General features: G+C 45.1%; 49 protein-coding genes, 5 tRNA genes, 3 rRNA genes and 1 riboswitch (2 of these 58 cut by a window edge). Of the genes, 21 read left to right on the plus strand and 36 right to left on the minus strand.

Features of this window, described 5'->3' with window-relative positions:
- From OCV50_RS14835 to OCV50_RS14885, 11 genes are all read right to left on the minus strand, one after another.
- A protein-coding gene (locus tag OCV50_RS14835) for a hypothetical protein (RefSeq protein ID WP_261904724.1) crosses the window boundary here: on the minus strand, positions 1-67 show its beginning. 701 nt of this gene lie to the left of the window's left edge; only the first 67 of its 768 coding nucleotides appear in the window; its start codon is at positions 65-67; its stop codon lies off the left edge, out of view.
- 281 nt (positions 68-348) lie between these two features.
- Complete coding sequence (locus OCV50_RS14840; RefSeq protein ID WP_261904725.1) at positions 349-1,611, minus strand: tyrosine-type recombinase/integrase; 1,263 nt, start codon at positions 1,609-1,611, stop codon at positions 349-351.
- Positions 1,612-1,695: 84 nt separating this feature from the next.
- Positions 1,696-1,786, minus strand: a tRNA-Ser gene (locus OCV50_RS14845).
- Positions 1,787-1,855: 69 nt separating this feature from the next.
- Positions 1,856-1,971, minus strand: a 5S ribosomal RNA gene (gene rrf / locus OCV50_RS14850).
- Between the two features lie 144 nt (positions 1,972-2,115).
- Positions 2,116-5,007, minus strand: a 23S ribosomal RNA gene (locus tag OCV50_RS14855).
- Positions 5,008-5,388: 381 nt separating this feature from the next.
- Positions 5,389-5,464 (minus strand) — tRNA-Val (locus tag OCV50_RS14860).
- 41 nt (positions 5,465-5,505) lie between these two features.
- A tRNA-Ala gene (locus OCV50_RS14865) sits at positions 5,506-5,581 on the minus strand.
- Positions 5,582-5,608: 27 nt separating this feature from the next.
- Positions 5,609-5,684 (minus strand) — tRNA-Lys (locus tag OCV50_RS14870).
- 2 nt (positions 5,685-5,686) lie between these two features.
- Positions 5,687-5,762: transfer RNA gene (locus OCV50_RS14875), tRNA-Glu, on the minus strand.
- Between the two features lie 122 nt (positions 5,763-5,884).
- Positions 5,885-7,437: ribosomal RNA gene (locus OCV50_RS14880) — 16S ribosomal RNA — on the minus strand.
- Together the 16S, 23S and 5S rRNA genes with 5 tRNA genes alongside form the textbook arrangement of a ribosomal RNA operon.
- Before the next feature lie 537 nt (positions 7,438-7,974).
- Complete coding sequence (locus tag OCV50_RS14885) at positions 7,975-8,499, minus strand: DUF3087 domain-containing protein (RefSeq protein ID WP_261904726.1); 525 nt, start codon at positions 8,497-8,499, stop codon at positions 7,975-7,977.
- A gap of 243 nt (positions 8,500-8,742) precedes the next feature.
- Between OCV50_RS14885 and trmY the strand changes: the two genes are divergently transcribed.
- Entirely contained in the window at positions 8,743-9,342 is a 600-nt protein-coding gene (trmY, locus tag OCV50_RS14890; protein WP_032553406.1) for a tRNA (pseudouridine(54)-N(1))-methyltransferase TrmY, read from the plus strand.
- A gap of 84 nt (positions 9,343-9,426) precedes the next feature.
- Here the strand turns inward: trmY and OCV50_RS14895 are convergent, their stop codons facing one another.
- Positions 9,427-10,512: a permease gene (locus OCV50_RS14895; RefSeq protein ID WP_261904727.1), complete on the minus strand. Its 1,086-nt coding sequence runs from the start codon at positions 10,510-10,512 to the stop codon at positions 9,427-9,429.
- A 234-nt stretch (positions 10,513-10,746) separates the two neighbouring features.
- Between OCV50_RS14895 and OCV50_RS14900 the strand changes: the two genes are divergently transcribed.
- Positions 10,747-11,040 (plus strand): ArsR/SmtB family transcription factor, encoded by a 294-nt coding sequence (locus OCV50_RS14900; protein WP_239839157.1) that lies wholly within the window; start codon positions 10,747-10,749, stop codon positions 11,038-11,040.
- Entirely contained in the window at positions 11,027-11,611 is a 585-nt protein-coding gene (gene sigZ, locus OCV50_RS14905; protein WP_239839158.1) for an RNA polymerase sigma factor SigZ, read from the plus strand. Before OCV50_RS14900 ends, sigZ begins: the two co-directional genes overlap by 14 nt.
- A gap of 72 nt (positions 11,612-11,683) precedes the next feature.
- Here sigZ and OCV50_RS14910 read toward each other — a convergent pair whose 3' ends face one another.
- Positions 11,684-12,304, minus strand: a complete 621-nt coding sequence (locus tag OCV50_RS14910) for a YitT family protein (RefSeq protein ID WP_239839159.1) — start codon at positions 12,302-12,304, stop codon at positions 11,684-11,686.
- A gap of 352 nt (positions 12,305-12,656) precedes the next feature.
- On the opposite strand from OCV50_RS14910, the gene OCV50_RS14915 reads away from it, so the two are divergent.
- The 4 genes from OCV50_RS14915 (at position 12,657) to OCV50_RS14930 (ending at position 15,414) form a co-directional block, all read left to right on the plus strand.
- Positions 12,657-12,878, plus strand: a complete 222-nt coding sequence (locus OCV50_RS14915) for a hypothetical protein (RefSeq protein WP_172974291.1) — start codon at positions 12,657-12,659, stop codon at positions 12,876-12,878.
- Between the two features lie 15 nt (positions 12,879-12,893).
- A complete protein-coding gene (locus tag OCV50_RS14920) occupies positions 12,894-14,114 on the plus strand; it encodes an MFS transporter (protein ID WP_261904728.1) in 1,221 nt (406 codons plus the stop codon).
- A 151-nt stretch (positions 14,115-14,265) separates the two neighbouring features.
- Positions 14,266-14,991 carry a sulfite exporter TauE/SafE family protein gene (locus OCV50_RS14925; protein ID WP_239839162.1) on the plus strand — a complete coding sequence of 242 codons (726 nt, stop codon included), beginning with the start codon at positions 14,266-14,268 and terminating at the stop codon, positions 14,989-14,991.
- A gap of 63 nt (positions 14,992-15,054) precedes the next feature.
- Positions 15,055-15,414, plus strand: coding sequence for an MmcQ/YjbR family DNA-binding protein (locus OCV50_RS14930; RefSeq protein ID WP_239839163.1), 360 nt, complete (start codon positions 15,055-15,057; stop codon positions 15,412-15,414).
- A 56-nt stretch (positions 15,415-15,470) separates the two neighbouring features.
- Here OCV50_RS14930 and OCV50_RS14935 read toward each other — a convergent pair whose 3' ends face one another.
- Positions 15,471-16,226: a phosphatase PAP2 family protein gene (locus OCV50_RS14935; protein WP_261904729.1), complete on the minus strand. Its 756-nt coding sequence runs from the start codon at positions 16,224-16,226 to the stop codon at positions 15,471-15,473.
- A gap of 373 nt (positions 16,227-16,599) precedes the next feature.
- Positions 16,600-16,766, plus strand: a riboswitch (FMN riboswitch).
- A 310-nt stretch (positions 16,767-17,076) separates the two neighbouring features.
- Here OCV50_RS14935 and ribB point away from each other — a divergent pair.
- Positions 17,077-17,733 carry a 3,4-dihydroxy-2-butanone-4-phosphate synthase gene (gene ribB, locus OCV50_RS14940; protein ID WP_239839165.1) on the plus strand — a complete coding sequence of 219 codons (657 nt, stop codon included), beginning with the start codon at positions 17,077-17,079 and terminating at the stop codon, positions 17,731-17,733.
- 224 nt (positions 17,734-17,957) lie between these two features.
- Positions 17,958-18,806 carry a hypothetical protein gene (locus OCV50_RS14945; protein ID WP_239839166.1) on the plus strand — a complete coding sequence of 283 codons (849 nt, stop codon included), beginning with the start codon at positions 17,958-17,960 and terminating at the stop codon, positions 18,804-18,806.
- Positions 18,807-18,940: 134 nt separating this feature from the next.
- On the opposite strand, the gene OCV50_RS14950 is transcribed toward OCV50_RS14945, so the two are convergent.
- Positions 18,941-19,834 carry a LysR family transcriptional regulator gene (locus tag OCV50_RS14950; RefSeq protein ID WP_261904730.1) on the minus strand — a complete coding sequence of 298 codons (894 nt, stop codon included), beginning with the start codon at positions 19,832-19,834 and terminating at the stop codon, positions 18,941-18,943.
- A 153-nt stretch (positions 19,835-19,987) separates the two neighbouring features.
- Between OCV50_RS14950 and OCV50_RS14955 the strand changes: the two genes are divergently transcribed.
- Complete coding sequence (locus OCV50_RS14955) at positions 19,988-20,620, plus strand: NAD(P)-dependent oxidoreductase (RefSeq protein ID WP_261904731.1); 633 nt, start codon at positions 19,988-19,990, stop codon at positions 20,618-20,620.
- A 138-nt stretch (positions 20,621-20,758) separates the two neighbouring features.
- Here the strand turns inward: OCV50_RS14955 and OCV50_RS14960 are convergent, their stop codons facing one another.
- Both OCV50_RS14960 and OCV50_RS14965 read right to left on the minus strand, forming a co-directional pair.
- Positions 20,759-21,409 (minus strand): cupin domain-containing protein, encoded by a 651-nt coding sequence (locus OCV50_RS14960; RefSeq protein ID WP_261904732.1) that lies wholly within the window; start codon positions 21,407-21,409, stop codon positions 20,759-20,761.
- Between the two features lie 135 nt (positions 21,410-21,544).
- The gene (locus OCV50_RS14965; protein ID WP_261904733.1) at positions 21,545-22,312 is read right to left on the minus strand and encodes an SDR family NAD(P)-dependent oxidoreductase; all 768 of its coding nucleotides are present in this window, start codon (positions 22,310-22,312) and stop codon (positions 21,545-21,547) included.
- Positions 22,313-22,417: 105 nt separating this feature from the next.
- Here OCV50_RS14965 and OCV50_RS14970 point away from each other — a divergent pair, with 105 nt between their 5' ends.
- Entirely contained in the window at positions 22,418-22,756 is a 339-nt protein-coding gene (locus OCV50_RS14970; protein ID WP_261904734.1) for a winged helix-turn-helix transcriptional regulator, read from the plus strand.
- A gap of 60 nt (positions 22,757-22,816) precedes the next feature.
- Here OCV50_RS14970 and OCV50_RS14975 read toward each other — a convergent pair whose 3' ends face one another.
- Complete coding sequence (locus tag OCV50_RS14975; protein WP_261904735.1) at positions 22,817-23,722, minus strand: LysR family transcriptional regulator; 906 nt, start codon at positions 23,720-23,722, stop codon at positions 22,817-22,819.
- A gap of 198 nt (positions 23,723-23,920) precedes the next feature.
- Here OCV50_RS14975 and OCV50_RS14980 point away from each other — a divergent pair, with 198 nt between their 5' ends.
- Entirely contained in the window at positions 23,921-24,640 is a 720-nt protein-coding gene (locus tag OCV50_RS14980) for an SDR family oxidoreductase (protein ID WP_032553424.1), read from the plus strand.
- Positions 24,641-24,819: 179 nt separating this feature from the next.
- On the opposite strand, the gene OCV50_RS14985 is transcribed toward OCV50_RS14980, so the two are convergent.
- The 5 genes from OCV50_RS14985 to ompW all read right to left on the minus strand — a co-directional run bounded on the left by OCV50_RS14985 (position 24,820) and on the right by ompW (position 32,766).
- Positions 24,820-26,523, minus strand: coding sequence for an AMP-binding protein (locus tag OCV50_RS14985; protein ID WP_261904736.1), 1,704 nt, complete (start codon positions 26,521-26,523; stop codon positions 24,820-24,822).
- 432 nt (positions 26,524-26,955) lie between these two features.
- The gene (locus tag OCV50_RS14990) at positions 26,956-28,869 is read right to left on the minus strand and encodes a TRAP transporter permease (RefSeq protein WP_239839180.1); all 1,914 of its coding nucleotides are present in this window, start codon (positions 28,867-28,869) and stop codon (positions 26,956-26,958) included.
- A 74-nt stretch (positions 28,870-28,943) separates the two neighbouring features.
- Complete coding sequence (locus OCV50_RS14995) at positions 28,944-29,876, minus strand: TAXI family TRAP transporter solute-binding subunit (RefSeq protein ID WP_032553426.1); 933 nt, start codon at positions 29,874-29,876, stop codon at positions 28,944-28,946.
- A gap of 215 nt (positions 29,877-30,091) precedes the next feature.
- Positions 30,092-31,837, minus strand: a complete 1,746-nt coding sequence (locus tag OCV50_RS15000; RefSeq protein ID WP_390905168.1) for a choice-of-anchor I family protein — start codon at positions 31,835-31,837, stop codon at positions 30,092-30,094.
- 287 nt (positions 31,838-32,124) lie between these two features.
- Complete coding sequence (gene ompW, locus OCV50_RS15005) at positions 32,125-32,766, minus strand: outer membrane protein OmpW (protein WP_261904738.1); 642 nt, start codon at positions 32,764-32,766, stop codon at positions 32,125-32,127.
- A 398-nt stretch (positions 32,767-33,164) separates the two neighbouring features.
- Between ompW and glgC the strand changes: the two genes are divergently transcribed.
- The 3 genes from glgC (at position 33,165) to OCV50_RS15020 (ending at position 35,562) form a co-directional block, all read left to right on the plus strand.
- Positions 33,165-34,382 carry a glucose-1-phosphate adenylyltransferase gene (glgC, locus tag OCV50_RS15010; RefSeq protein WP_261904739.1) on the plus strand — a complete coding sequence of 406 codons (1,218 nt, stop codon included), beginning with the start codon at positions 33,165-33,167 and terminating at the stop codon, positions 34,380-34,382.
- 468 nt (positions 34,383-34,850) lie between these two features.
- Complete coding sequence (hpf, locus tag OCV50_RS15015; protein WP_239839183.1) at positions 34,851-35,207, plus strand: ribosome hibernation-promoting factor, HPF/YfiA family; 357 nt, start codon at positions 34,851-34,853, stop codon at positions 35,205-35,207.
- A gap of 199 nt (positions 35,208-35,406) precedes the next feature.
- Positions 35,407-35,562, plus strand: a complete 156-nt coding sequence (locus OCV50_RS15020) for a DUF3012 domain-containing protein (RefSeq protein ID WP_150868545.1) — start codon at positions 35,407-35,409, stop codon at positions 35,560-35,562.
- 138 nt (positions 35,563-35,700) lie between these two features.
- Here OCV50_RS15020 and phnE (OCV50_RS15025) read toward each other — a convergent pair whose 3' ends face one another.
- The 7 genes from phnE (OCV50_RS15025) to OCV50_RS15055 form a co-directional block, all read right to left on the minus strand.
- Complete coding sequence (gene phnE / locus OCV50_RS15025; RefSeq protein ID WP_032553432.1) at positions 35,701-36,504, minus strand: phosphonate ABC transporter, permease protein PhnE; 804 nt, start codon at positions 36,502-36,504, stop codon at positions 35,701-35,703.
- Positions 36,504-37,304 (minus strand): phosphonate ABC transporter, permease protein PhnE, encoded by an 801-nt coding sequence (phnE, locus tag OCV50_RS15030; protein WP_261904740.1) that lies wholly within the window; start codon positions 37,302-37,304, stop codon positions 36,504-36,506. The genes phnE (OCV50_RS15025) and phnE (OCV50_RS15030) overlap by 1 nt, the downstream gene beginning before the upstream one ends.
- Entirely contained in the window at positions 37,292-38,062 is a 771-nt protein-coding gene (gene phnC / locus OCV50_RS15035) for a phosphonate ABC transporter ATP-binding protein (RefSeq protein ID WP_032553434.1), read from the minus strand. Before phnC ends, phnE (OCV50_RS15030) begins: the two co-directional genes overlap by 13 nt.
- A gap of 106 nt (positions 38,063-38,168) precedes the next feature.
- Complete coding sequence (gene phnD / locus OCV50_RS15040; protein ID WP_239839186.1) at positions 38,169-39,209, minus strand: phosphate/phosphite/phosphonate ABC transporter substrate-binding protein; 1,041 nt, start codon at positions 39,207-39,209, stop codon at positions 38,169-38,171.
- Between the two features lie 281 nt (positions 39,210-39,490).
- Entirely contained in the window at positions 39,491-40,711 is a 1,221-nt protein-coding gene (locus tag OCV50_RS15045; RefSeq protein WP_261904741.1) for a glycerophosphodiester phosphodiesterase family protein, read from the minus strand.
- A 293-nt stretch (positions 40,712-41,004) separates the two neighbouring features.
- A complete protein-coding gene (locus tag OCV50_RS15050; protein ID WP_261904742.1) occupies positions 41,005-42,357 on the minus strand; it encodes a sigma-54-dependent transcriptional regulator in 1,353 nt (450 codons plus the stop codon).
- Positions 42,354-44,318 carry a sensor histidine kinase gene (locus tag OCV50_RS15055; protein ID WP_261904743.1) on the minus strand — a complete coding sequence of 655 codons (1,965 nt, stop codon included), beginning with the start codon at positions 44,316-44,318 and terminating at the stop codon, positions 42,354-42,356. Before OCV50_RS15055 ends, OCV50_RS15050 begins: the two co-directional genes overlap by 4 nt.
- 418 nt (positions 44,319-44,736) lie before the next feature.
- On the opposite strand from OCV50_RS15055, the gene OCV50_RS15060 reads away from it, so the two are divergent.
- Complete coding sequence (locus OCV50_RS15060) at positions 44,737-46,797, plus strand: alpha-amylase family glycosyl hydrolase (RefSeq protein ID WP_261905211.1); 2,061 nt, start codon at positions 44,737-44,739, stop codon at positions 46,795-46,797.
- Positions 46,798-46,923: 126 nt separating this feature from the next.
- Here OCV50_RS15060 and OCV50_RS15065 read toward each other — a convergent pair whose 3' ends face one another.
- Positions 46,924-47,442, minus strand: a complete 519-nt coding sequence (locus OCV50_RS15065; protein WP_261904744.1) for an RNA methyltransferase — start codon at positions 47,440-47,442, stop codon at positions 46,924-46,926.
- A gap of 351 nt (positions 47,443-47,793) precedes the next feature.
- Here OCV50_RS15065 and OCV50_RS15070 point away from each other — a divergent pair, with 351 nt between their 5' ends.
- Entirely contained in the window at positions 47,794-49,455 is a 1,662-nt protein-coding gene (locus OCV50_RS15070) for a methyl-accepting chemotaxis protein (protein ID WP_261904745.1), read from the plus strand.
- A gap of 120 nt (positions 49,456-49,575) precedes the next feature.
- On the opposite strand, the gene OCV50_RS15075 is transcribed toward OCV50_RS15070, so the two are convergent.
- A complete protein-coding gene (locus OCV50_RS15075) occupies positions 49,576-50,250 on the minus strand; it encodes an endonuclease III domain-containing protein (protein ID WP_261904746.1) in 675 nt (224 codons plus the stop codon).
- On the minus strand, positions 50,250-51,119 hold the full coding sequence (locus OCV50_RS15080; RefSeq protein WP_239839193.1) for a LysR substrate-binding domain-containing protein: 870 nt from the start codon (positions 51,117-51,119) through the stop codon (positions 50,250-50,252). Before OCV50_RS15080 ends, OCV50_RS15075 begins: the two co-directional genes overlap by 1 nt.
- 279 nt (positions 51,120-51,398) lie before the next feature.
- Between OCV50_RS15080 and OCV50_RS15085 the strand changes: the two genes are divergently transcribed.
- Positions 51,399-51,746, plus strand: a complete 348-nt coding sequence (locus OCV50_RS15085) for a DUF3316 domain-containing protein (RefSeq protein WP_032553445.1) — start codon at positions 51,399-51,401, stop codon at positions 51,744-51,746.
- Between the two features lie 115 nt (positions 51,747-51,861).
- On the opposite strand, the gene OCV50_RS15090 is transcribed toward OCV50_RS15085, so the two are convergent.
- Entirely contained in the window at positions 51,862-53,499 is a 1,638-nt protein-coding gene (locus OCV50_RS15090; RefSeq protein WP_239839194.1) for a methyl-accepting chemotaxis protein, read from the minus strand.
- Between the two features lie 239 nt (positions 53,500-53,738).
- Here OCV50_RS15090 and OCV50_RS15095 point away from each other — a divergent pair, with 239 nt between their 5' ends.
- A complete protein-coding gene (locus OCV50_RS15095; RefSeq protein WP_261904747.1) occupies positions 53,739-54,167 on the plus strand; it encodes a DUF3010 family protein in 429 nt (142 codons plus the stop codon).
- Between the two features lie 117 nt (positions 54,168-54,284).
- Here the strand turns inward: OCV50_RS15095 and OCV50_RS15100 are convergent, their stop codons facing one another.
- Entirely contained in the window at positions 54,285-55,187 is a 903-nt protein-coding gene (locus OCV50_RS15100; protein WP_261904748.1) for a DMT family transporter, read from the minus strand.
- A gap of 118 nt (positions 55,188-55,305) precedes the next feature.
- On the opposite strand from OCV50_RS15100, the gene OCV50_RS15105 reads away from it, so the two are divergent.
- Positions 55,306-56,724, plus strand: a complete 1,419-nt coding sequence (locus OCV50_RS15105; RefSeq protein ID WP_261904749.1) for an aminotransferase-like domain-containing protein — start codon at positions 55,306-55,308, stop codon at positions 56,722-56,724.
- Between the two features lie 44 nt (positions 56,725-56,768).
- On the opposite strand, the gene OCV50_RS15110 is transcribed toward OCV50_RS15105, so the two are convergent.
- Complete coding sequence (locus OCV50_RS15110; RefSeq protein ID WP_261904750.1) at positions 56,769-57,251, minus strand: hypothetical protein; 483 nt, start codon at positions 57,249-57,251, stop codon at positions 56,769-56,771.
- Positions 57,252-57,611: 360 nt separating this feature from the next.
- Between OCV50_RS15110 and OCV50_RS15115 the strand changes: the two genes are divergently transcribed.
- Positions 57,612-57,671 carry the 5' end (the start) of a nucleoside permease gene (locus tag OCV50_RS15115; RefSeq protein WP_261904751.1) on the plus strand. Its footprint extends 1,239 nt past the window's final position, so 60 of the gene's 1,299 nt are visible here — the first part of the coding sequence; its start codon is at positions 57,612-57,614; the stop codon falls past the right edge of the window.

Genomic DNA, 57,671 nt, shown 5'->3' on the forward strand with positions numbered 1-57,671 from the left:
GTATCGTCCAACTAAGCTCCTGACTTAGCATATGTTTGATGGTTGTAGGGAAGGTAGTAATAGACATAGCAATCAACTCCACCCCTCATGATAGTTACAAGCTCTTTTTTGACATAAGGGGCACAGTTAATTAAATACATGCGAATGAGCTCTGTTTGCGATAAAAGAGCAAACGCTATCAGCTGCCTCAAAGGGACTTAAACTGAACCGTACAGAGAACGTACTGAAAGGATAGGCAATTACATTTTCCATGTCAACGTACAAATGTAACAAACAATCCTTTAAAAACAATAATTTAAGTTATAATAATTAAGCTCACCAAGGCCAAGTAAGGAAAAGTAACTAACTTTACTCTTTAGTCAGTTTGAATCTATCCACTGCGTCTTTAAGTAACTCAGGTTTAAGTGCTTTGCCATAATGTCCGAAAGTCATACTGTGATTCTTGTGCCCCACGATCTGTGACACTATATGTTCTGGAACACCTGACTTTTTTAATTCGTCAATAAAGGTATGCCTAAAAGAGTATGAGGTTGGTCGTTTACCAGCTTTAAAACCACAAGCTGTCAAAACTTCACCCATGGTATCTCTATAGTCCTTTGACCAGTCCAAATCCTTTCCTCGAGGAATAAAATCAAAGAGTTGGAGATGTTTCTGATCATGCCGTGCTTTCACGTAATCTAAAAAGCCCATCTTTAATAGGTCTTCATGAATTGGTACTTGCCTTTTAGATGCTGCGTTTTTTAGGTGCTGTTGTTCACCATTATCAGTAAATGAAATGGTTGGAAATGGTTCTGAAATCTTGATGTCGGCAACGCTAAGTTGGCAAGCTTCAGAAGGACGGCAACCATGAAAGTAGATAACTTTAGTAGCCCAACGAAAGGATAGGCTTTGCTCGTTAAAGGCACGGCTTGAGAAAAGACGTTTTAATTCTTTTAGTCCCCATCGTGGTCGATGGGAATGTGACGAGGAGCTTTTACTTGGTAGCTTTATATGAGCGAATGGGTTCGTGGCTATTAGCTCTTGCACGACACACCAGTTCATAAATTGTTTGATGGCCGCGAGATAGTCCCTTAAAGTCTTATGGCTTAATCCTCGGCTTAAGAGTTCATCTCGATAAGCCATAGCTACGCTACTGGTGATACTCGTTCGTTTCAGTTGCTCAACAAACTTTAAGAAGTCGCCATTACGTTGTTTTAGCTGCTTTAGGGTAAGGTTAGTAACTTTTTCTAAACGTTTGGATTCAACAAACTGATCCAATGTTTTTGAATTAATGACAAGCGCCGTTTTCACTTTTTGAAGTTTGCCTGTTGAAGTAATAGGACGACACTTTGAAAGGTGATCTGTAGCTTGGTGATTGAAGGATTCCCTGAGCTGATTGATTTCATCATTCAATAGCTGTTTGAAGCGTTCGAATGTTAGTGGCAGTGCCTTTGCGTCATCAAACAGCTCAAAGATGGTTTTGGTTTGCTCGATGTTGCGTCGGTATGCTAACCGTCGCTCTCGTGTGAATAGGGATAAACGGATCTCCTTTGGAAAGCCATTACCTTGGAGTGAAAGAGGGGTTGCTATACGTGTGTAGTACACACCATTTGATTGTCGAAACAAATACATCTGTATCTCCCATTTGTATTTGTCGACTTTTGAGGTATAAAAACGAAAAAACCGCTGTAAAAACAGCGGTTTAATCTTTGAATGTGGTGGAGGGATAGGGATTTGAACCCTAGAACCGCTATTAACGGTTGCCGGTTTTCAAGACCGGTGCTTTCGACCACTCAGCCATCCCTCCAACAAATTGTCATCAACAGATTAGTACACTGTTGAGGTTGTTACTTGTTACACAAGTAACTAAATCAAAGCCTGGCGATGTCCTACTCTCACATGGGGAAGCCCCACACTACCATCGGCGCTATTGCGTTTCACTTCTGAGTTCGGCATGGAATCAGGTGGGTCCACAACGCTATGGTCGCCAAGCAAATTCTTTCTTCTCTGATTTTCTTTCAGAAAAGTAATTTGGAAAGCTGTTTATTCTCTAAACTCATTCAAGTGCTCTTGTTTGCCTCTGCTTTTTAAAGCGGAAACAATGTTTTGAGTCCATCAAAACCCCTTGGGTGTTGTATGGTTAAGCCTCACGGGCAATTAGTACAGGTTAGCTCAACGCCTCACAGCGCTTACACACCCTGCCTATCAACGTTCTAGTCTTGAACAACCCTTTAGGACGCTTAAAGCGCCAGGGAAGACTCATCTCAGGGCTCGCTTCCCGCTTAGATGCTTTCAGCGGTTATCGATTCCGAACTTAGCTACCGGGCAATGCCATTGGCATGACAACCCGAACACCAGAGGTTCGTCCACTCCGGTCCTCTCGTACTAGGAGCAGCCCCCTTCAATCTTCCAACGCCCACGGCAGATAGGGACCGAACTGTCTCACGACGTTCTAAACCCAGCTCGCGTACCACTTTAAATGGCGAACAGCCATACCCTTGGGACCGACTTCAGCCCCAGGATGTGATGAGCCGACATCGAGGTGCCAAACACCGCCGTCGATATGAACTCTTGGGCGGTATCAGCCTGTTATCCCCGGAGTACCTTTTATCCGTTGAGCGATGGCCCTTCCATTCAGAACCACCGGATCACTATGACCTGCTTTCGCACCTGCTCGAATTGTCATTCTCGCAGTCAAGCGGGCTTATGCCATTGCACTAACCTCACGATGTCCAACCGTGATTAGCCCACCTTCGTGCTCCTCCGTTACTCTTTGGGAGGAGACCGCCCCAGTCAAACTACCCACCAGGCACTGTCCGTAATCCCGATTCAGGGACCAACGTTAGAACATCAACACTACAAGGGTGGTATTTCAAGGACGACTCCACCACATCTAGCGACGCGGTTTCAAAGTCTCCCACCTATCCTACACATGTAGGGTCAATGTTCAGTGCCAAGCTGTAGTAAAGGTTCACGGGGTCTTTCCGTCTAGCCGCGGGTACACTGCATCTTCACAGCGATTTCAATTTCACTGAGTCTCGGGTGGAGACAGCGTGGCCATCATTACGCCATTCGTGCAGGTCGGAACTTACCCGACAAGGAATTTCGCTACCTTAGGACCGTTATAGTTACGGCCGCCGTTTACCGGGGCTTCGATCAAGAGCTTCGACCGAAGTCTAACCCCATCAATTAACCTTCCGGCACCGGGCAGGCGTCACACCGTATACGTCATCTTACGATTTTGCACAGTGCTGTGTTTTTAATAAACAGTTGCAGCCACCTGGTATCTGCGACTCTCGTCAGCTCCATCCGCGAGGGACTTCACCGATAAGAGCGTACCTTCTCCCGAAGTTACGGTACCATTTTGCCTAGTTCCTTCACCCGAGTTCTCTCAAGCGCCTTGGTATTCTCTACCCGACCACCTGTGTCGGTTTGGGGTACGATTCCTTACAATCTGAAGCTTAGAGGCTTTTCCTGGAAGCATGGCATCAATGACTTCACCACCGTAGTGGCTCGACATCGTATCTCAGCGTTAAGAAAGTCCGGATTTACCTAAACTTTCCGCCTACGTACTTGAACCTGGACAACCGTCGCCAGGCCCACCTAGCCTTCTCCGTCCCCCCATCGCAATTGTAAGAAGTACGGGAATATTAACCCGTTTCCCATCGACTACGCCTTTCGGCCTCGCCTTAGGGGTCGACTTACCCTGCCCCGATTAACGTTGGACAGGAACCCTTGGTCTTCCGGCGAGGGAGTTTTTCACTCCCTTTATCGTTACTCATGTCAGCATTCGCACTTCTGATACCTCCAGCAGCCCTTACAGACCACCTTCAACGGCTTACAGAACGCTCCCCTACCCCGCACACTAAAGTGTGCAGCCGCAGCTTCGGTGTATAGCTTAGCCCCGTTACATCTTCCGCGCAGGCCGACTCGACCAGTGAGCTATTACGCTTTCTTTAAATGATGGCTGCTTCTAAGCCAACATCCTGGCTGTCTGAGCCTTCCCACATCGTTTCCCACTTAGCTATACTTTGGGACCTTAGCTGGCGGTCTGGGTTGTTTCCCTCTCCACGACGGACGTTAGCACCCGCCGTGTGTCTCCCGGATAGTACTTACTGGTATTCGGAGTTTGCAAAGGGTTGGTAAGTCGGGATGACCCCCTAGCCTTAACAGTGCTCTACCCCCAGTAGTATTCGTCCGAGGCGCTACCTAAATAGCTTTCGGGGAGAACCAGCTATCTCCAGGTTTGATTGGCCTTTCACCCCTAGCCACAAGTCATCCGCTAATTTTTCAACATTAGTCGGTTCGGTCCTCCAGTTGATGTTACTCAACCTTCAACCTGCCCATGGCTAGATCACCTGGTTTCGGGTCTATATCCAGAGACTGAACGCCCAGTTAAGACTCGGTTTCCCTACGGCTCCCCTAAACGGTTAACCTTGCCACTGAATATAAGTCGCTGACCCATTATACAAAAGGTACGCAGTCACGGGACAATGCCCGCTCCTACTGCTTGTACGTACACGGTTTCAGGTTCTATTTCACTCCCCTCACAGGGGTTCTTTTCGCCTTTCCCTCACGGTACTGGTTCACTATCGGTCAGTCAGTAGTATTTAGCCTTGGAGGATGGTCCCCCCATATTCAGACAGGATATCACGTGTCCCGCCCTACTCGATTTCACTGATTATGATGTGTCGGTTACGGGGCTATCACCCTTTATTGCGAGACTTTCCAGACTCTTCACCTGCATCATTAAAAGCTTAAGGGCTAATCCAATTTCGCTCGCCGCTACTTTCGGAATCTCGGTTGATTTCTCTTCCTCGGGGTACTTAGATGTTTCAGTTCCCCCGGTTTGCCTCTTGCTGCTATGTATTCACAACAAGATACTTACTTATGTAAGTGGGTTTCCCCATTCGGAAATCCCAGACTCAAAAGGTTTTTACTACCTAATCTGGGCTTATCGCAAGTTAATACGTCCTTCATCGCCTCTGACTGCCAAGGCATCCACCGTGTACGCTTAGTCACTTAACCATACAACCCGAAAGGGTCTTAATGTATGGCAACTAACCAAGGTTTTGGTTGTAATAAGAAGGGTTAGTTCTTATTACGTGTTTGCCGGACTCAATTTTTGCTCTTTATTTTCACTTTTAAAAAGTGAAGACAAAAAGCCAAGACACTTGAATGTGTTTGTGTTGTGTTTACTGTTCTTAATAAATAAGAGCAGATAAACATTGAGAACTTTTAATTTGATTAACTTAATCACAGCCTTGAGCTGTTTGATTTCACTTTTTAAAGTGAAAACCAATTAAGTAATCAGTCAGCTTTCCAAATTGTTAAAGAGCAAGTTTCTTTCGCTAATGACTAGCTAATGAAAACCATTTTTAAAAGCACTATCACTAATGCGCTTAAAGATGGTGGGCGATACCGGGCTCGAACCAGTGACCCCCTGCTTGTAAGGCAGGTGCTCTCCCAACTGAGCTAATCGCCCACATTAGTTTTAATTCCTCGTGGAGAAGAATTCCTCAAGAATGGTGGAGCTAAGCAGGATCGAACTGCTGACCTCCTGCGTGCAAGGCAGGCGCTCTCCCAGCTGAGCTATAGCCCCATCTTAAGAGTCATTTCTTAAAAGAAATGGTGGGTCGTGCAGGATTCGAACCTGCGACCAATTGATTAAAAGTCAACTGCTCTACCAACTGAGCTAACGACCCAATGGTATCCCGTAGGGGAGTCGAACCCCTGTTACCGCCGTGAAAGGGCGGTGTCCTAGGCCTCTAGACGAACGGGACACTAAGTTTGTTTCCGCTTTAAAAAGCAGAAGCAAATTGGTTGAAGATATTGGGATATCTTCATCTCTTTACTTTCTAAACCGTATCAATCTGTGTGGACACTTATCGTGAATATCTTCGTATAAGGAGGTGATCCAGCCCCAGGTTCCCCTAGGGCTACCTTGTTACGACTTCACCCCAGTCATGAACCACAAAGTGGTGAGCGTCCTCCCGAAGGTTAAACTACCCACTTCTTTTGCAGCCCACTCCCATGGTGTGACGGGCGGTGTGTACAAGGCCCGGGAACGTATTCACCGTAGCATTCTGATCTACGATTACTAGCGATTCCGACTTCATGGAGTCGAGTTGCAGACTCCAATCCGGACTACGACGCACTTTTTGGGATTCGCTCACTCTCGCGAGTTGGCCGCCCTCTGTATGCGCCATTGTAGCACGTGTGTAGCCCTACTCGTAAGGGCCATGATGACTTGACGTCGTCCCCACCTTCCTCCGGTTTATCACCGGCAGTCTCCCTGGAGTTCCCGACATTACTCGCTGGCAAACAAGGATAAGGGTTGCGCTCGTTGCGGGACTTAACCCAACATTTCACAACACGAGCTGACGACAGCCATGCAGCACCTGTCTCAGAGTTCCCGAAGGCACCAAAGCATCTCTGCTAAGTTCTCTGGATGTCAAGAGTAGGTAAGGTTCTTCGCGTTGCATCGAATTAAACCACATGCTCCACCGCTTGTGCGGGCCCCCGTCAATTCATTTGAGTTTTAATCTTGCGACCGTACTCCCCAGGCGGTCTACTTAACGCGTTAGCTCCGAAAGCCACGGCTCAAGGCCACAACCTCCAAGTAGACATCGTTTACGGCGTGGACTACCAGGGTATCTAATCCTGTTTGCTCCCCACGCTTTCGCATCTGAGTGTCAGTATCTGTCCAGGGGGCCGCCTTCGCCACTGGTATTCCTTCAGATCTCTACGCATTTCACCGCTACACCTGAAATTCTACCCCCCTCTACAGTACTCTAGTTTGCCAGTTTCAAATGCAGTTCCGAGGTTGAGCCCCGGGCTTTCACATCTGACTTAACAAACCACCTGCATGCGCTTTACGCCCAGTAATTCCGATTAACGCTCGCACCCTCCGTATTACCGCGGCTGCTGGCACGGAGTTAGCCGGTGCTTCTTCTGCAGCTAACGTCAAGAGATGCCGCTATTAACGACACCCCCTTCCTCACTGCTGAAAGTACTTTACAACCCGAAGGCCTTCTTCATACACGCGGCATGGCTGCATCAGGCTTGCGCCCATTGTGCAATATTCCCCACTGCTGCCTCCCGTAGGAGTCTGGACCGTGTCTCAGTTCCAGTGTGGCTGATCATCCTCTCAGACCAGCTAGGGATCGTCGCCTTGGTGAGCCATTACCTCACCAACTAGCTAATCCCACCTAGGCATATCTTGACGCGAGAGGCCCGAAGGTCCCCCTCTTTGGCCCGTAGGCATCATGCGGTATTAGCCATCGTTTCCAATGGTTATCCCCCACATCAAGGCAATTTCCTAGGCATTACTCACCCGTCCGCCGCTCGACGCCGTTATCGTTCCCCGAAGGTTCAGATAACTCGTTTCCGCTCGACTTGCATGTGTTAGGCCTGCCGCCAGCGTTCAATCTGAGCCATGATCAAACTCTTCAATTTAAGATTTTGTGACTCAACGAATACTGATTACATTCCCCATTCGTTTTAGCAAAAAGCTTACGAATAGTGACTGTGAATTGACTGTGCTAAGACCGAAGTCTTAATTGGTCACTCAGTTCATTGAAATCATTTTGATACCGAAGTATCTGTTTGCCTTTGCTTATAAAAGCGAAAACAAACTTGGTGATATTCATCAACGAGTGCCCACACAGATTGATAGGTTTAAATTGTTAAAGAGCTTTTGCTTATTGAAACTTTCTTTTTACAAAGAAACCTCTCAAAGCGGACGTGCATTCTAGCGATTTAATCTTCAGTGTCAAACACTTTTTGAAAATTAATTTCTTTCGAATTTTCGTCTTACTGATTACTGCTGAAGCCTTGTGGCGTCTGCCGTGTCAGTGAGGCGGCATTATAGAGATCATCTAAAACTTGGCAACCCCTTTTTTCATAAAAAACCGAAAAAAGTGCTTAGATGGTTATTTTTAGCCCAAAAGCCATTTAATTTGGCTATACATCCAACAAAAACGCCATCTATAACTAAAATTCCGCCACTAATTCTTTATTAAAATCAGACAAACTTAGTTCAAAGTTCCATTTGTCTGCTTCTTTCTTTACATGATCTATCGAAGAATCAACCGTGTTCATTGTGAGTGTGTTGTTATCTAACTCATATACTTGCTTTTGCGTTGTATAGTAGAAGTAAAGAACGGTAAGTGCGTTTCGGTTGCCTTCGTCTGCCGCGGCTTTAATCTTCTTGAGCTTTCTATATATCTGGTTGTGTATCTGTTTTAAGTTCCAAACATACACGGCTTCATTTAGGTATGGGTGTGTTTTAATCTTCGATGCTATCAAGGCATTTAACGCAATCGCCAAGATGACACCGAATAGGTTTAAGTGAAAGTTACCCGTCGATTCACCAGCAACACTCTCCTTCGCACCAAACAGCTCAATCAAAAGCGCACCGAACCCAATCGAGCTAATCGCAAGAGACGCAACTAATCCAATTAGCAGTACGTTCATCTTCTTTCTATATTCTTCTTTATTGATTTTCTGCAGTTTCATTGATAACTCCTTGATATCAGATGATGGCCATTCTCTATTTCTCCTAGCACGTTCTCAACCGGTTAGATGTTTAAATGTGTTAACCATCTATTTACTACGTATAAAAAGAATAAACGTGCCTAAAACTCCTCTGGTTATTTGACTTCACTAGAAGAAAGGAGTTACATACCGCCACAAGTTAGTTAATCACTGATACGGGCCTAAAGAACTCGATTTGCTCCGTATAACTAGAAAGGTACATTCATGCGTTCATTCGTATTACGTGCTCGCGCAGCACCAACTGAAAGCAAGCTGATTTTAGAAGGCGTTGGTCAAGAAGCTCATACTGAGATATTGGCACACACGTTGATGAACACCATCTTCGTTGCTCAATCTCACCGTGAAGATGTTACCGTTCATCTTGTATTGGAAAGTACCAAGGATTTTTCTCGTACCATTACCGTAGACTCAAACGCTATCACGAATATTGGTGGCTTCCATGAGAGCGCACTGTTGGCGGCTGTTGTTCGTGCTGTTGATGCCTCTCAAGGGATGGGTAAAGAAGAAACTCGCCAAGTTGAGCCTGGTATCACCGTACGTACAATCAGTTTCGAGAAGCTAGTAAAAGAGTTAGCCGAAGACCACCAGCTATATATGATGGATAAGAAAGGTGAGTTTATCCGTGACGCTGAGATTGCGGACAATCCATGTTTCCTTCTGACTGATCATATTCCTATGCCAAAGAAAAGCTACAACAGCTTAAAACGCTTGGGAACAGAGAAAATCAGTCTAGGTCCAAACATGCTATTTGCGTCTCAATGTGTTGTGCTGATTAATAACGAGCTGGATATCCGCGGGTTTTAGTCCATCTCACACAAAACGATTAAGGCGGAGTCAATATAGACTCCGCCTTTTCATGGGGACCTAAACGTCAGCAACACTTTGATATTAGCCAAACATAAAGGTGTATAGGTAGCCTGCACCAATCGCCATGCTCAGAATCACGAATAGGAACGCTGCAATCATCTGATTCTTGAAGATAGATTTCAGTAGAATTACTTCTGTCAAACTTGCACCCGCGCTACCAATAATTAGTGCCATTACCGAACCTAACGCCATACCCTTCTGCACCAAAGCTGCACTCAGAGGAATCACCGCTTCTGCACGAATGTATAGAGGGATACCAATGACTGCTGCGATAGGAATCGCGTACCACTTGCCCTCACCCGCATACTCAGCAATCAAGTCTGTTGGAATAAAGCCGTAAATGAATGAACCAATCGCAATACCCATCATTAAATAAGGGAACACTTGTTTGAAGTCTTTCCAAGTCGATAGCCAGATACGCATCCAACGGTTAGGTTCTTTCTTCTCTACCACTTTCGCAGTTGCCGTGCCGTCCGCTGAGCAGCATGATACTTCTACTTTTGGTTCTTCTTTAGTACCACAGCAGGACGTCTCTTTTGCCATTACTGGTGCAGGTTCACCGCATGAAGATGTTCCACAAGACGACTCTTTTTTCTCAACTTTTGGTGCTGAATCTCCGCAAGTTGTCCCACAGCTTGAAGCGCCAGCTGATTCGTACGCTTCTGGCTTCACGTAACGTTCAAAGCCAAGCTTCTCAAGAACGTATCCCGCAACAACAGATACTGCCATCGCAATTGCAAAGTAGAACAGTGCAACGTTCCAACCAAAGGTCACAACAAATAGACCAATGATCACTGGGTTAAGTAGTGGGCTACCAAACAGGAATACCATCATTGGGCCGAAGCCTGCTCGCGCTCTTAACAACCCTTTAAGAAAAGGGATAGTTGAGCAAGAACAAAACGGTGTAATCGCACCAAGCAATGCAGCGACAACATAACCTTTGCCTTTACGTGAGCTCAAAATCGACTGAATTTTTTCTGGTGTCAGGAATTCCTGCAGTACACCAACAATGTAGCTAATAGCCAAGAAAAGGATGATCAGTTCCGTTGCTAAGAAAGCAAACATATCTAACGCTTCTTTCGCCATAGTGAGTATTTCGTTGTTCATATATAACTCCAGATTGAGCACTTACAGGATGGAGATGTCAGATTTCTCCAAACCCTTCATTTCGAATATTCTCGAATTATAGAAATATAAGGCTAATGATCAAGATTTATTTCGACAAAAGTCGAAATAAATTTCAGAACACAGAAAGATCAATAGGTTAGCGAAGATAGAATGATCAGGTTTGAAAAGAGTCTTTATTTCGACTATTATCGAATTAAATTTTGAGGAGCCACCATGAACTTAGAAACTGTCGCTAAAGCATTAAAAGAGCTAGGCCACCCTATTCGCCTTTCGATCTACAAGACTGTGGTAAAGGCTGGCTATCACGGTATTGCTGTTGGTGGTTTACAAGAAGAGCTCGGTATCCCAGGGTCCACTCTGTCTCATCATATCTCTAGTCTTGCATCTGCAGGGTTAATCAGCCAAAGACGTGAGGGCCGCACACTCTTCTGTGTGGCGGAGTATGAGTGCCTTGACGGAGTGATCGACTTTCTAAAAGATGAGTGTTGTGCCAATGACAAATGCTAATACCTTCAGTTTAAGCCTTGAACAAGTTTGGGCTGAATATCAACAAGCACTAAAAGCTTTCTTATACTCGAAAGTAAGTCAGCCCGATGATGTCGATGATCTTCTTCAGGAAATCTTGCTTAAAACTTACCAGAATCTGGAAACGGTAAAAGATTCCGACAGCATCAAAGCTTGGCTATTTCAACTGGCCAATCGCACCATCATTGATTTCTATCGAAAGCGAGCTCGTGATCAACGTGACAGTAGTATCGATGCAGAAGAACTATGGTTTGCAGAGCTTGATCAAAATACAGAATTCAAACAACAATTGGCTCAATGTATCGAACCCTTTATTCAAGCTCTTCCCGAGAAAAACGCGTCATTGTTACTTGCTGTGGATATTGAGGGGCAAAGCCAAAAAGAGCTCGCTCTAAGCCAAAACAAAAGCTACTCAACCATTAAATCGCAGGTGCAGAGAAGTCGAGAAGAGCTCAAGAAGTTGTTTGAAGAGTGTTGCCACCTATCTTTAGACAAGAATGGCAGTGTGATTGACTGTGACCTAAAACCAGACAGAAGTTGTGATAGTTGCTAATCACAAAAACGAGAAAGCCAGCTTTGACGCTGGCTTTTTTACTATTGGTTAAACCTGACTCTTTTGGCGAGCCTAATTACTGCTAGCCGCTTGAGGAGCTACAGGTTGATAGCGACCCGGCTTGTGATTCATCGCCAAAATCAGATTAGTTACCACCGCTCCTACTACCGACAGAAGAATTAAAGAAATATCGACGATAAACAATGACAGGATAACAATAGTACAGTCCAAACCCATTTGAACCTTACCTGCGCGAATACCAAAACGCTCTTGAAGATACAAAGCAAGAATGTTGAAGCCACCTAGGCTCATTTTGTGTCTGAAGATCACCAACATACCAGTACCGATCAAACCACCGCCTAGCATGGCCGCATAAACCTTATTGATCTCTGCAATCTGAATTACGTGATAAAGGTGATCCACCGCAAACGACACGATAGAAACTGCAATAAAGGTATTAATCGTAAAGCGCCAGCCCATACGGGTAACAGATAGAATATAAAAAGGTAAGTTAAGCGCGAAGAAAACCTGACCAAAGCTAAGCTCTGTGATTTTGGTAATGAAGATAGCTAACCCTGCGGTACCACCTGTCAGCAAACCTACTTGATTGAAAAAGATAACACCGAGTGACACCAAAGCACTACCCAAGGTTAATGCTAGCAGGTTCTCTCTGAGGTTATGATCTTTGTCCATTTGGATGACTCTCCCTTAAATTCTGAATCTTGTTTCACTCGTCCTGAGTGATTTCGGCACTAGGGTCACGATTTTTAAGGAATATGTCGAGTTTATAGAGTGTGATCAATGTAGCTCAAATCGTACTGTTTTGTTTACAAGCCAATAAATAGCCATTGATTACAATGCGTTATGTATCACTCCATGTAACATAACCAATAGGCTTAAGGACTCAACGGTACTAAGCAAGTCTAGCGCGCTCTAATCTATGCACAAAACGCATAGATTGAATCACAAATCGTCATTTGCCTCATACTGATACTCTCTTTAAGATGCGCGCCTTCTTACAACATTGAGCGCATGTAAAACCCTTATGTTTTCACAATCTCTTTTTGCCCAGCTCGCCAGAATGACTCTATTTTTGGTCATCAGTTTAGTGGTGGTTCATCATAGCCAACCATTAATCGATCTTTTGGCTCAGCACGCTGTAAGTAGTGGGTGCCACCAGCAGTCTGCGCATGAGCATTCTGGGCACGAACACCACCACGACATGGGTGAACATGACATGTCTGCACATCACTCACATCATCATTAATTCAAGAGTATTAGAATGAGTATTTTCCGCTTTCCCTTACTGGTATGGCTTGGGATCGGCACATTAATCATCAGTCTAGGGATCAGACAATCGTTCGGCATTTTTATGATGCCTATTTCCGACCACTTCAGTACTGATCGTGAATTCTTTAGCTTTGCTATCGCACTTCAAAACCTGTTATTTGGTGTTTTTCAGCCATTTGTGGGTATGGCTGCCGACAAATGGGGAGCTCGACGCATTATCATCGCGGGCGCATGCGCTTATGGGTTAGGCCTGCTTCTGACTTCTATCTCCACCGAGTCAAGCATGCTCTACATCTCACTTGGGGCGCTCATTGGTTTAGGTTTAAGCGCTACAAGCTATGTGATTGTTCTTGGTGCTGTTGCAAAAGTCGTCCCAGCGGAACACGCAGCAAAGGCCTTTGGTTTAACCACGGCTGCAGGCTCATTCGGTATGTTCGCGGTAATTCCGGGCGCGCAATACATGCTTAACGAGTTTGATTGGCAATCGGCGATGCAAGTATTCGCATTACTGTGCTGCTTAATGATTTCGTTTGCTCTGTTCATGCGTACGCCTAAACCGAAAGATGGCGCACAAGCACAAGCTACTTATGCAGAAGATTCACAGACACTAAAACAAGCATTGTCGGAAGCCTTTGCGCACAAAGGATATTGGCTTATCCATGCAGGCTTTTTCGTTTGTGGTTTCCACGTAATGTTTATTGCTACTCACTTACCAAGTTATCTAGCGGATAAAGATCTTCCAGCGAGCAGCGCGGCTATGGCGCTTGCTTATGTTGGTATCTTCAATATCTTCGGCTCTTACTTCTGGGGGGTGATGGGTGACAAATTCAGTAAACGTCATGTGATGTCAGCGCTGTACTTGGTCAGAACGGCAGTGATTGGCGCATTTGTGACTCTGCCAGTAACAGAATCTACGGCAGCGATTTTTGGTGCTGCGATTGGTTTCTGTTGGTTGGGTACAGTGCCACTTACCTCAGGTCTAGTAAGACAGATCTTCGGTGCGCGTTACCTATCCACTCTATACGGTTTGGTCTTCTTTACTCACCAAGTAGGTAGCTTCTTAGGCGCTTGGGTTGGCGGTCGAATTTATGATTACTACGGCTCGTACGAGCCAATTTGGTGGTCAACCGTTGTACTGGCTTTCGCTGCTGCGCTTATCCATTTACCAATCAATGATAAGCCAATTAAGCGTCTTAAGATGGCAATGGCTTAATGAAAGCAAGCGGCTGCTCTTAGTGAGTAGCCGTTTTTGTTTGCCTCGACAAGCTACTCTTTTAACAGAAATTTTGCCGACATATAGGACAGACAACGCTATTTTAATTTATAGTATTTATCTTCTTACTCAATTCGTAGATTGATAGCATATGGAACTGTTCGATCAGACAGTCATTATCGCAATGGCACTCATTTTTGTTGGCTCTTTCGTTCAAACCGCTATCGGTTTTGGCTTAGCCATTGTCGCAGCTCCACTGCTTTTCCTCGTTTCTCCAGATTACGTCCCAGCCCCAATATGTTTAGTCGGCTTGTTTATCTCTATTTTTAATGCCATGAAGCACCGCAGCAACATTTCAATTGGCGGACTTAAAGTTGCACTCTTGGGCCGTATTCCAGGCTCGCTTGCAGGCGGTGCACTACTGGTCATGGTTTCCACCAGCGTTTTATCTTTATGGCTCGGTCTACTGGTTGTGTTTGCTGTCATCGTGAGCTTACTTCCATTCAGGTTAGAACCAACACCAGCCAAAATGGGCATTGCCGGCTTTTTCTCTGGCTTTTTCGGCACCAGCTCAGGCATCGGAGGCCCACCAATGGCGCTATTGCTGCAGCACCAAGATGCCAATCAACTGCGCGGTAACCTCTCTGCCTTCTTCGTGTTCAGCTCTATTATCTCGCTGGTTGTGCAGATCCCGATTGGCTTTTTCACGTTGCATCATTTGACTATCACCTTGCCACTGCTCCCTGCCGCTTGGCTAGGCTACAAACTGGCATTGATGACCACGCAGACTCTTCCTAAAGAACAGATTCGCATAGGTGCATTGCTGCTATGTTCAATTAGCGGTGTCACAGCGATATGGCAAGGTTTGGCGGGCTAAGTTGTCGGAAGGCAAAGTGTCGATAAAAATGAATGAAAGACGCACTTAAGAAAGGAGCACTCAATGGATTACGAACAGTTCAATGAATTCTGCAAAGCTCTACCTGCGACCACTTATGTGATGCAGTGGAACAACTCTCATGTATGGAAGGTGGGTGGAAAGGTGTTTGCGATTGGAGGATGGGGACCAGATGATCAGCCCGCTTGCATATTTAAAGCCTCAGACCAGAATTATGACTTTTTAAAAGACGCTACGGGCTATCGACCTGCGCCTTATTTTGCCTCTCGTGGGATGAAATGGATTCAATGCACCGATACCCAACTCGACATTGAAGAGCTTAAATACTATCTCGTTCAGTCTCATAAGATCGTTTCTCTTGGGCTCACGAAAAAGAAACAAGCTGAACTAGGCCTAAATCAGTGATGGGAAACGGTTAACCCATCACTGAACCAGACATCACAAGTCAGGTATAGAGTGAACTAGTTAAACGCTCTAAACGATTTGAACCAATCAGGCAGATAAGGCTCTATTTTCTCATGAGATATCGCTGGTACTAGAGCATACAACAAAGCTGCAAAGCCAATGGAGGCTGCTAAATCAATTGGCCTATGCATACCAAGCCAAACTCGGCTATAGGCCACGGCTCCCGCCCATACTAAAAGAGCACAGACCCACATAAATTTTCGCGCTTCCCAAAACAATCCACCAAAAAACGCCACACAAATACCAACAAAGATCATATGACCAGAAGGGAAAGAGTAATCTGTTTCACCTAGCCAATGAATCGTGCGCCAATCACTGACCAAGCTCGACACCTGTACAATCGCGTCATTCTTCGCAAGCAGCGGTAACTCATAAAAGGCTTCTGGCAAATCAACCACTTGTTGCTCCGCTAAATACACTGCATAGGGTCTTGGGCTTTCCGTCCAATGTTTAAGGTACGTCTTCGCGGCAAAACTCAGGCCAAGCAAAATAACCAGTTGTACTCCAACACTGACCAACTTAGCAGCAGGTAAACGCAGTCTTAACAGCATAATGCCGAGTACTAGCAATGTAACAAGAAACCCCTGACTTCCAGCAGAATAAGTCACATAAGTGATCAGTGCTCCGACAAAACCGTCTACCTTGTTCGAGAAGTTAAAATCAGAACCAAATAGAAAGAATGGCAGCAGACAATACAAGCTCAGAGCGAGAAGCAATAAGCCCTTGGATTTGTTGGAGAACATGAGTTTCATAGAAATAGGCTAACGTTGAAAAAATCGAATGCTAGCTCACCTTAACACCCCCAATATCAATTTTTTGTCAGAAAGCATAGCCAACGGTGACATTTCTATAAATTACGCAATTTCAACATGTTGGCATTGCTCTTTTACTGACACATCTGTGTTGCACTAGAGAGTAATAAACTCTTAATAGGAGCACTCTGAAAGGCTCAAGTAACGAACGAATACCCCTGATTTGGAACACTTATGCCGTGAAAACGGATAATTAATCAGCAAACTGTTCGCTAATTTCGTAAAGTTTGCGGACTATCCTTTTCATATGAACATGAAAGGATTACCATTCCTGCGCTTTTGAAATCAAAATCAAAAGCTAATCAAATTTATTTTTTATTCTCAGGGCGGGGCGAAATTCCCCACCGGCGGTATGTCCTTAGTAACACTATGTACTTAGCAAAACTATAGATAAGCCCGCGAGCGCTCGATTCGTCGAGGTCAGCAGATCTGGTGAGATGCCAGAGCCGACGGTTATAGTCCGGATGAGAGAGAATGGAAACACACCACTCATACTATTGAGTTGGTGCATTTCGTTTTGGATAAAACCATGCGAACGACGATCTGTCTTATACCAATCACAGTAAGTAAGTGATCAAAAATAGCGCAGGAAAAAGGCTTGAGAACAAGGCAGAGTTTTTCGATAAGTAGTTATTCTACAATCAAAAATTCTAACGCAGTTATCGAGCATTTTAACAAGCTAGGGTGAGCAATTATTTACTACGATTGGTATTGTTGATAGATCGCGCCATCGTTTGGCTGTCATCCCTCATACAAGCCCTGATTCTGGTGATATTTTAGGAGTTAAACCATGAATCAGTCTTCAATTTTGGCCGAATTTGGCGAACCAATCGAACGCGTTGAAAACGCACTGCAAGCACTACGCGAAGGTCGTGGCGTTCTTCTACTAGACGATGAAGATCGTGAAAACGAAGGTGACATCATCTATTCGGTTGAGCACTTAACCAACGAACAGATGGCACTGATGATCCGCGAATGTAGCGGCATTGTTTGCTTATGTCTAACTGATGAGCAAGCAAACCAACTTGACCTGCCGCCGATGGTTGTTGATAACAACAGTGCTAACCAAACTGCATTCACAGTAACAATCGAAGCAAAAGTGGGTGTGACAACTGGCGTATCTGCTGCTGACCGTGTAACCACGATCAAAACTGCGGCTAACCCAACAGCAAAACCAAGTGATTTAGCGCGTCCGGGCCACGTGTTCCCACTGCGTGCTCGTAAAGGTGGTGTGTTAGCTCGTCGTGGCCACACTGAAGGTACCGTTGACCTTATGCAAATGGCAGGTCTGCCTTCTGCAGGTGTTCTATGTGAAGTCACTAACCCAGACGGCACTATGGCGAAAACGCCAGAGATCGTTGCTTTCGGTAAACTTCACAACATGCCTGTACTGACGATCGAAGACATGGTGGCTTACCGAAACCAGTTCGACCTAAAACTGGCTTAAGCAATACGTTTTGAGATCGACTCAAGCCCTGCTCTGTGAGCGGGGCTTTTTTGTTGAGATCTGTCCATATCGCCTCAGAATCTCCCTATTTTAGGGCTAACTTGCACCAAGTTAGACAAATGGAGGTCACATCAAAAACATAAACAATTGAATATTAAGCACATTTAACTCTGGCACGCTTAACGCATACCACCTAAGAGGTATTCACATACAAGGAGTGCGTTATGTTTATGCTTATTTCAACCATCATCATTTTGGCTTCCGTTTATGCTCTTTTTCACTTTTCACAGAAACGCCAAAAGTCCAACGACCAAAAATTTGAAACCTTAGTGCTACTTAGAGAGTTGTTGCAGCTATCTAGAAAACACCGAGCAGCAACGCATTATGCGCTGACCTGTAAGCTATCGACCGACTCTGTACAAAGAGTAAATAGCCTGTACCAATCGATGATGAGCGCATCCAACAAGCTAATTCAAAAAAGCCCATTTGATGGACGCCCGATGTACCGTATTTATCAGTTGAAAATTAAGGCCATGCATAACGATTGGCAAACTCGAAGCTTGGTACGAAACCAGTTCATTCATGGCAAAACCATTCGCCACAATATGTTGTTAATGGATGAATTGATGATCACTTGGTTAACTGAGTCGGAACAGACTGAACTGGTTGATGATTATCACATGGAGTGGTTACAAGTTTTGGATGCTATGGAGACACTGACAAAGTTGAGAATGTGTATTCCAGATATGGACAAACAGGATGAGTTTCTGCGCGCCAAGTTTTATTCCGACCAAATTCATAGACACTTGAACCGCTTGTCGTTGATCTGCCCTTTGAGTTTAGGCTCTCCAACGAGCGCACGTGCGATACAAACGCTTGTTGATATTCACGATAGCGAACAACCGGAGATCACCGCGACAGTGATGTACGAACTGACGAGTGACATTTCTACCATTATCGCGCAGGTGTACGACCAGATACTGTCTCGAATGACAGAGACACTCTACCTACCGCTTCCAGAGATTTCGTTAAGGCTGGCAGACGACCATCAGGGTGTACACGGTTCCGTGTAAAGGCAGCACATACAAGTCGTCGTCCTATAGAACTCCCCCACATTGAGTTCGTATCCGATATCACTTTTGGTATCGGATTTTTGTTTTTACCGAGTGATAAACACGCAGAATAACGTAACGATAATGACTGCACACTAAGTAGGTCGAACAATATCCTGCGACCACATGCTGGCCACAAAATCGATAAACTGACGCACAACTGGCAACTGGTAGCTTCGCGAAAGGTACACCGCCCATAATGTGCTTGTTGGTACAACATAATCTGTAAGGATAGGAGCCAACTCGCCCCGAGCAATTATCGGGTTAGCGATATCACAAGGCAGCCTGCTAATACCCTTTCCTCGACAAGTGGCTTGCACCAATACACCAACATCGTTGGCTGTGATCGTTCCGGCTACATCAACCGAGTGCTGTTGATTGTCTTTCACAAACCGCCACGTTGATACGCCAAGGTGTCGAAAACAGTTGTGATTTCTTAGATCTGATATGTGTTCAATGAGCGCATTTTGCTCTAGATAACTAGGCGCGGCGCATATCACCGAATCAATCTTCATCAGTTTGCGCGCGATAAGATTCTCATCGGGTGAGTCAGTATAACGCAGTGCGATATCAATTCGCTCATCGACAAGCTGTGTGAAGCGATCAGAAGCAAACAGCTCGATACTCACATTAGGATGAAGATCCGTGAAGGCTTCGACCACATCCAGCAACAAATGTTGAGTCAGGGCAATCGGAGCGGATATCCGAATAACACCTGACAGTTGCTCTGTCATATTAAGGGCACTCACTTCTAACTCAGCCGCTTCGTGCAAGATCCGCTCACAACGAATCAATGCCGCCTCGCCCGCCGTGGTTAAACTGACTTTACGGGTCGTTCTATGCAATAGTCTTTGTTTTAACCAGCTTTCAATTTCTTGAACATGCCTCGAAACCTGAAGTCGACTCATACCCAAGTGATCAGCCGCTTGAGTGAAACTGGAACAGTTCGCTACTTCCACAAAACTGCGCATCGCATTTAGTCTATCCAATGTTAACCCCTTGTACTTCACTTCACAGATCCTGAGTCAATTAGTAACTCAAACAGATACAATCTACATCAATTGGCGATATTTATCACATCAAAGCGAGCTATTAGACTGCAATGGTTGTCGAAACACAGAATTAATTAACGCAGAATCATTATGAAAATTGCAGTATTAGGCGCAACAGGTTGGATTGGTAGCCACATTGCTCAAGAAGCCGCATCACGTGGCCATGAAGTTATCGCAATCGTGAGAGACGCAAGTAAAGTGGAACAAGAAGGTATAGAGGCGCGTACTTTCGATCTGCAAGATCCACAAACGAAGATCAACGATGTGACGTCTGATGTCGATGTGGTTATTGCCTCAATTGGCGGGCGCGCACTTGGCAATCATGAGTTAGTAAAACAGAGTGCAGAGAAGTTACTGTCTGAGTTGCCAAGCGGTCGTCGTTTGATGTGGGTTGGCGGTGCAGGATCACTGGAAGTCGCTCCTAACGTTGCGTTAGTAACAGTGCCGGATTTCCCAGAAGAGTACAAAGCGGAGGCACTAGCTCAAGGTGAAGCGCTCGAAGTATTCAAGCAATCAAACAGCGACGTTCAGTGGACTTTTGTTAGTCCAGCTGCCGAGATTTTCCCTGGAGAATCAATATCTCAATACCGTATCGGTGGTGATCAGTTACTAACAGATGCGGAAGGCAACAGCAAAATTTCAGTATCAGATTACGCCATTGCGATGCTTGATGTTCTTGAAGGCTGCGAACATATCAACAAAAGAATCGGTGTCGCTTACTAGGGTCGACTGATCCTCAAGATTCCATGCTTAACCCTTGCCTAGCTTCCCGCTTACTACTCGCAAAATACAGTAATAAGCGGGAATACTTATGCCTTGTTAGACACAATTAAGAGGCGTACCTCTAACACACAAAGGTATTTACAGGGGAAGATGCCCTGTTTTCACTAAAATCACGGTTTCCTCTTCGACAAATGGGAAGTGCTCACTCATATGTGGGCTACGCATCCAAGTGTGTTTTGGATACACACCATGTTCATCTTGAAAAGTACCAGATAATACGAAAATCTCTTCACCACCAAAATGACGATGCGGCTGAAAACGTTCGCCAACAGGCCACTTAACCAGAGCGACGTGCTCATGCTCAAATTCGTGCAGCGGCATCACCTGCAAGCCACCAATACCCGGTAGCCACTCAGTTTGGTTGGTATCAACTCTCACCTGAGCCAGATCTCTATCATCGAACTGATTCAGCTTTACCAAAATCGTGCAGCCGTTTTTGCTTGAAGGCGAGTGCGCGCTACCTGGTGGATTGCGAATATAGGTACCTGCCGGAAAGTCTCCCGTTTCATCGGAGAATACGCCTTCTAACACGAAGATCTCTTCACCTTTGGGGTGAGGGTGTTCAGAAAAAGAGGATTCAGGATCGTACTTGACCACGCTAGTCGTATGACCCGACTCCTTAGCTTCGCGTTCTAATGGCTTTCTCCACACACCTTTGGCTGGGCTCGCTACCCATTCCATAGGATCAGTTTCTATCACTAACCTTTTCGAAAAATCCATGTTTAACATGACTGTGACCTTACTCTTGCTATCGTTATTATTGTTTTGTCGCGACTCACTCACTGTTTCATTGTACGCGAATAACCAAAGAGGTGACCAATTCCAAGCGTTATCTGGTATGCCCACCTCTTACGGCTCGACTTATCAGTTACGACCCGCAATCACACCGCCATCAACATCCCAAATCGCACCAGTTACCCAGTCAGCACTGTCAGACAGCAAGAATGAAATGCTGTTCGCGATGTCCTGTGGTAAACCTACTCGACCAATTGGGTGGAACTCATTGAAGCCTTCAAGCGCCTCATCCACCTCTTCTGGGTTAATAAATGACTCGTAGATAGGCGTTTTAACCACAGCCGGTGATACCGCATTCACTCGGATATTATGTTCAGCGAGTTCCATCGCCATATGTTGAGTCAGTGAGTGCAGCCCTGCTTTCGCCATTGAATAAGCTGAAGAAGGCGTCGCTTTTATCGCCTGTTTCGCCCACATAGAACCAACGTTTACGATATTACCACCACCCGACTCAATCATCTTCTTAGTGACTGCTTGGGTGATGAAGAACGTGGCTTTGTTGAGTTGCATGTATTGGTCATAGTCTGACACTTGGTGATCTATAAATGCCTTGGGGTTAAAGTAGCCCGCTGCATTGACCAAATAACCAATACCTTCGTCAATTGAACCTAAATGCTCAATAAGGCAAGCGGTGCTTTCATCGTCATAAAGATTCGCTTGAAAACCTAAAGCGCGACCGATGGTTTGAAGCTCTGATACCGCATTGTCTAACTTAGTTGGGTTGTTTCCGACCACTAGCACATGAATATTTTGAGCAGCAAGCTGCTTTGCTGTTTCAAAACCCATCCCACTTGTTCCACCAATAACGACAGCAATACCTTTTTTAGTGAAGTTCATTTTGTTATCTCCTAAGTCATGTGAACGTGGTAATCTTAGGCTTCGAACTAACACTCTGAATAGTAAGTACAAATCGGTTAGGTAGGTACTTTTTGGTACATCTTTATGAAAAATCAGGAAAACTTTTTTTCTAGAAAATCGGCACCAGAACGCTCGGCGCGAATGGTAGAAACCATTTATGGCTGTAAATGGTCGCTAACGGTTTATCAATTGCTTGCGAATGGTATTAATCGACCGGGTGAAATGGTTCGTTCTGTAGAAGGTCTCTCGACTAAGGTACTCAATGAGTGTTTGAAGCGAAATGTTGAATTTGGAATTCTTGAAAAACAGATGTTCAATGAGATTCCTCCGCGAGTGGAGTATCAAGTCACCCCTTTTGGCGAGAAGTTCTTAGTAATTCTGAATCAGTTAGAGCAGCTACAACATGAAATAGATGCAATGTAATTGTGCTGCTGGTGTAATCTGACCTTCCACCAGCAACCTTAAATAGCATTGGGTTCAACTTTAGCTCACCGACATCTCTTCGAAGCGCCCCTTTACAAAGTCGATAAAGGTTCGGATTCGACTCGGTTGATAACGGTCGCGGTGATAAATCGCAGAAAAGTCGACACTTGGTACCACCCATTCATCAAACACTTGAACCAACTGCTTGTTACTCAACTCTTCCAAGCAGTAAATAGTCGGTACTCGGATAATACCGTTCCCTGCCATCGCCCCTTGGACTAACACTCGGCCATTCTTGCACTGCAAGCGCCCGTTCACATGAACATCAACGGTTTTCTTATTGTCCTCTATGGATTGAAAACTCCATCTACGAACCGATCCGGTTAAGCAGTCATGCTGTGTGAGCTCTTTGGGGTGAACTGGTTTGCCTTTGCGCTCAAAGTAAGCGGGGCTGGCAAGAGTCCCCATTTCGATATCGAGTAACTTGCGGGCAATAAAACCGGCATCTTCCAAACTTCCCATGCGAAAAGCGATATCAAAGGCGTCTTCAATTAAGTCTACACGATGGCTACTGAAATCTAGACTGATACTGATGTCTGGATAAAGCTGCATAAACTCATTCACCAGATCGGCGATGATCACCTCACCAAGGTATCCGCCAACACAGTTCACTTTTATGTCACCACGCACTTCTTCAACATCATCAACAGCAGCAATCAAAGCTTGGTCTATATTATCTAAGGCTTGCTCGCAGCGTTGGTAAAGTTCTTCGCCAGCATGGGTGAGACGCAATGTTCGGGTAGTTCGAATAAATAGCGTCACTCCCATCTGCTTTTCTAGGCTACTCACTTGGCGAGAAACATGGGAACGAGAGACATCTAACTCTTCCGCCGCTTTAGTGAAATTGCCCAATCGAGCAATGAGAACAAATGAACGGATATCAGACAGGTTAATTTGATTGAGCATAGTCGCGATTCAGTCAGAACAAGATGCTTTTATTGTTGCAGTATGACAACAGTGTTTCAAGTAAAGCGCTATATATCAACAATGCAGTTTTCCTTAATATACCCCCATCGCAAAGAAGCAAGTCAATAACACCTTGTTTCAATTGCACTTAGACAATAAGTCGTCATACGACGACATGAAGGTACAGAGGAAATAAACATGAAAAAACTAATCGTAATCACAGGTGCTAGCTCTGGTATTGGTGAAGCAATCGCTCGTCGTCTAAGCGATGAAGGTCACCCTCTGCTGCTTTTAGCTCGTCGTATTGACCGTCTTGAAGCATTGAACCTGCCAAACTCTCTAGCAGTAAAAGTAGACGTGACTGACCAAGCTTCATTCGAAGCAGCAATTGCACAAGGTGAAGAGAAATTCGGCCCTGTTGATGCTCTGATCAACAACGCTGGCGCAATGCTTCTAGGCCAAATCGATACGCAAGATGCATCTGAGTGGAAACGCATGTTTGATGTAAACGTGCTTGGTCTTCTAAACGGCATGCAAGCTGTTCTTGCGCCAATGAAAGAGCGTAACAGCGGCACAATCATCAACATCAGCTCAATCGCGGGTAAGAAAACATTCCCGAACCACGCCGCTTACTGTGGTACTAAATTCGCGGTACACGCTATCTCTGAAAATGTGCGTGAAGAAGTGGCAGCAGCAAACGTTCGTGTAACAACAATTGCACCAGGTGCGGTAGAAACTGAGCTTCTTTCTCACACGACATCTCAAGAGATTAAAGATGGTTACGGTGAGTGGAAAGAACAAATGGGTGGCGTACTAGCAGCTGACGACATCGCTCGCGCAGTATCATTCGCTTACCAGCAACCACAAAACGTATGTATTCGTGAAATCGCTCTAGCACCAACGAAGCAAGAGCCATAAACTTCACGCAATAATGCACATACCGTCGTAATCGATGACGGATAGAAAAAGGATCTGTAACTAGAAATAGATTGCAGGTCCTTTTTTACGTCTGACTATAATTGCTATCTGTAAAGTTACACTGAATGGCGTTTGATCAGATTCCAACATTTGACCAAACGAGCTGTATCGCAATCTGTCTATGCTTTTGCTGTAACATTCTTAGCATATGATGCGTTTGAATATTCATCACCCTTTGAAAGTTTACTTTCTAAAATCACCTCATAAGGCAAGTTCAAGTTAAGTAAGTGTTCATAACGTTGTTCAATTTGGTCCCTTTTAAGCTTCAACGTAGGTGTTAGCAAGCCATTCTCAATACTCCATGGCTGTTCCACAACAATCAGGTGATCGAGTCTTTCATGGGCTTCTAATTCTCTGTTTACTTTCTTTAAGGTAGCTTTCAGTTCTTTTCGAACATGGGCTGCGGTACTAGGTGTGCCTTCACCTAAAACAACTAATGCAATCGGCTGTTTTCGACCAATCCCCATGACGCATACTTGCTCAATATCTGGATTCCTACCTAAGCTGCTTTCAATGGGAACAGGTGAAACGTACTTTCCTTTACTCGTCTTAAACTGTTCTTTTACTCGTCCAATAATTCGCCATGAGCCATCAGCATTAAGCTCAGCTTTATCACCCGTCTTAAACCAACCCTCTTCAAAAGCAGCTTTGGTGGCTTCATCATTTGCGTAATATCCCGAAAAGACAGCATCCCCTTTGATCAGAACTTCACCTTCTTCAGACAATTTCATTTCTACACACGGTTGAGGCGTTCCAATTGTCCCGAGGTGGTCAAAATCAAAAGGCACATTGCTGCATGAAAGGCCTGACGTTTCTGTCATCCCCCAACCTTCGCCGATACTAATACCGATCTTGTGGAACCACAGGAGCACTTCTGGGGAAATAGGTGCACTACCAGACCCAAATAAAACCGTGTCTTGAAGTCCTAGGTTTTCACGTATTTTACGCGCGACAATTTGGCCAATAAACGGGATTTTTAGTAGCAGCTGTAAACGGTTATTAGGCATCTTTGCCAAGATCTTTGACTGGAACTTGGTCCATAGTCTTGGTACGGAAAGGAAAGCCGTTGGACGAGCATATTTAACATCTTCAATGAAGGTATCAATTGATTCAGTAAAGAATACTTCAGCGGGATTATAAATCGATGGAAGCTCTACCACACAACGCTCAGTGATATGAGCTAATGGCAGGTAAGACATAACGCGAGTTTCCCCTGGTTGAAAAAATATCTCACTGCCAGATGTTGCTGACGATGCAACGTTTAAATAGCTAAGTTCAACTCCCTTTGCCAAACCAGTGCTTCCAGAGGTGTAGATGATCGAAAAAGTATCGTTAAGGCTAGGGGAATTAATATTTTCAAGTGGCGTTAACATCGACAACCAAGCATGCCAATCAAGCTTACAGTCGACTTTAGCGCTAGGCATTGCTATGGTAACTAACGATTCAGGTATAGCTTTACTAAGCTCTATGGAATCATCAAGCTTGCCAATAAACATCGCTTTAGCGCCACTATGTTCCAATACGTACTTTATGTTGTCTGAACTTGCTGTAGGGTAAATCGGGACACTAACTAAGCCAGCCATCATTATCGCTAAGTCACATATGTACCACTCTGCCGAATTTTTAGCGATGATCGAGACTTTGTCCCCTTCGATGAGCCCACAATCGAGCAAACCTTTTGCGACTTTCCGAGCTGTAATATCTGCCTCAAGCCACGTATAGGTATGCCACTCTCGTTCAACAGGTTGGTGCAGCCACACTTTGTCGGGGTGCTTTTTAACATTAATTTTCAACTGATCTAACGGCGTACGATAAGTTGTCATAATTAAACTTTCCTTAGTTATTAAAAGGTGTCTGATCTTAAATTCAACAAGAACGCAGCACTGCGATAAATTTAAGCTCTCCAAAATCAGATGGATATTTAACCACCACTTGGTCTGACCACATTAATTTTGAACAACATTTGATCAACAAATATTTAACATTCAACAATCAATCTGAGATATGCAACAGCAACATTCCGCTAAAGAAATGACAGTTTTATAAATTACTTGGCTTACCTATAAAACTAATGGGAAAACTCGGGGTACATTTGTTGCCTGAAAATAGTCACGTTTAATAGAGAAGCAGTTTTCTCTAAATCTAAAAGTTAACTAGGTTAAAACAAGGCAATGGTTTTACGCGATTTCGTAGAAAACAAAAAGGGATCTGAACATTCAGATCCCTTTCTCGTATTTATATAACTTCAAATCAGGTTACGCTTGTTGAGCCACCTCACGACTTCGCCACTGGATGACTATTAGGCCAATAATAATCGCGATACCCAGAGGACCTAAGCCGAACGGGTTGAGGAGTAACAGTGGGATGGCGAGCAATGCCACCAAACGCTCAACCATATTCAGTGAACGAATCAGATAACCCTCAATCGCAATGGCGATAGCGACAATGATGGTCAAAGTTTGAACGATAGAGAATAGCAGCGCTGGCATACCATCGTTCGGATTCACGATGCTAGTGTAGGCCATCATGATTGGGATGATAAACAGACCGCCCGCTAGCTTGAATGCCTCTACCGATGACTTCATTGGATTCGCATTAGCAACACCTGCACCAGCAAAGGCTGCAAGCGCAATTGGTGGCGTTACGTTAGAAGTCTGCGACAACCAGAATACGATAAGGTGAGCCGTTAACAGAGGTAAGCCAAAGTCTGTCAGCATTGGCACTGCCATCACCGCGAGTACGATATATGCCGCGGTTACTGGTAGACCCATTCCAAGAACCAAGGCTACCAAGCTGATTAAGCCCAGTGCGATGAGCATGTAGCCGCCAGAAAAGTCCATCACAAACTGGGTGAACTGAAGGCCGATACCTGTCTGCCCTACTACACCAACAATAATGCCAGCAGCACCACAAGCAGCAGAAATTGGTAACGCCATTAACGCACCATTCTTCATGCCTTCGATGAACTTCTTCAGACCAATACGGCTATGTTTGCGAAGTGCCGCTGTCATTAGAATCGCGGTACAGCCCGCTACACCCACCAGCAGTGGCGAGTAAGCCATCATCAACAACACAGTAATGAGAATCAACGGAATAAGGTGATGCGCACCGTCTTTCATCACGGCAATCACCGCTTCAGTTTTGCTTACAGCTTGCAGATTCAATTTGCACGCCATCAGGTGAACGTAGAGCAGAGTACAGAAGAAGTAGAGTATCGCAGGTGCAATTGAAGCAATCATGATTTCGCTATAAGGCACACCGGTAAACTGCGCCATGACGAACGCACCCGCCCCCATGATAGGAGGCATGATCTGCCCACCCGTTGAGGCAGCCGCTTCGATACCCGCAGCTTGTTCTGGTTTATAGCCAAGCTTCTTCATCATCGGAATGGTGATAGAGCCAGTTGTCACCGTATTTGCAATTGCAGAACCGGATATCGAACCTAAGCCTGCGGAAGCCAATACAGCCGCTTTAGCTGGACCGCCACGATATTTACCCGCAATCGAGAATGCGAGATCGATAAAGAACTTACCTGCGCCCGTGACCTCAAGAAATGCGCCAAACAACACGAAGATGAATACCGTTGTCGCAGCAATGCCGAGTGCTGACCCAAATACGCCATTTGCAGAATAGATCTGGAACTGGATCAGCTCTTGTAAACTGTATGCCTTAATTGCAAAGCCACTTGGTAGCATGTCGCCCAATGCACTGTATGCAAGAAATAGAGCTGCAATGAACACCATCACCCACCCTACCGTTCGTCTACAGCCTTCTAGTAGCAGTGCCAATAAAGTACAACCAGCGAACATATCGGCAAACTGAAGACCATAGAATAGATGGTTGATATCGTTGTAGTCGAAGATCCACAAACGGTATCCTGCAAATACCACCACGCCACACAAGATCACATCGATAAGCTTACCGACCACAAAAAACTTGTTCTCACGGTTGGTAATCAACGGATAGTGAAGAAAGATCAATACCAGCACCCAACACAAATGAATAGGTCTGAAATAGGTCGCGGAAATGGTTGAACTAACACCCTGCCAAATTTGAAAAACCGACAATGCCACCGCAACAACCAGTGTTAGGTAGCCCATAACATTGACCAGTTTTTCGTACGGAAGCGTGTGTGAAGAAGGGTGTTGATTATCAGGAGTAATATCCATATTAATGCCTGCTGGATAAGAACGAATTGATAAAAAAGGGTAAGTGAGAGATCACTTACCCTGAAGTAGATGTATTACTTGCTGACTGAATCTAGGTACTTTTGAGCACCAGCGTGTAGTGGTACACCTTGTAGTCGAGACGCGTTTTCTGGTGTTGTCATTTCTGCCATTTTCACCACTTTACGAATGTCACCAATGTTTTCAAAGGCCGCTTTCGTTAGGTTGTAGGCCATGTCATCACTCATATTCGCGTTAACCACCAACACGTTCCAAACGCTCAACGTTGATACAGGATCAACCTTATTGTAAACACCCGCTGGGATGTCATAAGCGCTGTAAGCTGGGTACTGCTTCATGAAATTTGCGCTCTCTTCGTCAGAGATAGAAAGCACTTTAATATCATGAGTTAGCGCAATCTGAGTCACTGCGCCTACGCCTTGACCGCCAACGATAAAACCAACGTCAATTTGACCATTTGCTAATGCGTTGGTCGTTTCTGAGTAGTTTAGGTAAACCGCATCAATATCTTTTTTAACATCAATGCCCATAGACTCTAGTAGTGCCGCCGATGTTACCGCCGTACCGCTTGCTGGTGCACCAAGAGAAACGCGCTTACCTTTTAGCTGTGATAGAGAGTCAATACCAGAATCTTTAAGCGTGATGGTATGAACTAGGTTTGGATACAAAGCAAACAGGGTTTTCACAGGCATTTTTTTCGGGAATTTACCCTCACCGTTGTACGCATCCAGAACAACGTTACCCATAGCGATACCTGCGATCATATCGCCACGTACCACCTTAATCGTGTTCTCTACCGAAGCCGCTGTCACTTCCGCCTTTGCATTCACATCAGGCACGTTTTCAGACCAAACCTTAGCCAGAGCACCACCAAATGGATAGTAGATACCACTTTGACCACCAGTACCGATTGAGTAGTTTTCAGCACTTGCCATTGCAGGTAAAATCGCGAATAAAGCCACTAATAAATTACGTTTAAGCACAATCATCTCCTTGATTATTAAACCGTAATTAGATCTAAACCTAGCTACAGGTTTTATTAACTGATCGTTTTTTGAACCGTTTAAAACATTACTCTGCGACCGAATATTGTGCAATAAATTACAGTGCAAATGTGAAGCAAGTGTTAAATTGATCACTTATCAATAAAAAAGGGCAAGCCTAAGCTCACCCTTCCATTTTCAACAAATATTATAAGTTGAGATTAAAACTCAATTTGAAACACCGATGTAGTACCACTTACTTCGTTACCAACCGCGATAAAATGTTGGCCTGAACGACTAAAATACTTGATAGATTCAGGCCCTAAATCTCCCGCTTTCGGATTATAGGTATCGTTGTCACAATCCCCATCTTCATCAACCTGAGTGCACACCGGTTGAGAGAAGTCTCGATTATTGAGGTAGCTAATGAAGCGACTCTCTTTAGGATCGGTAACGTCGTAAACCATAATGCCACCATGGCGCTCTAGGCCAATAAAGGCGTAATGTTTACCATTGATGTTCGCAACCTCAATCGCTTCAGGCTCCACACCTTTGTCATCACTGCGATCATCAACACTCATGTTATTGTCATTGGTGCTGTTGAAGTGCTCTGGTTGTTGCTGGTAAACGATTTTCGCAAAGTCGTCACCACTATCAAATACCAACTCACCCGATTCATTCCAGATAGAGAATGAACGCGAGCCGAACGCTTGAACTTTTTGGTCAGCTTGCAGCGTTTGTTGAGGTTTAATCACTTTTAGACGAGCCAATTTCTTGTTGTCTTTAAGTGCATCAGCTAATGGGTGATCATCAACGACATCCAACTTTTTACCTCGAACTTCATCAACGTAAGCGATACAGAAGTCCTCTTCTGTCGCATAGTCAGCGGTACCTTGGTAATCATCACCGTCCCACTTGTAGCCTAACTCGTCACACACTTTTTGAGTGGTATCGATACCGTACTCTCGGCCATCCCCTTCATTAGCTGTCAGAATAAAAGTTTCACCTTTGACGCTGTAACTCGCAATGCTGTCAGGCATGTACAAGCCTTCAAGCATCTCGTAGCTTTGGAAATTGCCTAGTTTTTTGTCTTTGTTGGATGCATCAAGTTCAAACTCGGCCCAAGATTTACCGCCCAACCCGAAGATGGCATCAACGCTTGCAGATTCAACATCAATTGCGGCTAACGCGTTGTTCTCTTGCAGCGCGACATAGAGCTTGCCGTTGTCAGAAAAAGTCAGGTATTCGGGTTCAAGGTCTTGGGCTACTGTTGCGTTTGGCGCAGAGATACGAACCTTGTCGGTCAATTCATTATGACGCGTTTGCCCTTGATTGAAGTCTTTGAAATCAATCTGCGTAATCACCGCATCTTGTGGACCATTGATCAAATCGATGAGCGTAACGCTTCCTTCAGGATCAATGGTGTAATCAGCATTCGGCTCGCCTTCGTTAGCTGTTGCTAAATAGCGGCCATCTTTTGAAAAGCTCACCATATCCGGCAGAGCGCCTGCGCCATATGTGGTAATAAGTTCCAGTGTATCCGAGCGATAGAGTGCAACTAAGCCGTTCGCTTGCTTGTCTGCGTTTTCAATGGCAACCGCCACCAAGCCATTATGAGTAGAGACACTGTTCGCGGCACCAATATCGATCCCCGCAGCCTGCGCGGCTAATTGAAGATCAATCGAGCCTTCGCTGGTCGGTTTACCACTTTCATCCAAAGCAAGTACATCGACCTTCTTCGCTTGTGCATTCACAACGTACAATTTATCGGTACACGCATCGTAACTCACGATCTCAGCCGCAGACGTGTCAAAAGGGGCATTTGCTACTGACGTCCCAATGAGACGAAGCCCAGTCACTTCAGCCGAAGACGAAGCTGGCGCTGTCTGAGTCTGACATTGATAACCAAACGCAGCAGGCGCAGAAAATGCTGCATCTTCGGTTGATGTTGACTGTGAACACCCCATCAGCGCAAGCGAGACAGAGACGGAAGTAACGAGTTGAGTGGTGTTGAAATTAAATCCAGTGAGTTTTGACACGTGCTTTTTCATAAATCCTCCATGAGCGAGAACCGCAATCCTAGAGGGCTTATATGACAGAACGCAGACAACGAGGTTACTAAAAAGTTACATTGATAGATCAGTTATATATTTATTCATTATCGGCCAAACAAAAAAACGCCCAAGCTGGCTGGTGCTTGAGCGCTTAAAGTTAAAGCGATGGACTAATTAGAACGACTTAAAAGTGCGTCAAATTAGAAGTTGTAACCGCCACCGATCATGAATACCCATGGGTCGATATCAACGTCTGTCTTATATGTTTTAGCTGCTGTTTTGTATGTTGCTGTGGTACCGATGTCTGCATACCAAATTGAAGCGTTTAGGAACCAGTCATCATTGATCATGTAATCCATACCAACGTTTGCTGCTAGACCCCATGAGTCGTCTAGAGATACGTCTGTCAGGCCTGCATTTTTACCTGTCCCAGTTAAAGACTCATCAAAGAATACCGTGTAGTTAATGCCTGCACCCACGTATGGGCGGAAGTCACTCTCAGAGTCACCGAAGTAGTATTGAACCATGAACGTTGGTGGAAGGTGCTTAGTTTCAGCTACTTCACCAACACCGTTTACAGAGATACCGTGAGAAAATGGAGTCGCTGCAAGCACTTCGAAGCTGATGTTGTCAGTAAACATGTAACCAAGCGTTAGTCCAAGTTGCGTATTTGAATCTACAGAGAACTCTAGAGCAGGGTTGTCTAGAACGTCACCGCTGCTGTCGTTTGGAGACACGATAGCTGCACCTGCACGAACGATGAAGTCGCCTTCGCTGTGAGCAAGAACGTTAGCAGACATAAGGGCTGAAAGAACCGCGATACCACATACTGTTTTTTTCATTATTATTTCCTTTTGTAGGGCTTACTTATTGATGAGTCAGTAATCATTTCTTATTTTGCGTGCAAGGTAGCACACAATAACCCTACATTATTGATGGAAATCAATTTGTGAAAAGTTATGAGTATTTATATAAATTTATTTAACCTCGATCACTCTATACACCCAATTTATTGACACTTTTGTAATGCAACTTTTCCGTGCATCATTTTGTTAATGAAGAGCACTAACAGTCTCCTTGCACCAAAGCTGTGCAAAACACCCCCTTACCCCCACTCGTTGTTCCGTGCTGGTGCACTTACGCTTCAAAACTCACATTCATTACTATAATTCAATAACTTACATATGGCTCAATGCTTGCAATGATCTTGGCATAATCATAAATACATTGAGGTTCTGACATGCAAGACACTCTAACTATCGTCCTCGCAGGCGGCGTAGGTTCTCGGCTTTCCCCATTAACAGACAACCGTGCAAAGCCCGCTGTTCCATTTGGAGGCAAATATCGAATCATCGACTTCACGTTAGCAAACTGTTTACATTCAGGGCTGCGACAGATTCTTGTACTCACCCAATACAAGTCGCACTCCTTACAAAAACACTTACGTGATGGTTGGTCGGTACTCAACCCTGAGCTTGGCGAGTTCATCACCAATGTCCCTCCACAAATGCGTACTGGAGACAGTTGGTACAGTGGTACAGCTGATGCCATCTATCAGAACTTATACTTACTCTCTCGCAGTGATGCGAAACATGTCGTGGTGCTTTCTGGGGATCATATCTATCGAATGGACTACGCGCCGATGCTAAAACAGCACAAACAGACCGAAGCGGACTTAACGGTAGCGTGTATGGAAGTGTCGATTGATGAAGCGAAAGAGTTTGGGGTTATGGAAATCGACGAATCCCACCAAATCCAAAACTTTACTGAGAAGCCGCGATACCCAGCGTGTGTACCTGGCAGACCGACTCGCAGCATGGCATCAATGGGAATCTATATCTTTGATAAAGAGGTACTGACCCGTGCCCTATTGGATGATGCTGAAGATCCAAACTCTAGCCATGATTTTGGTAAAGATGTTATCCCGAAACTGGTGAACAACCAGAGTGTTTATGCCTATAAATTTGGTAGTGAAGAGGGTCGAGTTACACAAGATGCTTATTGGAGAGACGTAGGCACGATTGACTCCTACTACCAATCCAATATGGATCTACTTAAGCCAGTATCCCCTATCGACCTTTATCAACCGGATTGGGCAATTCGTACCTACGATCAACAGCTGCCCCCAGCTCGTACCATTGCCTCTGTTGAGGGTAATCAAGGTATATTTATCAACTCAATGATCGCCAATGGTGTAGTGATTGAGGGCGGCTCAGCGCAGAACTCGATTTTCTTTCCCAAGGTGAAGGTTGAGAACGCTGCAATTGTTATCGATAGCATTCTGTTTGAGAATGTTGAGATTGGCAAAAACTGTCATATTCAAAACTGCATCATCGACAAGCATGTGAAGGTGCCTGCGGGAACAGTGATTGGTGTCGATAGCAAAGCCGATGCCGAGCGATTTCATATTTCCAAAGAAGGGGTCATCGTGGTGCCTTCATCTTACCAATTCGATTGATGAGACATTTCCCACGGATAATATTGAGGCAGTCATTACGCTGCCTTTTTTATTGAATCATATCTGCTTAACGTTCTCGCCCCCATCCATGATAAGCCGCATAAAACACCAAAAACCATGAAGGGGAATATTAAACGCTGTGATGTCGACTGACGGTTTTCGGACTCGATATAAGCGCAAAGTAAGCAGTTGTATAAAAAGTGACTAATATTGAGACTGATTGGCTTGAAGGGATAAATTACTACCGGGGAGAGACAAACTAGAGAAGTTCGTCTGGTATGGTGCGAAAGTAAACATGTATCAAAATCACGAGACATAATATGCGCACTGTTTTGGTGACTTTCAAGAGCCAAACTACAGATTATTTGATAACACTGAACTCAATCACACATGTGTATTTCTGCTGTTGGTTAATCTAACGGATGTTTGCTACGTTTAAATGACACAGTCATTGGAAAGGTATGATTTATGAAAGTAAACGTTCAAACACATCACGTATCAATTAACGACGACTCACGCAAAGACATCGAAGGCAAGTTCGATAAGATTGCTAACCACTTTCCATCACTGATCAGCTGCGACATCATCATCACAAAAGAGCACAACCAACATCAAGTTGAGGTATTCACAAATTACGAAGGTGTGCGTGTAACAGCCAAAGCGACAGACGATATTATGTACCCTGCCGTTGCCGCAGCAATCAAGAAACTCGAAACGGGTCTAAGCAACAGAAAAGGACAACTTAAAGCCGATCTTCACGCAAAACCGACTAGCACTAAGCCAGAAATTGCGTCTGACATCATTCAAGAAATGAAGCTAGTTTAACTCGGCACTCTTTCACCTTATAAGGTGAATTGATAAGGAAAATAGAATATTAAGAGCCAGCCTACGCGCTGGCTTTTTTGATCGACAAACGAAATTGCCTTAAGGGCCTAAACCATACAAAGTATTGGCGATGTCACCAATAGCGAGTAGTATGGAGTCCATTATCGTTATGGAACAATGCAATAAAAGGATGTTTATTATGAAAAAGATCGCACTTGTACTTTTCTTAGCAAGCCAATTGATGGCCTGTACTGAGGTAGGCAGTGAAGCTTGGTGTACAGATATGAAAGAGAAACCAAAAGGCGATTGGACCGCAAACGAAGCCGGCGACTTTGCTAAACACTGCGTATTTTAACACTATGCAGCTGAGTAATCCGCTGCAGTAAGCCTAAAAAAACGACCCTAGAAAGACCGAGACTCCTAGGGTCGTTTGAGCTTAATAAGGCTAGACAAAAGCTCTCAATCACACAGTTTTACGTTAGGGAATACCTCATCAGATCAGTTTGTTACGAATATGAATCACGACTGCTTCCGCGATAATCACGACCGCAAAAATACTCACCAGTACCATTGATACCTTCTGCCACTCAAACAAGTTCTGAGCATCATTCAGTACCACACCGATACCACCAGCGCCTACTAAGCCAAGTACTGCAGATTCACGAACGTTAATGTCCCAGCGGAACAGAACAATCGAATAGAACGCTGGCATGACTTGTGGCCAATAGCCTTTCAATAAGACACTCATCCAAGATGCGCCAGTCGCACGTAAAGCTTCGATTGGCCCCATGTTCACTTCGGCAATGGCTTCCGCTAACAGCTTCCCTACAAAGCCTACACTGCGGACGGCAATTGCCATAATGCCTGCAAGAACACCGGGGCCAAACAGGGCGATGAAAAGCAGAGCCCACACTAGAGAGTTCACTGAACGTGAAGACACTAGGAAGAACTGAGCAATCCAATTCAAACTTTTATTTGGCGTGATATTTGGCGCATTCAATAGCGCTAGAGGTATCGCAAAAATGAGAGTAAACAGCGTGCCAAGCGTTGCTATGTGCAGCGTCTCAATCATCGCGTCATGAATTGTCGTTGGATAAAACCCATAATCCATCGGCAACATACGTTGAAACATGTCCGCAAACTGCGCAGGCGCGTCATACAGAAACTCAGGTATCACTTCGACAGTTTGCCAAGACCACACAATCGCGCTCACCAAACTCAGATAAATGGCAAATCGAGCGATGCGTTCATTAGGAGTAAATCGCTGCCACTCTCTATCAATAGATGCTGTTGTCATCAGAAAATTCTCCTAACGATATTGGAAAGAAATTCACCTACAAGAATCAAAGCGATAATGGTGATCAAAATAGCCGCGACAAAATCATAATCGAAGCGCTGGAATGCCGAGAACAGTGTGCCACCCAAACCACCCGCACCAACGATGCCAACCATGGTCGAGTTACGTAAGTTTGAGTCCAACTGATAACTAGCAAAGCCAATAAAGCGAGTGAATACTTGTGGCATTACCGCGTACAGAATCACACTCACAAAGCTTGCTCCTGTCGCTTTAATCGCCTCTACCGGTTTAAAAGAGATCTCTTCAATTGCTTCGGCAAACAACTTGGCGATGAAGCCAATTGATGCGAACACGAGAGTCAGGATCCCAGCCAGTGCACCGAAACCCACCGCCTTTACAAACAGAATCGCAATGATGACTGGATGGAAAGAGCGGCATAGTGCGATAAAGCCTCGTATTGGCGTCGATACAATGGATGGCATCATGTTTCTAGCGGCTAGCAAACCCAAGAAAAGAGAGATAACGATGCCAAAGAAGCTCGAAATGATCGCTATCTGCAAGCTCTCAGCCAATCCACTCAACAGTAAGTTGGTGCGTGAAAAATCTGGCGGGAACATACGCGAAAGTAAACGCTCACTTTCACCAAAACCGATAATCAATCGATCAAGCGTTAAACCCAGTGTCGAAAAGCTGTAAAAGAGGTAAGCGACAATCGCCACCACAATCCCACGGTTTGCCCATGACGCTTTGAATGGGTTCTGATATTGAGTCTGCGATGAGTTTGAGGTTAATCCAGCCATGACTCACCTCCGTAGATGATCTTAAGGTCATCTTCTGAGATACCTTCAGGGCTGCCATCGTAATGCACCTTGCCATTGCACATACCGATGATGCGCTTGGCGTAGCGCTTCGCCAGACTCACATCGTGAATATTAACCAGCACCGGAATATTCTTCTGCTCGGCGAAGGTTTCCATCAATTCCATGATTTCTACCGCTGTTTTAGGATCCAGCGATGACGTAGGCTCATCGGCCAATAAGATGTATGGGTCTTGCATAACTGCACGAGCAATACCAACACGCTGTCTTTGACCACCAGATAGGCTGTCTGCGCGCTGGTTGGCGAAATCTTGAAGGCCAACAAATTCCAGCAGTTCAAACGCTTTTGCAAGGTCTTGTGAAGAGTAGTTACGACGCCATGCGTTCCAAGCCGTCATGTAACCTAATCGGCCACTCAGTACGTTCTCAATAACGGTCAATCGTTCTACTAGGTTGTACTCTTGAAAAACCATTCCGATGTGACGACGCTGTTTACGCAGCGCTTGACCTTGCAGCTTTGTCAGGTCAGAGCCATCAAAAATAATCTCACCCTTACTTGGATCATTTAGACGGTTGATACAACGAAGCAGTGTACTTTTACCCGTACCTGATGGGCCAATAATGGCGATGATCCCAGGTTCATCGATATCAATATTAATACCTTTAAGGATCGGCTTCCCTGCTACGTATTCGTGATATAGGTCGTTAATCTTAATTCCGTCATAGCTAGCTACGGCCATACTGCGTTTCCTTGTGCAAATTTAAAATGAGCGATGCCCTACCCGTGAGGGCATCGACTTAAAACAACTTATTCAGTGAATAAGTGAAAAGGTAATTGGAGAGGAGTTACTGACTGTTCGCTTGTTTCGCGAGCTCAGCTGCTTTTTTCTTCGCGCGTTTCGCCGCATCTTTTTCTGCAAGCTTTTTCAGACCCGCTTTGGTGTAAGCAGTACCCGTTGCATGGGCAATATCACGAATCACACCCCACTCTTCTTTGTAAGAGATAGGAGAGAAACGGTCAGCGCCTTTGAATGCTGCGCTCATTTCTGGGGTAAAGCGGTAGCTAAAGAAGGCTTCGTTGATCTTGTCAACAAGCTCTGGTTTCAAGTTGTAAGCGTAGCCAAATGCTGATGTTGGGAAGCGTGGGCTGCGGTAGATGATTTTAAGCTCTGACGCGTCAACACGTCCTGCTGCAACCATGCGGTCGTAAACATCCGATGCGACAGGCGCTGCATCGTAGTCTCCGTTGAATACACCCAAAATAGATTGGTCATGCTTACCCGAGTAAAGCACCTTGTAGTCTTGATCTGGCACTAAGCCTTTTGCTGGGAAAAGTGCACGTGGTGCAAGGTTGCCAGAGTTTGATGACGCAGAAGTATGCGCAACCTTTTTGCCTTTCAGATCAGCCATCGTCTTGATGCCGCTGTCTTTACGCACGATAGTGATTAGGTTGTAACCTTGGAAGCCAGACTCATCACCTTTCACTGCGATTGGAACGTAACCCGCTAGGTTAACTGCGTAGCCCGTTGGACCCGTTGAGAAACCCGCAACGTGCAGACGGCCAGAACGCATCGCTTCCACTTGTGCAGAGTTAGAGTGCACTGTGTAGTAAATGACGCGCTTGCCTGTAATCTTACTTAGGTGCGCTTGGAAATCGGCAAATGCATCTTTATACAACGCAGGGTCTTCTACAGGAGTGTAAGTAAACACGAGCGTACTCGGGTCATTCCACTCATCTGGATTTTTAGGCGAATCTGCCACTAAATCTTGGTTTTCATCACAGTATCGATCGTCTAACACACCACGGCTAGAGCAGTCGTTTGCCATAGCCATTGAAGGAAGTAGTAGGGAGCTAGCGATTAACAGTCCTTTAACACTGATTTTCATATTCAAACCTTACTTTTACTTTTTGTTGAGGGTCGAGCCTCTTATTGCACCCTTTGTGCCAACTATTATATTGTTTATTTTCAACAACTTAAATTAACTCCAATGTTGAGCGAATAGATTTGAGTCATTTGTGTCCAAGCAATTAATATGAATTTGGGTCACTTTTGTCCCATGCTTATCGAGCCAAAAAAAGAGCCCGAAGGCTCTTAATAAAGCAGATTGATGTTATTCAATAATGGAGACAGGCAGCTCGCTTCAAACCACCTATCTCATTGGCTCACTTAGGCTTTTGGTGCCATACAGTTAGCGTAATAAGTTGTCGTTGCAGGCCAGTCACTGAATACACCCAACACCTCAACGTCTTGCGCTAGTACGTCTAGCATCTTCATCATATCGCCATCATTGTTGATGCCTTGTTTTACGCTTTGGTAGTACCAACCACCACCTTGCGCCAGTGGGCCAGAGCGCTCAAGTGTCCAAGCAATAATGTCTAGATCGGCTTGCTTCGCCAGCTTAGCGTAGTCAGAGGCCACGATTTGGTTATCTTTATCCAGCTCAACCAGAGCAAACAACGGCGGTGCGATGATGTTTACGCCCGCTTTTTGTAGCTCTTTCATGCTTTCAATCGAAGCAACGAAATCCGCTTGTTCATACACTCGGTCGTCTAGATAAACCGCTTGCTCACCAAACTTAGGGTTCTCTTTGATCCAGTATTTGACGTCATCAAGATTGAACGACTGCAGATAAGCTTCAGACGCATCAAAGCCAGCAGCCTTAACCTCGTCCACCAGCTTTTGAGCATACATCTCTTGGCTAAAGCCATTGAATGGCATCTCGACGACTGCTGATTTAAGCTCCGGTGTCACTTTCACGCCATGCTGCTTAAACAGCGCTGCGCTCTCAGCATGAGTCATCAAGGTACCACTTTGACTGTAAAGATCGGTTCGCCAACCAGGCGTACCATTCATGTACTCTTCAACCGTGGTCGCTTTCGGGTTGGCACCGTCCATTTTCCCTTTAAGGGTCTTAAACTCCGCTAAGGTAAAATCCGTAGTGCGGCACTCCACCTGAGCGTCTTCACCCGTGGCAGGGTTAGCTGGCTTAAATGGAACCGTACATTTCTTCGCAAGCTCTGGATGAGCCAACACGTCCGTCGTGGTGTGCAAATCGTTTTGTGAGTGGCGACAGACAAGTTCTTTGTCTTTGGTGAAGGTCACGTCACATTCCAAGATGCCAGCCCCCATTTGAATCGCAGCGAGATAAGACTCTTTAGTATGTTCAGGGAACTGCATTGGTGCGCCACGGTGACCAATAGAAAAGTCACTGCGTTGGAAAGGCCCTTCACTGCAACTCAATAGCTTAGTTTTCAGCGGTCCTTCGTCCATATTGTTGATTAAAAAGAGGGGACGAGGTCCAAGGTTGGCAGACTCTTGTGCTGCCCATGCTGTCATCGAACTTACGCCGAGTATCAAAGCAATCGAACCTTTCAGAATTTGCTTCATGTTTGTATCTCCTTGCAACAAGCAATTATTTTTTTACTTTCCTTAATTTGGCCATTCAGTCTCCAACTTTAACGCCCCGCTCATTGATAAAAGGTGCGGATGCAGTATAGAGACTGATAACCTGCCTGCGGTTTTAAGCCAGATTGTTATAAGCCGCACTAGGTAATTGCAGACATTGTGCCAAATGTTAAAAACCTTATATTACAAACACTTGATGATGATATTAATTTATTGATTAATTAAATGGGTCATTACTGTCTTATTCATCTCAACTCAGTTCGAGATCACCTCAGCTATATCTTGAAGCTCTCTTTATCAAGCTGATGCTTTTTCATTTTTCGATACAAGGTTTTACGCGGTAAGTTGAGCTTGTTTGACACATCATTGATGTTACCAGCGCTCTCAATTAAAGCCTCCGTTAACACGTTGCGTTCGTACTGCTCCATCTGCTTTTCAAATGCAAATTCACCGTTGGTCGACTCACAGCTTGGCGATTGAAGATCAAAGCCATCACCCACAATACCCAACACAAAACGATCTGCGACATTACGTAGCTCGCGCACGTTGCCCGGCCACTCATGACGACACAACTGCTGAATTTGTTCAGGATAAATGGTCGATGGGCGAGTCTTGTATTTATGACTGGCTTGCACCACAAAGTGTCGAAACAGCACTTGAATGTCCTCTTTTCGGTGGCGCAGGGCAGGCAGATTCAGACTGGCAATATTCAGGCGATAGAAAAGGTCTGCTCTAAACTCACCCGACTCACTCAGGCTAGCGAGATCCGCTTTACTGGCGGCGACCACAACGATATCAACAGGGATCAGTTCATTGCCGCCAACACGTTCAATGGTTCGCTCCTGAATCACTCGCAGCAATTTGATTTGCACCGCAATGGGCATACTTTCGATTTCATCAAGGAACAGGGTTCCACCACTCGCCTGCTCTATTTTGCCAATGCGTTTCTTATTGGCACTGGTGAACGAGCCTGCTTCGTGTCCGAACAGTTCACTCTCAATGATGCTCTCTGTCATACCGCCACAGTTAATCGCCACAAACGGTTTGGCTTTTCGTCTACTAAATTGATGAAGCGCCCTGGCTATCACCTCTTTACCCGTGCCAGTTTCACCATTAATGATGGTATCTACGCCAGTGTGAGCCAAAGCAAGAACCTGCTTACGAATGCTCTCCATCCCCTTTGATTGACCAATCACGACAGATTCGATGGGCAGATCACTCTCTTCACTCTCACCAAAGGTTTGAGGGTTGTAGCTCTGGCATTGTGTTAATGCTAAATTGAGCTTATCAACCAGCTCGGTGGTATCTAACGGCTTTTCTAGAAAATCGAATGCACCAAGCTTCATCGCCTCAATCGCCATCGGTATATCACCGTGACCACTCATCAATAACACAGGCACATTCGGCGCTCTGTGTTGAATTGCACTAACCAAACTCAACCCATCAATTTTCGGCATTCGAACATCACTCAACACCACAGACTGGCTGCTTCCTTTCAACGACTTGAGCGCCAAATTAGGGTCGGTATAACTCATGACATCAAAGCCTTCGAGCTCAAGCATTTCACTCACCGCCTCGACAACGTCCAGTTCGTCATCAATCAAAATAATGTGGTTGCTTTGGGTCATGAGAGTGTGCCTTTTGGTAGAGTCACGATGAAAGTCGTGCCTTGGTGCTGTTGAGATTCAACGTGAATCGAGCCACCAAAGTCTTTAATGATGTTGTAAGCGATGGACAAGCCAAGTCCGAGTCCCTTACCTGAACTTTTTCGTGAATAGAATGGATCAAACAAGTGCGGAAGATCTTCTTGAGGAATACCTAACCCGTTATCTTTGACTGATACTTCGATGGCCTCGGGGTGCTCATTTGTTGAAATAATCAAGTGCGGTTGTTCTTTATGTTCCATTGCGTCTAACGCATTGCTGATGAGATTCACCAAAACTTGTTCTAAGCGAATGCTATTGGCTCGCACCATTAGATGCTGCTGCGGAAAATATTCGATGTTGACCCTACTTTGGCGAGTCTCAAATAACTCAATCGCATCGGTAATCACATCATTCAATACAACGCCAGTCAGCTTGCCATCACTTTTGCGTGAAAACGCTTTGAGGTGACGAGTAATGGCGGCGACTTTCTCAAGTAGTGTTTCAATCTTCTGTAGATTATTTACCGCTTTATCTGAACGCCCTTTCTCAAGCCACAACTGCGCACTGCGAACATGGCTATTCACTGCAGTCAGCGGTTGATTGATTTCATGTGTAATGCCAACGCTCAACTGCCCCAAGGCAGCAAGCTTACCCGCCTGAATCAACTCATCTTGAGTTACGCGAAGTTTTTCTTCAGCAATCGTACGCTCAATAACTTCTGCTTCGAGTTTGCGGTTGGTCTGCTTCACCACCTTGGCTGTGGTTTGGAACACCCTCAAATACTTAGCCATTTGAGTTACTTCATCACGGCCGAGAATCGCAACCTCAGTATCCAAATGCCCCGTCGAAATCGCGAACATGTTATCTTTTAGCTGCAGTAGGCGTTCTAAAATACTCTTTCGTACATAAAACCAAGATATTGCTGCAGCCGCTAGCACGCTAAACAAAGACAAAAACAGAGACAGTCGTTGATTCGAAAGCAGAGATTGCTGAGCTTGTTGAATGGATTGATCAATATTGCTATTGACCTTGCTGGTATGACTTTCAATCTGAACCGTAAGCTGGTTTAGATGTTCCCGGCTATTCTGAAGAAAATACATCTCTTGGTAGCGATGATCCAAAGCCTTGTTTTTGAGTTCATACAAAGCACTACTGCTAGATGCCAAGTTGTAGATCACCATCAATTGAGCGTCTAGCTGAGGAAACTCCGTTCTTAAGTCGCCACTCACCCAGATCGCCCACCACTCTTCACCCACCTGCTCTAAGCGATATCCGGTGTAATCTAACTCATTAAAGCTCGAATCATTGTAGAGCTTCTCGACTAAACCCAATTGATAGTAGAGCAGAGCCTTCAGCTGAGCGAAATCAATCTGTTGCTTACTTTGTTGAGGAAGCTGATCAAGCGCGTCACTGGCTTGTTGAAGCAGCGGATAAAAGCCTTCCAGTAGGTTACGTAAGTCTTTATTTAGTTGTTGTGACTCAACTTCACTCTGATAGAGCAAACTTAAACTGTTGTGAACCTGTGAAATCAAATCTTTGAAATAGGAGTGATAATCAGGGAATTGAACCATGATGCCCTTCATTTCAGAAATGGCTTGCTCAATTCTTAGCATCGCTTGTTTGCGTTCAAGATCCGACTCAGCACCACTGAGTTGAGTCGAGGTTGTGATCACCTCCCTCACTCGGTCATTTAGGCGAGCTGCATTATCAAGTGCTGGGATCTCTTGCTCTTTGAGTTCAACAAGACGCTGGTTGAGAATATCAAATGTGAAACTCGAAAAGACAGATAGAAAAATCGTCGTCATCGACAACATCGCAAGCGCTAATACTAAACGCAGCTCAATGCCTTTCCAATTGAACCACCTTCGACGTGAAAACTTCGCCCGCAACGTGGGCTCAAAACGATATTCATCGTCTACAAACTGGGAAGAATCACTACTCACATTCTCTACTCTTTTTATCGAACATTTCACAGTAAACGTCAATGATTCAAAGAGTTAGGGTTGTTAAATAAGCCACGCCAACCACGCGTATTGTTTTAGATAAACAATGAAACCGCACACAATCATTAACATTTCACATAAAACACCATAACAATTTATTTATAAAGTGCTGACTGTGCATTTTGAGATAGCGAAAAGTGACCCCGTAGACAGAACCAAAAATGTCTTGAGCAAAGGTTCTATTTGATGGATGCACAAACAAACTATTTTTACTTCACCACATACCTTTAATCGGTGAATAATTTTGCACCAAATCATACTCTGCGCAGTGAAATGTAAATATATTGTGATTGAGATCTCTCAGCCCTTTTTCTCATCCTTAGGCCTTTGATTTATGGATGATTTGCCTCTGTTTTACTTGGTTAATAATGAAGCAAAACACAATAATAAGGACTTAAACGTGAAACGCACCCTAACCACGACGGCTTTAGCGGTTTCTGTAGCGCTCTTAGCTGGATGCCAATCAACAACCGAGACCTCTGAACAGGTCGACCTCAATGCCTACCAATGTCAAACCACACACAGCGCTGAAATTAATGACCTACGCATTTACCAAGTGATGGTCGAAAGTTTTGTGAATGGCGACAATTCGATTGGACACGGTACCGGCTACGGCACTAGCCACCACAAAGGTGACATTCAAGGCATCATTGACTCGCTCGATTACATCGAATCACTGGGTATGAACGGTATTTGGCTCACTCCGATCTTCAACTCTGAACCTGTTGCAGGGCAAGACCATTGGGCGGATAGACTAGATGCAACCGGCTACTTCGCAACGGATTATTTCAGCATCGACCCTAGGTTCGGTACATTAGAGCAAGCCAAACAGCTCGTAGAAGAGGCTCACGCGCGTGGCTTATACGTGTTCTTTGATGGCGTGTTTGGACACCACAAAGGTAATGTCACGCCATCACCAACAGGCAAACTACCACAAGGTGAGAACAACCCAGTCGCTTATCCAGAGAGTTTAGAGTTCTACAAAGAGGTTGCTACTTATTGGATCAAGGAGCTTAAAATTGATGGTTGGCGTCTAGACCAAGCCTATCAAGTACCAAAAGATGCATGGGCGGAAATTCGTAAAAGCGTCGATGTCGCCTCGGCTGAAGTTGAGTACGTGAACTCAGAGGGTGAAACCGTTAATCCACTTGGTTATATGGTCGCTGAGATTTGGGCGGGCGAAAACCGAATTATTGAAACAGGTTATGGTAGCGATAGCGCTCCAGCACTCTGTTCAGCGTTTGATTTCCCAGTACGTTACCGCTTAACAGAAACCTTTGCAGTCAACGAAGCCGGTGTCGGTGGAAAAGGTGGCGAATGGTTGGCTGAAGGTATGTCACTGCACTCGTTATACCCAGACCACGCAAAACCAAACCTTATGATTGGTAACCACGACTTAGTTCGTTTTGGTGACTTACTGCAACGTGGCGATATCGCATCACCAGAAGACGATGAATATTGGCAACGATACAAAGCAGCTTTCTCTTTCCAAGCTGCTTATACAGGCCCGATCACAACGTACTACGGTGATGAGATTGGCGATCAATTGGATGGATTTGCAGATAAGGTATGGGAAGATTGTGCCATTCCAGGACTGTGTGACGACCACGTAGCGCGTACCAGCGGCAAAGTGGAAGGAGTCACTGCTGACCTCAATGCTCGCGAGCAAGATCTCAAGCAATATGTCACGACATTGATGACGCTTCGCCAAGATCACTCTGCACTATCTCAGGGTAAACGCACTCATTTACTTGCCAATGATTCCGTTTACGTCGACCACAAGGCAACCAAAAACGAAGCTATCATCTATGCTGTCAACGTAACGGATAAGGCGTACACGTTGGAGCTAACCAAGGAACAAACAGGATCTGAAGCCGAACTGAGCGACTTACTTTCTCAAGAGAAAATCACCGCTTCTGGTGACAGCTACCAAGTTGAGCTCGCACCATTTGAAGGTCGATTCTTAAATGTCGATAAGCCAAGTGCGGCTGGACCTGTCGCTGCTGTAACAGCTGCTGCACCTGTATCTGGACAAGGCTTTATGGCTCAGTGTGACAACCCTGTCGTATCTGAAGCAGGCCCAGTAAACAGCAAGCTATACGTCGTGGGCAACTTCGCTGACTCAGGCTGGAAACACAAAGAAGGGAGAGCTTTCACTTACCGTGGCGACAATACCTATCAGGTTGTGACCAATGAGAAGCCAGGTAGCTACCGCATGCAATATGCGTCTAAGTCTTGGTCTCCGCAATACACGGCTGATGGGCTTAGCATCAAACTCGGTCAAGAGGCCGCGCTAACAAAAGGCGGTTACGGTAAAGATACGGCTGTGACGATCCGTGACGCCGGAAAGTATGTTTGGAGCTTGAAGTTCGATGAAGCAGGACAACCATTACAAGTTATGGCGTCTAAGTGTCCTTAACTCAGTGAGAACATCATAAATTAAGCATTATGAACTAATAGTTAAAACATGACGTTATAAGCAGCAATCGGCTAGCTTCATTCCGGTTCCCCGCCGTAATGAACTAGCCGATTCTTTTATCGATGTTTAAACCGCTTTCTCTTTCACTTGTAGGTGATTGCGGTTATCACGGCTCTTTTTAATCAGCTCGTTGCTCTCATCCATATCATCAGACTTAGCAAGTCGATCGTACAGAAGTACATTCACTGTCGCCGCCAAGTTCATACAGCCTACTGTTGGCACATATACAACGTGGTCAGCACGATCAGCAACATCTTGAGAAATCGAACCATCTTCTGGGCCGAAGATATAAATGGCGTTTTCTGGGTGCTGAAATCTTGGCAGTGGCGTCGCCCCCTCTGCTAATTCAACACAGACAATTTGAGTTTCTGGGTGAAGGTCATCAAGAAATGAATCAACCCCTACCAGTGGAATATTGCGTGTTGCACTCTTCGTATCGGTATGAAATTTCGCTGCCTTTTCATAACGTTGACCTGTGTACTTAACTTCATCCACTTGATAACAGCCTGCAGCTCGCATCACTGCTCCAACATTGGTCGGGCTTTTCGGGTTAGTTAAACCAATCGTCACCTGGCTTTTCTTCATGAATGTACTCACTTAAATCAATAACGATGTGACTGGATTGTCACAGAGCGCCGCATTCTAGCAAAGCATTCAAGCTATCAAAAGTTCTTACGCAATCCTCTTCACTCTCCTGCTCTCACTTACGCTGAGTACATTACTCACACATTCAGAAAAAAGTTAATCGCTGTCAAATTTATAGAACAAAACTATGCAAACGTAACGTTTAGACCAATGGCGCATTTACATTTTTTAAACAGACAAATACTGTAAAACGATATGTACCATTTTTTGAGCAGTGTGTCGCAAAGCTACATCTGTTCAATCGGTCTTATGACCTAATAAAAAACAATATCTCTGCAGTAGGAAGTCTTTATGAGTCTAACCATCAGAAACCGCCTCTATATTTTGTCTTTTATCCCTCTCCTCTTTATGACGCTGGGAATGATTTACGTAAGCTATTTAAAGACAACCGAACTCACCGCTGAGCAGGTCAACTCTACTCGCACCAATATGATGGAGATGAAGCAGAAAGAGCTGAAGTCTTACCTTCAAATGGCTGAGTCATCGATCGCTCCCTTCTTAGAGCGCGGTGCAACGTTGGAAGAAGCCCTACCAACCCTGCGCAAGCTTGAGTATGGCGAGTCAGGCTACATCTTTGGCTACGACTCTAAAGGTGTGCGTGTTGTGGTTGGTCAAAGTACCGATGGTATTGGCAAGAACTACTTCAACCTGCAAGACAAAAAAGGTAACTACCTGATTCAAGACCTAATCAGGAACTCGAAGAGCGGACAATTTACCACTTATTACTTCCCTAAATTGGGTGAAACAGAAGCTCTACCAAAACTGAGTTACTCGGTATTTATTCCTCAATGGGACTTAATGCTCGGTACTGGTTTCTACACCGATGACATTGATGCTGTGATTGCTGAGATGGAAACGAGCTCAAACCAAGCACTACAGAGCACGATCACTGCGATCACTCTATTCTGTGGCCTGATCGCTGCAATCGTCGCGGTCTTCGCGGTGGGAATTAACCGAACCATTATGAAGCCAATCGAGCAACTGGATCGCTCTATTAGCTCGTTTGCAAGCGGTGAAGCTGATCTGACAGCTCGTATGGAACCGTTCCGCGCTCCTGAGTTTGCTCGTTTAAGTGACAACTTCAATGCGTTTGTTGCCAGCCTGCAAACTATCATTCGTAGTGTCAGCGATGTGGGTCAACAGGTGGTTAACGAAACCAATAGTATGTCAGCTCGCGCCGCTCAAGTAGACGAACTAGCGGTAGGTCAACGTGAAGAGACGGAACAAGTTGCGACTGCGATGACAGAGATGACAACGACAGCACAAGAGATTTCAAGCAATGCAAGCCAAGCTGCCAACTCGGCGAAGCAGGCAGAAACCAACGCTCGTGAAGCTCAAGAGATTGTGAATGCAGCCGCGGAGTCTGTGGCTGGGTTAGCCTCTGAAGTGTCAGAAGCGAACACGGTAGTTTCACAACTTGAAGGTGACGTACAAAACATCTCGTCTTCTTTGGCGGTTATCCAAGACATCGCAGAACAAACCAACCTATTGGCATTGAACGCTGCTATTGAGGCGGCACGTGCAGGTGAGCAAGGACGTGGCTTTGCTGTGGTTGCCGATGAAGTTCGTAAACTGGCGAGCCGTACTCAAGAAAGTACCGGCGAAATCCACACGATGATCGAACAACTGAAAGCCGCTTCTGATGCCGCTGTAAAAGCAATGGACTCAAGCCAAAATCGCAGTGCTCAAACAGTAGAAGAAGCCAATGCAGCCGCTGAAGCACTAGCAAGAATTCAGGCGTCGATTGATACCATCATGGACATGAACTCTCTCATCGCAACGGCGACTGAAGAGCAAAATATTGTTGGTCAGGAGATTTCACAACGTGTGGTAGTGATATCAGACTCTAGCTCTCAATCCGCAACACTGGCGAATGAAAACCGTGCGGGCAGCCAAAACCTCAATAACCGAGCGAATGAGCTGTATCATTTAGTCGATAGATTCACGGTTTAGTCTTACCCTTAAGCAAGCACATTGAATAACGCCCTTACGCTTTAGTAAGGGCGTTTTACTATGTAAGGAGTCAGCTATGTTCAACTCAGACAAGAAGACGGTTAGAGAGCTGCTGATCGATCAATAAGTTATAAATGCACCTTTGCATTGATCGACTAAAGGACATTGTTCACATTTTGGTTTGGGGTGACAAAACTGCTGACCATGCTCCACCAGCAGACCGTGGTAATACCCGTAGGTTTTTGTGTTTGGAGGAATCACAGCCTCCATCAAGTCATGAAACTTCTCATACGACTTGGGGACAACCAAACCATTTCGCTCAAAGATTCTTCTCGCGTACGCGTCAATCACAAACGACGCTTTCCCAATCGCATACACTAAAATCGCGTCTGCCGTTTCGCCACCAATACCTTTAACCGCTAGCAGTTGTTTTCTCAATACTTCGGTATCTTGTGCGCGTACAGCTTGAATATCGTAGTTGTAATCAGCAAACCACTGCGTCATCGCCTTCAGTTTGAGCGCCTTTTGGTTATAGTAACCACTTGAGCGAATGGCTTGTGCTAATGTAGCAAGTTCCATATCTGCAACTTGCTGTGGAGCGATCGTTTTTCCTAAATTATCGAGCGCTTTTTCTGCATTCTTCCAGTTGGTATTTTGGACGAGAATCGCTCCCATCATGATCTGATAGGGGTCGCTGGTTGGCCACCAATCGAACCAACCATAGTGCTCTTCAAGGCTATGAAACACACCTCGAATCAGTCGAGCATCGTGTTCCGTCACTGGCTCGGTATTCATTAATCTAGGTTCTCGGCGAGAAAATCCACCAGCAGACGGACTTTCGAAGATAGGTTACGGTTTTGCGGATAAAGCGCCCAGATCCCCTCTTTGTCGTCTCGGAAATCGGACAACACTTCAACCAATTCCCCAGACTCTAGATCATCGCTAACGTAGTATTCAGGTAACTGCACTAAACCAATGCTCTGCTTTGCGGCATCTAAAAGCGCTAAGCCACTATTACACTTAATTCTTCCATTAACACGTACTGATCGTGGCTGACCATTCTCTTTAAAACGCCAGTGCTCGAAGCCACCGACTAAACACTGATGATTGGAAAGCTCAGATAAAGTATGTGGTTCGCCATAATGTTCAATGTAGCCAGGGCTAGCACAGACGTAGAGTTGCCTTTGAGAAAGGCGCTTTGCCACCAGGCTTGAATCTTCCAATCGACCCAAACGAATCGCAACATCGACCCCTGAGTCAATGAGATCCAACTTTTGATTGGTTAACATCAACTCAAGTTCGACCTGTGGGTACAGAGCTAAAAACTGATGCAGCAAAGGAGCAAGTTGGCGTTCGCCATAGGTAACAGGGGCCGTCACTTTAAGTAGACCTTTTGGCGTCGATTGCATCTGCGTGACTGCAAGCTCTGCTAACTCCAACCCTTCGACAAGCTGCTTACACTGTTGATAGTAAAGCTGACCGGCTTCAGTTAAAGAAACTTTTCGCGTAGTTCGATTGAATAATTTAACGGCTAGTCGCTCTTCCAAGCTAGCGACACGACGGCTTATCTGCGCAACGGAGGTCGATAGTTTATTGGCAGCACCAGTAAAGCTCTCTCGCTCGGCCACTGCTACGAATTCACTCACCCCTTCCCAATTCGCCATACTACACCTGTCTTTTAGATAATCTGTTTCTGTTCACTAACATCGTCTGTTAAGTCTATTGAATTAACGTATTTAAGTCATCTTGATTCACGCATCGGCACTATTGATATCCAGCCATTCAATTGCGTATTTATTGTTCGGACGATGCTCTGACATTCGACGACAATTCTTACTTTTGTCTTACAAATACAGCATCTCCCCTGACACTTGTCGTACCACTTGGTTGGTATCTTGGTTCTGCACCGAAACACTGGTGCTCACAAAAAGTAAGGTATTCCTATGAAGAAATTAATCGTACTTGCATCAACACTTGTTCTAAGCACAACAGCGTTTGCAGCAACTAAAACAGCAATTCTAGAAACAACGCTTAAGTCAGATACATTTGTTACCGAAGCGGAAGCATACGATGCAGGAGCTAACCTTATGGAAGAGTTAAGCACAAAGAGTTCTTTTGAACTTTCAAGAGAACTGCCTCAGTTCAGAAACACAACCAAATATGATTCGTTTAAAATTGATGATGCCAATATGGAAGTGAAGAAGATCACCAATATGAGTGGTGATGTGCATTATCAAGCCGCAATCACTGTTGACTATCGCTACACCTACAAAGACGGTCGCAGCAGCTAGGTTTGTTTGAACCATTAAAAAGCCCGCATTTACGTTGAAAGTAAATGCGGGCTTTTTGATTTTTACTGTCAGTTGCTATTCATTACAACAGGAAGATATTGAATCAGTTCAACCACTAAACTTCGAATTGAGATACCAATCTGTCTAGTGATTCGCACTGCTCAGCCAATGCCATACAAGCATTCTCAGCACTGCTTGCCATCTCAACCATTTGAGCGGTACTTTCCGCAATGCGTTGAACATTTTGGTTCACTTCTTCAGACACATGAGACTGCTGAGAAGCGGCCGTTGCGATCTGAGTGTTCATCTCATTCATCATGCCGATTGAGCTGCTGATTTCAGCTAGAGATGCTGCGGCAGTTTCAGCTTGAGTAATGGTTTTCTCACCGCTCTCTTTACTCTCATTCATCACATTGACCGCTTGCTTTGCTCCCTGCTCAAGGCGTTCAATCATAGATTCAATCTCACCCGTGCTGTCTTGAGTTTTGCTTGCAAGTGCACGAACTTCGTCGGCAACCACAGCAAAACCACGCCCCTGTTCGCCCGCACGTGCCGCTTCGATAGCCGCGTTTAGAGCCAATAGGTTAGTCTGCTCGGCGATACCTTTGATCACACCAAGGATCGAAGCAATGCTCTTCACGTCTGTATCTAGGTTATGAACCACACCGCTTGCATTCTCAATGTCATCTGCCAGACGTTCAATTGAACCAACTGTTAACGCCAAGGTGTTATTGGTTGATTCAACTTCACGAGTTGCCGTGTTACTTGCTGTTGCAGCATCCAGGGCATTACCGCTCACAGCGGCACTGGTCGCTTGCATTTCATGTACCGCAGCAGCAACCACTTCACTCTCTTGCTGTTGATTAGCCGAGAACTCAGCCACGCTCTGAGTCAGAGACTTAATGTTTTCCATCTCTGAGCGTACTGCATTTGAAGCGAAGATCACTTGTTCAACGGTCACATGGATTTTGCCAACAAACTCATTGAATGCGGCGCTCAGGCGCGCAATTTCATCACTACCTTCCACTTTCATGCGCTGAGACAGATCACCATCACCAGAGGCGATTTCACTCATTGCTTTTTCTACATCTTGGATAGGCTTCACGATAAAGCGGTTTGATAGCCATAGCGCAAAACATGCTGCTAAAATCGCGACACCCATGCCGACTTCAATAACAATCTTGCTTGATTCAATCGAATCATCCGCTTGTTGACGCAATTCCGCTTGCTTCTTCTCGATAAGTGAACGGATAGACCAAAGTTGGTTGCGAATGGTTTCAAACTCAGCATCCAGCACAGGTGTGAATTCGCGGTTATAAGCCTGAGCATTTTCAGGGTCTGCAAACATAGGTTCATGCAACTCAACCCATCGGCTCATTGAAGAGACTAACTTGGTCAGCTCATTACGAGACGAATGGTCAAGAACGCCAGCATCATACAACTTCTGTACGCTCTCAAAACGTGGAACCGCTTTGTACGCATTGTCTTTGAACTCGAAAGTCTGGTAATCGATCGATGCTTGATCTTTAGCGAGCAAAAGGCCTTGTGCCGCAGAGATGACTTGATAGATATCACGATAGCCATCTTCTAGGTTTTCCAAAACAGGTTGCACAACATTATTCAGTTCGTGATTGATCGCCGCTTGTTGGTTCGACTTAATCACATTCATAACAGTCACTGCAGAGAAAACTGCAACGATCACCAGCAGTGGAATCGCGATCTTACTGCGGATGGAAAGGTTGTTGATACTCATTGGTCCTCTTAACCATACGATATTTAATGATATTCATATAATATATCGTATAAGCATTAATTCGCGCTACGAATTTGTGAGGTCGATCTCATAGCAAACGTTGTCGCAAATTTGTTCGATTACAACTCATCCAGATGTAAACGTTCGTACCAAATAACATCACCTAATTCCCGTAATTGACTGGCGATATCAGTCAATTCCACCCATAATGTACGGCTGTTAAATCGATAGGTAAAAACATGAAAATTTGTGGCGTTGAAATCAAAGGTAATGATGCGATCATTTGTCTACTTTCTCTTTCAGATGGTGTGTTCAACATCCCTGATTGCCGCGTTTCTAAAGTCGCAATCAGCGATGCAAATGACACGCAGAAAATGAAAGACTTCCAGTTCTCTTTCGCTAAACTGATGGAAGATTACCAAGTTGAGAAGGTAGTTATCCGCCAACGTCAAACTAAAGGCAAATTCGCAGGTGGTGGTCACGGCTTCAAACTAGAAGCAGCTATCCAACTGATTGATGGCCTAGATGTAGAAGTGGTATCGCCGGCAGCAATTAAAGAGAGCCTAAAGCACAATCCACTGATGATGAAGTTCAAAGAGACTGGCCTGAAACAGTACCAAGAAGCGCCATTCACAACGGCTTACGCTTGCTTGATGAAAAAGGCGTAACGCCCAACTCTTAAATACTCATTTCCAAACGCAAAAAGCTACCAAAAAAGCGGAAAAGTATCGAAGAAACTGAAAGAGCCCCGATGGGCTCTTTTTTGTTGGTTTATCAGCGGTCGCTTACAATCTCACTTGCATCTTTCGCTTGAAGCCCACGGATAGATCAGGCTTTTTCACCACCAGATAAACCGCGATAGCCGCCAGTGCAAAGCCTATCGCGCCGTAAAGGTCGAAGGATTCACCAAACATCAGCCAAGCTTGAATAGCCGTCGTCGGAGGCACAAGATAGAACACAGACGCCACACTCGAAGCTGCACCGTGTTCCACCATATAGAGCAGCAACAAAATCGCGACACATGACAACACCACCACTAGCCAAACCATGGTTAGCGAAAATTCCACCGTCCAATCAACCTGCATAGTCTCAAAGCTCATCGCATAGGGCACAAACAAGATAGCTGATGCGAAATACTGAACCATAGCACTACCCACCATATCTACACCTTGGCAAAAACGTTTCTGATATAGAGTGCCAAAGGTAATGCCGACTAATGCGAGAACACACAGCAATACTGCTTCCGTTTTATGAGTGTCCGATTGCCACTCAATGTTACCCATCAACACTAAGCTAATACCTGAGAAGCCAAGTACCAAGCCTAACCATTGTGCCCAGTTAAAGCGCTCAACAGTGAACGTCACAATCATAACCGCAGTCAATATTGGCTGAATGCCAACCAAGAGCGCACTCAACCCAGCAGGCATACCCATCTCTATTGCCAGATAGGTTCCACCAAGATAGAAACCGTGAATCAGTACACCAACAACACAACTGTGAAAAAACGCACTGCCGCGTGGCATTTTACGTTTGAGTATCACAATCAAAAGCACGAATAAGAGGACATTGGCGATCATGCGTAGAGACAACAAGGTCGCAGGTTCCGCATACTGCAAACCAAACCGCGCACCTACAAAACCGGATGACCATAAAATAACGAAAACAAAAGGAATAAATTTAATCAACATGACAAATCCCTGGTCAACTATTCAACAATGCTGTTACCTTAATTGGGTACAGATACAGATTAAAGATACAGTTTGAATGTTTTAGATGGTTACAGATTTGGTAAGTGGAGAGAAGTGAGTGGGAATCAACAAGTACTTGGCGGTGGAACAGCACATTAAGAACCAAATAGAAGGTGGCGTTTTGCATGTTCACGATCGCCTGCCGTCTATTCGCCAACTAAGCACACAACTAAACATGAGCAAAAACACCGTCATTCGCGCCTACCAAGAGCTCGAAGCAACGGGGCTCATCTATTCTGTACCTAAATCTGGCTATCGTGTGCAGGAACTCGGACTCTCTACGTTCGAAAAAAGCAGTCGCCCACAGAAAGTCGATCTGTTATCAGTTACTCGCTCAGTGCTGTCACGCCCTGATGGCAAACTCAAGCTCCTAACGGGCTCAGCACACCCTAATATCAACAATCCTGCAATACGAAGCCTGTATGCCGAAATAGGCCGACATAGTCGTCTTCAAGCGCAGCTACCCGGCTACTACCAGTTGCCTCCCGGTGATGACCAGTTAGTTAAACAACTCCTCAAGATCACCCAAGACATTGGCGTACCAGTCAGCGCCAACGAAATTGCGATCACACACGGTGCCCAGCAAGCAATAAGCCTCGCTCTAAGAGCCTTAACCGAGCCTGGCGATATCGTGGCAGTCGAATCACCATGCTACTTTGGTAACCTATTGTTGCTAGAATCCATGGGGCTCAAAGCGTTAGAGATCCCAAGCAGCGTTCACTCGGGAATCGATATTAACGCCTTACAAGATGCGATTGAGAAATGGCCTGTCAAAACAATATTAGTGACGCCCAATTTCACCAACCCTACGGGCTCTCGCATGCCGTTAAACAATAGAAAAGCGCTGTTAGAGGTAACCAAGCAACTGCCCATCATTGAAGACGATGTGTTTGGCAGCCTAGCCTATGACGCACCATTGCCAAGTTTAAAAGCACTCGACCAAGATGGCCGCGTGATCTACGTGAACTCGTTATCAAAAACACTCGATTCAAGATTACGTATCGGCTGGCTGCTATCAGGGCAGTATCAGCAACAGATCGAGAAGTTCCTGTTATGCGATAATATGGGCAGCTCAAACCTAATGCAGTCTGCCGTGGGGCAGTTTTTGACATCCGGTCGATATCGTAGCCATATCGCCAAAATGAAACGCCTCTACCAAACCAACCATAAGCAGTTTCATTCGGTGTTATGTGAATCACTCAGTCAATACCCAGAGGTCAAAGGGCGGTACCACCTATCTCGTGCTGAAGGCTCATTTCTGGTTTGGTTGACCCTTCCCGATTCGTTCGACAGCTACAAGCTCTATCTAGATTGCCTAGAGTATAAACTCGGAATCCTGCCGGGAACCGTTTTTGGCACCCACGAGCAATACAAACACTGTGTTAGATTCAGCGTCGCCAACTTAGAAGAGACCAAAGAGTGGCGAGAAGGGATTGAGATATTAGCAAAATTGATTGCGAAGCAGCTCGCAGGGTAGCTCTATGCTTCAAACTACTGGTCACCAAAGACGGTGACCAGTGGCTACACTTTCATACTGAAACCGAAGTAGATACCTTCGATTCTCGACATATCCCTGTCTTTCCAATTTTCTAGGGTATCGTGAATGCGGTAGCCTAACTCGACCTTCATATTTTCTACAGGCTCGAAGGTTGAACCAAATTGACCACCCGCCAGCACGCCATCATCACTCTTAGCGAAGCTATATCCTGCAGAAATGCCACCAAATATCGCCCACTTCGAATCCAGGTTATAGAGGTAGTCATAAGAACCTGTGGTGGTTGTGTAGTTAGAGTTGATGCTATGCGCAGCCCCTAAACTCCATCGATAAGTATTATCAACCAACGCATGGTAACCAACTGCAGGCGTAAACTCTGACTTGTTCAACGCAGTATAACCATCAAGCGCACCCAAGCTCACGAAGTGCTCCACCTCATCACTCACCGCAAACGCTGCGCTCATTGCAAATGCAGAGAGCATGACAGCAGGGATCGCAAAGTACTTCATTCTTCCTCCTAAAATTTCAAACGTCGTTCAATTATTTGTTGCAGTCGCGGCTTCTGAAGGAAAACAAAATGAAAGGTGAAAAGAGACCAACAGAGCCAAGACGTAACGCACAACGTAAAACGCGGGAGACTCTAAGGGGTCAATGAAACGAATTGTCAGCACAACGCAAAGTTTCTTCTTAAAACCAATCAGTTACTCAATAAGTGAGCATTCAAGAGCGCTTCACCTAAGATCAAAGGAGTTAAATGATCGTCTGTCTCTTTGATAATCAGATCACAAAACAATCTCAATGGTATTGTATTGGTATTATCATTTGAAATACCATCTTCTTCGTACCCTACAGTACTAAAGGACATAATAATGAAATCGAATAACTTCAAACTGTCTTCAATGATGTTCATTGAATGGTTTATATGGGGA

Source organism: Vibrio fortis (genome assembly GCF_024347475.1).
Classification (GTDB): domain Bacteria; phylum Pseudomonadota; class Gammaproteobacteria; order Enterobacterales; family Vibrionaceae; genus Vibrio; species Vibrio fortis.

Coding starts and splice junctions, on each gene's coding strand:
- OCV50_RS14840 (WP_261904725.1), bottom strand. CDS start 1,611: ATGTATTTGTTTCGACAATCAAATGGTGTGTACTACACACGTATAGCA.
- OCV50_RS14885 (WP_261904726.1), bottom strand. CDS start 8,499: ATGAAACTGCAGAAAATCAATAAAGAAGAATATAGAAAGAAGATGAAC.
- trmY (WP_032553406.1), top strand. CDS start 8,743: ATGCGTTCATTCGTATTACGTGCTCGCGCAGCACCAACTGAAAGCAAG.
- OCV50_RS14895 (WP_261904727.1), bottom strand. CDS start 10,512: ATGAACAACGAAATACTCACTATGGCGAAAGAAGCGTTAGATATGTTT.
- OCV50_RS14900 (WP_239839157.1), top strand. CDS start 10,747: ATGAACTTAGAAACTGTCGCTAAAGCATTAAAAGAGCTAGGCCACCCT.
- sigZ (WP_239839158.1), top strand. CDS start 11,027: ATGACAAATGCTAATACCTTCAGTTTAAGCCTTGAACAAGTTTGGGCT.
- OCV50_RS14910 (WP_239839159.1), bottom strand. CDS start 12,304: ATGGACAAAGATCATAACCTCAGAGAGAACCTGCTAGCATTAACCTTG.
- OCV50_RS14915 (WP_172974291.1), top strand. CDS start 12,657: ATGTTTTCACAATCTCTTTTTGCCCAGCTCGCCAGAATGACTCTATTT.
- OCV50_RS14920 (WP_261904728.1), top strand. CDS start 12,894: ATGAGTATTTTCCGCTTTCCCTTACTGGTATGGCTTGGGATCGGCACA.
- OCV50_RS14925 (WP_239839162.1), top strand. CDS start 14,266: ATGGAACTGTTCGATCAGACAGTCATTATCGCAATGGCACTCATTTTT.
- OCV50_RS14930 (WP_239839163.1), top strand. CDS start 15,055: ATGGATTACGAACAGTTCAATGAATTCTGCAAAGCTCTACCTGCGACC.
- OCV50_RS14935 (WP_261904729.1), bottom strand. CDS start 16,226: ATGAAACTCATGTTCTCCAACAAATCCAAGGGCTTATTGCTTCTCGCT.
- ribB (WP_239839165.1), top strand. CDS start 17,077: ATGAATCAGTCTTCAATTTTGGCCGAATTTGGCGAACCAATCGAACGC.
- OCV50_RS14945 (WP_239839166.1), top strand. CDS start 17,958: ATGTTTATGCTTATTTCAACCATCATCATTTTGGCTTCCGTTTATGCT.
- OCV50_RS14955 (WP_261904731.1), top strand. CDS start 19,988: ATGAAAATTGCAGTATTAGGCGCAACAGGTTGGATTGGTAGCCACATT.
- OCV50_RS14960 (WP_261904732.1), bottom strand. CDS start 21,409: ATGTTAAACATGGATTTTTCGAAAAGGTTAGTGATAGAAACTGATCCT.
- OCV50_RS14965 (WP_261904733.1), bottom strand. CDS start 22,312: ATGAACTTCACTAAAAAAGGTATTGCTGTCGTTATTGGTGGAACAAGT.
- OCV50_RS14970 (WP_261904734.1), top strand. CDS start 22,418: ATGAAAAATCAGGAAAACTTTTTTTCTAGAAAATCGGCACCAGAACGC.
- OCV50_RS14975 (WP_261904735.1), bottom strand. CDS start 23,722: ATGCTCAATCAAATTAACCTGTCTGATATCCGTTCATTTGTTCTCATT.
- OCV50_RS14980 (WP_032553424.1), top strand. CDS start 23,921: ATGAAAAAACTAATCGTAATCACAGGTGCTAGCTCTGGTATTGGTGAA.
- OCV50_RS14985 (WP_261904736.1), bottom strand. CDS start 26,523: ATGACAACTTATCGTACGCCGTTAGATCAGTTGAAAATTAATGTTAAA.
- OCV50_RS14990 (WP_239839180.1), bottom strand. CDS start 28,869: ATGGATATTACTCCTGATAATCAACACCCTTCTTCACACACGCTTCCG.
- OCV50_RS14995 (WP_032553426.1), bottom strand. CDS start 29,876: ATGATTGTGCTTAAACGTAATTTATTAGTGGCTTTATTCGCGATTTTA.
- OCV50_RS15000 (WP_390905168.1), bottom strand. CDS start 31,837: ATGGGGTGTTCACAGTCAACATCAACCGAAGATGCAGCATTTTCTGCG.
- ompW (WP_261904738.1), bottom strand. CDS start 32,766: ATGAAAAAAACAGTATGTGGTATCGCGGTTCTTTCAGCCCTTATGTCT.
- glgC (WP_261904739.1), top strand. CDS start 33,165: ATGCAAGACACTCTAACTATCGTCCTCGCAGGCGGCGTAGGTTCTCGG.
- hpf (WP_239839183.1), top strand. CDS start 34,851: ATGAAAGTAAACGTTCAAACACATCACGTATCAATTAACGACGACTCA.
- OCV50_RS15020 (WP_150868545.1), top strand. CDS start 35,407: ATGAAAAAGATCGCACTTGTACTTTTCTTAGCAAGCCAATTGATGGCC.
- phnE (WP_032553432.1), bottom strand. CDS start 36,504: ATGACAACAGCATCTATTGATAGAGAGTGGCAGCGATTTACTCCTAAT.
- phnE (WP_261904740.1), bottom strand. CDS start 37,304: ATGGCTGGATTAACCTCAAACTCATCGCAGACTCAATATCAGAACCCA.
- phnC (WP_032553434.1), bottom strand. CDS start 38,062: ATGGCCGTAGCTAGCTATGACGGAATTAAGATTAACGACCTATATCAC.
- phnD (WP_239839186.1), bottom strand. CDS start 39,209: ATGAAAATCAGTGTTAAAGGACTGTTAATCGCTAGCTCCCTACTACTT.
- OCV50_RS15045 (WP_261904741.1), bottom strand. CDS start 40,711: ATGAAGCAAATTCTGAAAGGTTCGATTGCTTTGATACTCGGCGTAAGT.
- OCV50_RS15050 (WP_261904742.1), bottom strand. CDS start 42,357: ATGACCCAAAGCAACCACATTATTTTGATTGATGACGAACTGGACGTT.
- OCV50_RS15065 (WP_261904744.1), bottom strand. CDS start 47,442: ATGAAGAAAAGCCAGGTGACGATTGGTTTAACTAACCCGAAAAGCCCG.
- OCV50_RS15070 (WP_261904745.1), top strand. CDS start 47,794: ATGAGTCTAACCATCAGAAACCGCCTCTATATTTTGTCTTTTATCCCT.
- OCV50_RS15075 (WP_261904746.1), bottom strand. CDS start 50,250: ATGAATACCGAGCCAGTGACGGAACACGATGCTCGACTGATTCGAGGT.
- OCV50_RS15080 (WP_239839193.1), bottom strand. CDS start 51,119: ATGGCGAATTGGGAAGGGGTGAGTGAATTCGTAGCAGTGGCCGAGCGA.
- OCV50_RS15085 (WP_032553445.1), top strand. CDS start 51,399: ATGAAGAAATTAATCGTACTTGCATCAACACTTGTTCTAAGCACAACA.
- OCV50_RS15090 (WP_239839194.1), bottom strand. CDS start 53,499: ATGAGTATCAACAACCTTTCCATCCGCAGTAAGATCGCGATTCCACTG.
- OCV50_RS15095 (WP_261904747.1), top strand. CDS start 53,739: ATGAAAATTTGTGGCGTTGAAATCAAAGGTAATGATGCGATCATTTGT.
- OCV50_RS15100 (WP_261904748.1), bottom strand. CDS start 55,187: ATGTTGATTAAATTTATTCCTTTTGTTTTCGTTATTTTATGGTCATCC.
- OCV50_RS15110 (WP_261904750.1), bottom strand. CDS start 57,251: ATGAAGTACTTTGCGATCCCTGCTGTCATGCTCTCTGCATTTGCAATG.